At 50.3% G+C, this 57,671-nt stretch carries 40 protein-coding genes (2 of these 40 only partly in view); 25 read left to right on the forward strand and 15 right to left on the reverse strand.

The annotated features are described in order from the left end of the window. A protein-coding gene (locus O3S85_RS00745; protein ID WP_332107525.1) for a sulfatase family protein crosses the window boundary here: on the reverse strand, positions 1 to 1,118 show its 5' portion. 439 nt of this gene lie to the left of the window's left edge; 1,118 of the gene's 1,557 nt are visible here — the first part of the coding sequence; it begins with the start codon at positions 1,116 to 1,118; its stop codon lies off the left edge, out of view. Positions 1,119 to 1,210: 92 nt separating this feature from the next. After that, entirely contained in the window at positions 1,211 to 2,308 is a 1,098-nt protein-coding gene (locus O3S85_RS00750) for a GntR family transcriptional regulator (protein WP_269537097.1), read from the reverse strand. Positions 2,309 to 2,581: 273 nt separating this feature from the next. Here O3S85_RS00750 and O3S85_RS00755 point away from each other — a divergent pair, with 273 nt between their 5' ends. The 5 genes from O3S85_RS00755 (at position 2,582) to O3S85_RS00775 (ending at position 10,622) form a co-directional block, all read left to right on the forward strand. Further along, the gene (locus O3S85_RS00755; RefSeq protein WP_269537098.1) at positions 2,582 to 3,265 is read left to right on the forward strand and encodes a type II secretion system protein; all 684 of its coding nucleotides are present in this window, start codon (positions 2,582 to 2,584) and stop codon (positions 3,263 to 3,265) included. A 118-nt stretch (positions 3,266 to 3,383) separates the two neighbouring features. After that, positions 3,384 to 6,038: a cellulase family glycosylhydrolase gene (locus O3S85_RS00760; RefSeq protein WP_269537099.1), complete on the forward strand. Its 2,655-nt coding sequence runs from the start codon at positions 3,384 to 3,386 to the stop codon at positions 6,036 to 6,038. 51 nt (positions 6,039 to 6,089) lie between these two features. Beyond that, complete coding sequence (locus O3S85_RS00765; protein WP_269537100.1) at positions 6,090 to 6,929, forward strand: hypothetical protein; 840 nt, start codon at positions 6,090 to 6,092, stop codon at positions 6,927 to 6,929. A gap of 381 nt (positions 6,930 to 7,310) precedes the next feature. Beyond that, positions 7,311 to 9,605 carry a sodium:solute symporter family transporter gene (locus tag O3S85_RS00770; RefSeq protein ID WP_269537101.1) on the forward strand — a complete coding sequence of 765 codons (2,295 nt, stop codon included), beginning with the start codon at positions 7,311 to 7,313 and terminating at the stop codon, positions 9,603 to 9,605. A 267-nt stretch (positions 9,606 to 9,872) separates the two neighbouring features. Beyond that, positions 9,873 to 10,622 carry a DUF4261 domain-containing protein gene (locus O3S85_RS00775; protein WP_269537102.1) on the forward strand — a complete coding sequence of 250 codons (750 nt, stop codon included), beginning with the start codon at positions 9,873 to 9,875 and terminating at the stop codon, positions 10,620 to 10,622. Positions 10,623 to 10,674: 52 nt separating this feature from the next. Here the strand turns inward: O3S85_RS00775 and O3S85_RS00780 are convergent, their stop codons facing one another. Further along, a complete protein-coding gene (locus tag O3S85_RS00780; protein ID WP_269537103.1) occupies positions 10,675 to 11,655 on the reverse strand; it encodes a zinc-binding dehydrogenase in 981 nt (326 codons plus the stop codon). An 800-nt stretch (positions 11,656 to 12,455) separates the two neighbouring features. Here O3S85_RS00780 and O3S85_RS00785 point away from each other — a divergent pair. The 4 genes from O3S85_RS00785 (at position 12,456) to O3S85_RS00800 (ending at position 21,188) form a co-directional block, all read left to right on the forward strand. Continuing rightward, on the forward strand, positions 12,456 to 13,238 hold the full coding sequence (locus tag O3S85_RS00785) for a spherulation-specific family 4 protein (protein WP_269537104.1): 783 nt from the start codon (positions 12,456 to 12,458) through the stop codon (positions 13,236 to 13,238). Positions 13,239 to 13,454: 216 nt separating this feature from the next. Next, on the forward strand, positions 13,455 to 15,680 hold the full coding sequence (locus O3S85_RS00790; protein ID WP_269537105.1) for a fibronectin type III domain-containing protein: 2,226 nt from the start codon (positions 13,455 to 13,457) through the stop codon (positions 15,678 to 15,680). Between the two features lie 308 nt (positions 15,681 to 15,988). Then, the gene (locus O3S85_RS00795) at positions 15,989 to 20,032 is read left to right on the forward strand and encodes a discoidin domain-containing protein (RefSeq protein WP_269537106.1); all 4,044 of its coding nucleotides are present in this window, start codon (positions 15,989 to 15,991) and stop codon (positions 20,030 to 20,032) included. A 118-nt stretch (positions 20,033 to 20,150) separates the two neighbouring features. Then, entirely contained in the window at positions 20,151 to 21,188 is a 1,038-nt protein-coding gene (locus O3S85_RS00800; RefSeq protein ID WP_269537107.1) for a LacI family DNA-binding transcriptional regulator, read from the forward strand. On the opposite strand, the gene O3S85_RS00805 is transcribed toward O3S85_RS00800, so the two are convergent. The 3 genes from O3S85_RS00805 to O3S85_RS00815 are packed head-to-tail and all read right to left on the reverse strand — an operon-like array spanning position 21,169 to position 24,197. Beyond that, positions 21,169 to 22,149, reverse strand: coding sequence for an NAD-dependent epimerase/dehydratase family protein (locus O3S85_RS00805; protein WP_269537108.1), 981 nt, complete (start codon positions 22,147 to 22,149; stop codon positions 21,169 to 21,171). The genes O3S85_RS00800 and O3S85_RS00805 overlap by 20 nt on opposite strands. Beyond that, positions 22,142 to 23,035, reverse strand: coding sequence for a sugar phosphate nucleotidyltransferase (locus tag O3S85_RS00810; protein WP_269537109.1), 894 nt, complete (start codon positions 23,033 to 23,035; stop codon positions 22,142 to 22,144). Before O3S85_RS00810 ends, O3S85_RS00805 begins: the two co-directional genes overlap by 8 nt. A gap of 25 nt (positions 23,036 to 23,060) precedes the next feature. Further along, complete coding sequence (locus O3S85_RS00815; RefSeq protein WP_269537110.1) at positions 23,061 to 24,197, reverse strand: phosphotransferase enzyme family protein; 1,137 nt, start codon at positions 24,195 to 24,197, stop codon at positions 23,061 to 23,063. A 70-nt stretch (positions 24,198 to 24,267) separates the two neighbouring features. On the opposite strand from O3S85_RS00815, the gene O3S85_RS00820 reads away from it, so the two are divergent. From O3S85_RS00820 to O3S85_RS00870, 11 genes are all read left to right on the forward strand, one after another. Further along, positions 24,268 to 25,446 carry a Gfo/Idh/MocA family protein gene (locus O3S85_RS00820; protein ID WP_269537111.1) on the forward strand — a complete coding sequence of 393 codons (1,179 nt, stop codon included), beginning with the start codon at positions 24,268 to 24,270 and terminating at the stop codon, positions 25,444 to 25,446. Between the two features lie 33 nt (positions 25,447 to 25,479). Further along, on the forward strand, positions 25,480 to 26,496 hold the full coding sequence (locus tag O3S85_RS00825) for a LacI family DNA-binding transcriptional regulator (RefSeq protein ID WP_269537112.1): 1,017 nt from the start codon (positions 25,480 to 25,482) through the stop codon (positions 26,494 to 26,496). 62 nt (positions 26,497 to 26,558) lie between these two features. Beyond that, positions 26,559 to 27,236: a PEP-CTERM sorting domain-containing protein gene (locus tag O3S85_RS00830; RefSeq protein ID WP_269537113.1), complete on the forward strand. Its 678-nt coding sequence runs from the start codon at positions 26,559 to 26,561 to the stop codon at positions 27,234 to 27,236. Between the two features lie 21 nt (positions 27,237 to 27,257). Further along, complete coding sequence (locus O3S85_RS00835; protein WP_269537114.1) at positions 27,258 to 27,899, forward strand: type II secretion system protein; 642 nt, start codon at positions 27,258 to 27,260, stop codon at positions 27,897 to 27,899. Positions 27,900 to 27,914: 15 nt separating this feature from the next. Next, positions 27,915 to 29,300 (forward strand): endo alpha-1,4 polygalactosaminidase, encoded by a 1,386-nt coding sequence (locus O3S85_RS00840; protein WP_269537115.1) that lies wholly within the window; start codon positions 27,915 to 27,917, stop codon positions 29,298 to 29,300. 12 nt (positions 29,301 to 29,312) lie between these two features. Next, entirely contained in the window at positions 29,313 to 31,322 is a 2,010-nt protein-coding gene (locus tag O3S85_RS00845; RefSeq protein WP_269537117.1) for a sodium:solute symporter family protein, read from the forward strand. A gap of 814 nt (positions 31,323 to 32,136) precedes the next feature. Further along, positions 32,137 to 35,088 (forward strand): glycoside hydrolase family 5 protein, encoded by a 2,952-nt coding sequence (locus O3S85_RS00850; RefSeq protein ID WP_269537119.1) that lies wholly within the window; start codon positions 32,137 to 32,139, stop codon positions 35,086 to 35,088. A gap of 296 nt (positions 35,089 to 35,384) precedes the next feature. Next, positions 35,385 to 36,164 carry a hypothetical protein gene (locus tag O3S85_RS00855; RefSeq protein ID WP_269537120.1) on the forward strand — a complete coding sequence of 260 codons (780 nt, stop codon included), beginning with the start codon at positions 35,385 to 35,387 and terminating at the stop codon, positions 36,162 to 36,164. Positions 36,165 to 36,267: 103 nt separating this feature from the next. Continuing rightward, on the forward strand, positions 36,268 to 38,166 hold the full coding sequence (locus tag O3S85_RS00860) for a glycosyl hydrolase 115 family protein (protein ID WP_269537122.1): 1,899 nt from the start codon (positions 36,268 to 36,270) through the stop codon (positions 38,164 to 38,166). Between the two features lie 204 nt (positions 38,167 to 38,370). Beyond that, on the forward strand, positions 38,371 to 38,676 hold the full coding sequence (locus O3S85_RS00865; RefSeq protein ID WP_269537124.1) for a hypothetical protein: 306 nt from the start codon (positions 38,371 to 38,373) through the stop codon (positions 38,674 to 38,676). Between the two features lie 294 nt (positions 38,677 to 38,970). Then, complete coding sequence (locus O3S85_RS00870; RefSeq protein WP_269537125.1) at positions 38,971 to 41,190, forward strand: glycoside hydrolase family 5 protein; 2,220 nt, start codon at positions 38,971 to 38,973, stop codon at positions 41,188 to 41,190. 31 nt (positions 41,191 to 41,221) lie between these two features. On the opposite strand, the gene O3S85_RS00875 is transcribed toward O3S85_RS00870, so the two are convergent. Further along, on the reverse strand, positions 41,222 to 42,049 hold the full coding sequence (locus O3S85_RS00875; protein WP_269537127.1) for an alpha/beta hydrolase: 828 nt from the start codon (positions 42,047 to 42,049) through the stop codon (positions 41,222 to 41,224). A 25-nt stretch (positions 42,050 to 42,074) separates the two neighbouring features. Then, positions 42,075 to 43,646 carry a glycoside hydrolase family 5 protein gene (locus tag O3S85_RS00880; RefSeq protein ID WP_269537128.1) on the reverse strand — a complete coding sequence of 524 codons (1,572 nt, stop codon included), beginning with the start codon at positions 43,644 to 43,646 and terminating at the stop codon, positions 42,075 to 42,077. A gap of 710 nt (positions 43,647 to 44,356) precedes the next feature. Between O3S85_RS00880 and O3S85_RS00885 the strand changes: the two genes are divergently transcribed. Next, positions 44,357 to 46,180, forward strand: coding sequence for a sialate O-acetylesterase (locus O3S85_RS00885; RefSeq protein ID WP_269537129.1), 1,824 nt, complete (start codon positions 44,357 to 44,359; stop codon positions 46,178 to 46,180). Here O3S85_RS00885 and O3S85_RS00890 read toward each other — a convergent pair whose 3' ends face one another. From O3S85_RS00890 to O3S85_RS00915, 6 genes are all read right to left on the reverse strand, one after another. Beyond that, a complete protein-coding gene (locus O3S85_RS00890) occupies positions 46,181 to 47,047 on the reverse strand; it encodes a helix-turn-helix transcriptional regulator (protein ID WP_269537130.1) in 867 nt (288 codons plus the stop codon). A gap of 206 nt (positions 47,048 to 47,253) precedes the next feature. Beyond that, positions 47,254 to 48,042: a helix-turn-helix domain-containing protein gene (locus O3S85_RS00895; RefSeq protein ID WP_269537132.1), complete on the reverse strand. Its 789-nt coding sequence runs from the start codon at positions 48,040 to 48,042 to the stop codon at positions 47,254 to 47,256. Between the two features lie 183 nt (positions 48,043 to 48,225). Beyond that, a complete protein-coding gene (locus O3S85_RS00900) occupies positions 48,226 to 49,077 on the reverse strand; it encodes an SDR family oxidoreductase (protein WP_269537133.1) in 852 nt (283 codons plus the stop codon). After that, entirely contained in the window at positions 49,074 to 50,456 is a 1,383-nt protein-coding gene (gene uxaC / locus O3S85_RS00905) for a glucuronate isomerase (RefSeq protein WP_269537134.1), read from the reverse strand. Before uxaC ends, O3S85_RS00900 begins: the two co-directional genes overlap by 4 nt. Positions 50,457 to 50,474: 18 nt before the next feature. Next, complete coding sequence (locus tag O3S85_RS00910; RefSeq protein ID WP_269537136.1) at positions 50,475 to 51,455, reverse strand: mannonate dehydratase; 981 nt, start codon at positions 51,453 to 51,455, stop codon at positions 50,475 to 50,477. Continuing rightward, the gene (locus tag O3S85_RS00915) at positions 51,455 to 52,174 is read right to left on the reverse strand and encodes an RraA family protein (protein WP_269537137.1); all 720 of its coding nucleotides are present in this window, start codon (positions 52,172 to 52,174) and stop codon (positions 51,455 to 51,457) included. The genes O3S85_RS00910 and O3S85_RS00915 overlap by 1 nt, the downstream gene beginning before the upstream one ends. Positions 52,175 to 52,307: 133 nt before the next feature. On the opposite strand from O3S85_RS00915, the gene O3S85_RS00920 reads away from it, so the two are divergent. Continuing rightward, a complete protein-coding gene (locus O3S85_RS00920) occupies positions 52,308 to 53,096 on the forward strand; it encodes an IclR family transcriptional regulator (RefSeq protein WP_269537139.1) in 789 nt (262 codons plus the stop codon). Here O3S85_RS00920 and O3S85_RS21215 read toward each other — a convergent pair. After that, a complete protein-coding gene (locus O3S85_RS21215; RefSeq protein ID WP_425499839.1) occupies positions 53,075 to 53,263 on the reverse strand; it encodes an integrase core domain-containing protein in 189 nt (62 codons plus the stop codon). The two genes, O3S85_RS00920 and O3S85_RS21215, sit on opposite strands and share 22 nt — an antisense overlap. Before the next feature lie 667 nt (positions 53,264 to 53,930). Here O3S85_RS21215 and O3S85_RS00925 point away from each other — a divergent pair. The 3 genes in view from O3S85_RS00925 to O3S85_RS00935 are tightly spaced (at most 7 nt apart) and all read left to right on the forward strand, a layout consistent with a single transcriptional unit that may run on beyond the window. Continuing rightward, positions 53,931 to 55,967 (forward strand): sodium:solute symporter family protein, encoded by a 2,037-nt coding sequence (locus O3S85_RS00925; protein WP_269537141.1) that lies wholly within the window; start codon positions 53,931 to 53,933, stop codon positions 55,965 to 55,967. Continuing rightward, the gene (locus O3S85_RS00930) at positions 55,964 to 56,620 is read left to right on the forward strand and encodes a hypothetical protein (RefSeq protein ID WP_269537142.1); all 657 of its coding nucleotides are present in this window, start codon (positions 55,964 to 55,966) and stop codon (positions 56,618 to 56,620) included. The genes O3S85_RS00925 and O3S85_RS00930 overlap by 4 nt, the downstream gene beginning before the upstream one ends. 7 nt (positions 56,621 to 56,627) lie before the next feature. After that, on the forward strand, positions 56,628 to 57,671 hold the start of the coding sequence (locus tag O3S85_RS00935) for a right-handed parallel beta-helix repeat-containing protein (protein ID WP_269537143.1). It continues 1,062 nt past the right edge of the window; the window shows 1,044 of its 2,106 coding nt (coding positions 1-1,044); it begins with the start codon at positions 56,628 to 56,630; its stop codon lies beyond the right edge, outside the window.

The following is a 57,671-nucleotide window of genomic DNA, read 5'->3' on the forward strand; positions in this document are numbered from 1 at the left end:
GGAAGAAGTGTACGGCCAAAATGTGTGTACTTAGGTTTAATGCCTACCATGTCGTAGACCGTCGCCGGGAAATCGACTAACTCGACAAGTGCATTGCATATGCCGGATTGACTCTTTGCTTTTGCCGGTGGCTTAATAATTAAAGGCACTCGAACAAGACAATCCTCCATTAAGTTTTGTGCTTTTTCGACAAGACCGTAGTCACCGGTAAAGTCTCCATGGTCAGAGAAGAGGAAGAACGCGGTCTCGTCGTAATGTCCCGATTGCTGTAATGCTGTTAGCAGTATGCCCGCCTGATCATCCACGCGCGCACACATTTCGTAGTAGGTTGCTCTTAATTCAGACCACCATTTTTCGGGTTTATCTGTAAGTCCTAAGCCATCGAGTAGCTGCTGGTGCATGCGAGGTTTTCCATGGGTCGATTCTGCGGTAATCCTGCTAGGGATTTGATTCCGCTGGACCGAACCGTAGTAGGGTTGCTCGACACCGTATGGTGGATGAGGATACTGAATTGAAAGGAAAACGCAGAAGGGTCTGCTATCGTTGTAACTTTCAATAAAGTTTTGGGCCGCTAATACATGGGACCAGTCGCTATCTAAATATACATCTTCACCTTCGTTTTTCTTCAGTTCGCCCGCATAAAATGAAAAGTCAGGTTTTTGTGGCGTTCCTTTTCTCCATGACTGGTCAATGTGAAGATTTTTGTGGGTTTCTTCTGGCAGATGCCGTTCGTCGCATAGCTCTGAAAAGGCATCTTCATCTGACATTAGATCGTTCTTTCCTCCCCACCAAATATAGTAGCCTGCGTTCTTCAGTTCGCGCAAAAGGCAGGGTTCATCGCGTGTCAGAGGATGATTCATGCTACGATGTCCTCGGGTGTGGGGGTACCATCCAGTCATGAATGAGCATCTGCTTGGGGTGCATACTGGATTCTGGCAGTAGGCTTGGGAGAAAGAAACTGCATCCTCGGATACCAAGCGGTCGATGTTTGGTGTGACGGCTGCCGGGTTTCCCAAATGTCCCATGACATCACCTCTCCATTGGTCGGGGATGAAAATTACTAAATTGGGGCTATTACTCATGCGGCATGAACTGTTTATGAAAACACTGTGCTGCATAAATAAATAAAATAATCAATACAGGGCAAGGCTATTATGCCGTCAAATCTCACTCGATGCAAAATTTTGGGCCTACCTCCTAATCGCTTAGGTTATTCACTTAACTCGTCCAGGAACTGTGGTTCCAGCCGGTACCTGGTTCCTGGGGATGCTTTTTCCTCGCCCTCTAGTAGCTCCAAGGCGCGAGTAAGTGTGTTTTCCACTCGGTAGCCTAGCCAGTGCACATCTGGGTCTAGCTTTTTTGCTGGGGCTGGCCAGTTCATGTGAGCCACAACGCAAATATCTTTCCCCGGTCGCAGGCCGCGATCGCGAATCGCCTTTAGCACTCCTGGGGCAAGGTTTTCATCGGCTACCATGAGCGCATTGGGGCGCTTTGATCGCGGTGCCTCGAGTAGTAGGCGAGTTATTTTTTCTGAGAGGTTGAGCGGGGCTCGGGGTAACTGGTAAAGCCAATAGTCGTGTATTTCAAAGCCCTTAGTGCGAAAATAATCGATGTCATACCGGACTGGCGGGATCGTTAGCCAAGCGAGGCGTGTTGCCTTGTTTGCCTTAAAGCGGTCTAAAGCCTTCTCCACGAATAGATCGTAAGAAGAATTAATCATGGTGACGCTCGGGTTTATGTCAAAAAGAGCGTCGGGCACAAAGATTGATGTTAGTGGTATGCTGGTTTCTTGAAATTGGGTATCAGCATAAATTTCTACGGCTTCCAGTGATGCAATGACTCCTGCTAGACGACAATGACGGATGTCCTCTTTCAATTGCTGCCATGTGTCGCTTCTCTTTTGTCGATTTACATTATAGTACCGCTTAAAGCTATAGCTTTCAAAATTATTAAACACGGAAGGAACTGATCTGTCTAGTAGGCGATTGAAGCGAGGCCAGTCTTCATCCTTTGGGGATTGCTGGTAGACGAGTCCAATGCGATGCAGGTGCGGTGGCTTTCCCCCCACGAAAAGTCCCCCGCGCTCCACGCTGCGCAAAAAGCCTTCTTCCTTAAGCTGGTTGATCGCATTCTGGATTGTGAATCGGCTGACTTGAAAGCGCTCCGATAATTCATTGTAGGTCGGGAGTTTTTCATCTTTTCGCAGCAAGCCGGACGTTATTTCATTCCGCAGCGTGTCGGTAACTCGTCCGGTGCGGGTTTCTTGCCATTTCCACTTGGGTGTGTGGTTGGTGTCTTTTTTGGCCATTGGTAGAATCCTCGTATGCCCTGAATGATAATCAATACTGAAATGTGTCGAACGCGCGAAGTGCGCGGTCCAGGGAGTGTTTGTTGCTTAGGGGGATTGACCTGTTGTGGGTTGCTTCCAGTTGGTTTGGCCGCTGGATTGGGATTGGGAGGGGCAGGTTTCGTGCAGAAAGAATGGGCAACGATTTCTAGTGCAGAAAATAAAAGAATAATAATCTTTACAGATGGCGGGTCGTGGACTAAAAATCTATCCATCAATAACCCCAGATAGCATATGTTTACCCCGAAAAATGATTATCCCTTAAGGCTTAGGAGGGCATTTACTCTGACAGAGATGCTTGTAGCCATGGCGATTGTGGCGATTCTTGCCACAATTCTTATTCCCGCAATTTCAAGTGCTTTGCAGAGGTCACGGAGTGTAACATCAATTTCGAATATGAAGCAAATCGGTGTTGCTGCTACGTTGTTTAGCCAGGATCGGAACGGTTCTATTCCATCAGCCTGGGATGCGGCGAACTCGAGGTCTTGGATGCAGCAATTGCAAGCATATGAGCTAGCGTATAAAGAGTCTCAAGATTACATGTTTTGCCCGCTTATGGTTAGTAAGAACGCTTCTGATAATACCACTAAGGTTACGTCTTACGCCATGAATAATCAGATTGGAGATCGCACTGGTAAGAAGGCATGGGAGGGAATTAATACAATTTTCCAGTGCGTTAACCCCAGCGATACGGCCTTGCTCTTCAATTCGTTTTATCATTCCGGCGGGACTAGTTGGAAATTTTCAGCCACTTCAAATCAAAGCTCAAATCTTGTGATCCCTGCCGACGGGGAAAGCGTTTACGTGCTGTTCTTGGATGGATCTGTTCAAGCAATACCTGCCACTGATGGACGCTTGCCTGGGGGTACGGACGAAGTCGATGCGGATAAGCGCAAGCTTTTCTGGAATGGTCGCTAACCCGGGCTTTTCCTCCCTACGCAATTATATTTTCCACATGAAGAATCCTATTACCAGTTTGTACAAAGCTTCATTTATATCGATATGCCTAATAGCTTGTTCGGTGCATGCTTCCTCCATGCTGCTGGAAGACAGCTTTAATGAGCCCAAAAAGCTGAATGAAGAGCTTTGGGCTGCGGATCGCACCAGCGGAGCCTATTCGCCAGTTTCTATATGGAAGCATAAGTTAAGGCTGTTTGTTACTGGTGACCGATCGAACCAGAGAGTCGGAGTCACATCTCGACAAGCTGACATCGATCCATCACAGACTCTGATCAAAGTTCATTTGCAGGGCTTAGATGTTGGCGGTGAAGCTTCGGCAGGTCCAGGCTCTTCAACATTCTACGCAATGGTGGGGGCAACTGAGGGACTCGACTCTTTATACCCTGCGGAAGATGCGCAATCCGGTCGCTTTAACCGGGATCATGGAGCTCTGGCACTACTCATACATCGTAAGCAATCAGAGACTACTCTCGAAGTCGTTGACTATGGTGACGGCATTGAACGGGTTACATTCGAGCTGCCGGGAGTGCCAACCGATATTAGCTGGACCATTGATGGAACTGGAATAAGCAAGCTCTGGTCTGTCGATGCTTTAGGGCTCACCGGAGATGGAAAGAATCGTTTCCGAATTCGTGAGGATGGTTTGTTCAACCAATATGGCGGGAATGCGGATTCTCGCATCTCATTGGGTAGTATGAACTTTGGCGGAGACTGCCCTCCGCAGGGAAGTCGTTATACTTTGGAATCGATTACCGTAGAAGCTATTGACAAGAAATCTACTGCCGAGGTTGAGGCAACAACTCAAGACCTGAGAGAGGCAATTGACTATATGAAAAACATGAAGTGGTCGCAGACGCGCCAACCAACACTGGCTTCATTGGTTGATGTGCCTGCTGGCAAGCATGGCTTTGTGCAGGTCAACCCAGAAACCAAGCGACTCATGTTTGAGGACGGTACGCCAGCTAGCTTTTACGGCATTGCCCACCGCCGATTCGCCAATAGCAGAGATGCAACGCCAGAGGAAATGGTGACCATGCTCGACGACGTGCAAGCGCTTGGGGTCAATCAAATCCGATTACAATTATTCCCGAATGTCATTCAGCGAGATGGGGCAGGTACGTTGGATGAAGCTGTGCTCGATAACATGGATCGCTTTATTGCACTGGCCAAAGAAAGAGGCATATACATTCACTTGAACCTGACTATGTCGGCAGTGAAGCGAGGTATTTATCCCAAGGAGATCAGCCTCGAGGATGAAATGCTTAACGAAGGCGTGTTGGACTTGCGCAAGCAATACATGTCAAAGCTCCTGACTCATGTGAATCCATACACTGGCATCGCCTACAAAGACGAACCGGCAATCATGGCTCTGCAACTTGGTAATGAAATGCCGGTATACAGCCGCGCATGGGCCGGTAAGCGAATGGAGGGGCAGCGCGGCTGGGCGAAAATGAGCGCGGAGACTCGTGAACAGATTGAACCAATCTGGAATCAATATTTGCGCGATCAATATTCGAGTCGTGAGGAATTGAAGGACGCCTGGGGTGAGGAGTTGCTTTCGGACGAGGATCCCTACAAGGGAACCGTTGCACTGACGAACCCGTTCTATCCTGTGCCTCAGCATAAAAATGAGAAAGCGACCATTCGGGAGGTCGATGCAACTGCTTTTGCCGATTACCTGCTAGCCCGGCATTATCGCCAGATGAAAGAGTTCATCCGTAATGAAGTCGGTGATCGTAAGCACCTGATATCAGACAACGCATGGATTCGCGGCTCTGTAGGAATGCGTGAGGCAGCCCATAGTGAACTCGAATTGATGGACCTGCAGCACTACTGGCCTCATTTATCCTATCATCGGGTGCCTGCCGAGAATCATAACCTGTCACCACTCAAAGATTTTGGGCAACTCATGATCAAGAGCCTGCTCACGGGGCGGGTTTCACCGGATGGGACAGTGAATGCCTTTGATATCACTGAATTCAGTGCCCACCTCGATTCGGGTAATCCTGGTGAAATTTTTCCTGTGCATAGCGTATTCGCTCGTGTGCTGGGAGCCGATGGGCAAATGGCTTGGATCTATTATGATGATGAAAGCTATTGGGAGCACTGGTTTGGGTTTAATAAGAAATATTCATCTTTACCTGACAGATTGATCCCGTTTGCTGCGAGCGCCTTGATCTGGCGACAAAACATCCCTGAGGCGGATGTCCGTACTCTCGCGAAACTCTACAGCACAGTTCAAGGTGACGGCATGCCTGCCCCGGTGATGGCTAACATTGACCGTGATGGCTCGCTTTTCGAAGGGGTTCGTATGAAGGACCCGAATTTCTCGCCCGATCCTGATCTTATTCAATTGGACTGGGAACAAGGCTCAATGATTGTCGATGAGCCGGCTTGGTGCCTCTATGTTGGGAAAGGAGATTTTGAATGTGCAAATCTGAAATTTACTCCTGATGATCCGAACCAGCGCTACGTCATCGCTGCTTTCGCCCTAGATCAGTCAGACTTCGAATCGACTCCCCGTGTGCGTCTCTTTGTGAATACTCCAGGCCGGCTCAAGCTCGGCGATTGGGTTGAAAATCGAAGGATTTTGGCCTGCGGCAGGGAGTGGCAAGCTTTCCGAGAATTTAACCCTGTGAACGGCGAAATCTTAGTCGATGAAGTGGAGGATATATTTTTCTACGACTTCATCGATCCGCGTTTGGAATCCGTATTTGCAGAAATCAAGTAATGCACTGATTTAAAATTTTAAATCCCTCAATAACCCGTAGCAATAAATATCATGAAGACAAAGACACTCGTATTCATAGCCGGCACCCTAGTCGCGGCTGCTTCAACTCAACTCAATGCTCAAACCACTTTAATTGATGACAGTTTCACGTCATTTAACACTACCACGTGGACAGGAACTAGCAGCGGTGGAGCTTCTAACCCAGCTAGAGTTTGGAATGGTTCGCGTTTCGTCGTTCGCACCCAGGTGACCAGCCCCAATCCATCGCAGTACAGTTACATGACTTCGAATCAAACGGACATTAACCCATTTGATTCTGCATTAGAGCTCAGTGTGTCCTTCGATATGATTAGTAATCCGCCACTAAATGGTGCGGAGAGTCAGTTTTTTGCGATTGTCGGTGAAGCGGATACAGACAGCTTTGGTAATTATTATCCAAGCACATCGAATTTCAATAATGGATCGGGGGCTCTTGTTTTGAGCATTTCTCAGCGTACAAGTGACTTTTTATTGGAACTTGTTGATTATGGAGGTGGCAACGGTTCAACCGTCGGTCAATACGAAATCAGTGCGATGCCTACCAACTTGATTTGGGGCCTGGATGCTACGGGCGGAAGCAAGAATTGGACAATTTCTCTCTCAGGAGCGACATTCTCGGATACTGGATTGAGTGATAAAGGTGGGGCGTTTAATAACTATTCGGAAGGTAGTGTGTCCCGTCTTAGCTTGGGGGCGATGAATGGTGCTGGTAGTCCCGGAGAGTGGACCAGTGGTACAAATATCTACTTCGAAGACCTAAATGTGACTGCCATTCCTGAGCCAAATGCAGCTTTGGGTTTAGGGCTGTTCGTAGTTCTCTGCGCTGTTATGCGCCGCCGCTATAAACAATAAGCTATGAGCTAACTGACGTAGCTTAACTGGTTTCTGCCCCCTGCCATCGTCTAACTATTTAGTTGGTGGTGGGGTGCTTTGTTTATGGCAAAATACATAAGCATTTCAGTCAGGATGGTTAGTTTAATTACCTTTTAATGCACAGGTTGAAGTCTTCTCTCAAAGCTTTCTTCGGCTATTGGAGTGAGTTTGTAATCTATGGAACTAGCAATCATGCTAATAGGCTCGCTGTAATGATTGTAATACCGATGAGGTCGCGCATCTCATCAGCCTGAGAGCGTTCCGCTCGTAAGCGATGCTATCTTGTCATTTTGAGAAGTTGGAGCCAGTCGGTTTTATCGGACTGATTTGATTTGGGTAGCTAGAATTGAATTATTATTTATGCATTGGATTGATTGGGTCATCACGGTAGTTCCTGTTGCTATCATATTGTATCTGGCCGTGTATAGCCGAAAGTTTGTCCGTGGTGTTGTGGACTTTTTGGCGGCTGGGCGCGTGGCTGGACGCTATGTTTTATCAGCGGGGGATCTTACTTCAGGGCTTAGCGTGATCACCTTGGTCGCTCTTGTGGAGTCGAAGTATCAGGTCGGATATGCATTAACCTTTTGGGAGTATTTAACCGTTCCGGTTGGCATTATCATGGGACTGACAGGATATTGCCTGTATCGCTTCCGAGAGACGCGCTCACTATCGATAGGGCAGTTCCTGGAGATGCGTTATAGTAAGTCTTTACGGATTACTGCCGCATCAATCCGCACCATTGCGGAGATGGTGACAAATGCCATTGGCCCGGCGGTCGCAGCGAACTTTTTTATCTATTTCTTGGGACTGCCGCACAAGGTTATGGTTTTTGGGACGAATCTACCGACCTTTGGCATTGTCGTCGCCTTATCTCTATGCCTGTGCATGGTGGTGATATGGCCCGGTGGCCGGATATCGCTGCTGATTTCGGATGCCTTTCAAGGACTGATGTGCTATCCCATTTTTGTCATCCTTGCTGGTTATATTTTTCTTAAGTTCGGATGGCATGATACCATCGGCCCTGTGATGATAGATCGCGTTGAAGGCGAGAGTTTCATCAACCCCTTCGACATCGAAAAACTGCGGGATTTCAATATCTTTGCTTTGTTCGTCACGATCATGGGCAGTGTTTTGAATCGAGCCAGTTGGATTGGTAATGACACAAGCAGTAGCGGTCGCACGCCACATGAGCAAAAGATGGCCGGGATCCTCGGGACTTGGCGTAACCTCTATGCTGCTCTGATGATGCTGATGGTGGCAGTCATGATTATTGCCCTGATGACTCATAAAAAGTTTGCTGCTGAGTCGACCGACATTCGCTATGAGCTAATGGATATGGTGGCTTTGGAGGCAGTGCCGGATCCGGAACTGCGTGAGAAACTTAATGCTAATCTCGCTGCAGTGCCTGTGCCGCACCATGAGATAGGTACAGACACGCCGCTCTCGCAGGATCGCAACATTGATACACCTTATATCGAGACTGCGCTGGAAACACTAGGGGGCACGCCGGAAGGAAACCTGCAGTATCAAAAATTCAAAACACTCTACCACCAGATGATGCTGCCTGTTGCATTAAAGAATACTTTGCCAGTTGGCTTAATGGGGTTGTTCTGCCTGCTGATGATCATGCTGTTGATCTCGACGGATGATTCGCGTGTCTTCAACGCATCTTCCACAATTGTGCAGGACATTATTTTACCATTTTTCAAGAAGCCGCTTTCTTCTACGCGACATCTACTACTGCTACGATTGACCTCCGCTGTGGTATGTCTGTTTTTCTTTTTCGTTTCGATCTTCTTTGTTCAGATCGACTACATAATTATGTTCACAACGATCATGACGGCGCTGTGGTTGGGAGGGGCTGGCCCAATAATGATTTTTGGTCTCTATAGTCGATTTGGAAATACGGTTGGTGCCTTCGGTGCCTTGATTTTCGGTTCGGGTTTTGCTGCGGTTGGACTTTTTATGCAACGAAATTGGGCGGAGACGGTATATCCTTGGTTGGAATCGAATGGTTGGGCGCTTTCCATCGGCACATTACTAGAGACACTTTCCCGTCCCTTGAATCCCTATATCATTTGGGAAATGAATGAGGTGAAATTTCCGATCAATTCTTACGAACTATATTTTATGGCGATGCTTAGTGGCATAGCTGCTTACGTGATCGGTTCGGCTTTGACTCAGCGTAAACCCTATAATTTGGACCGGTTACTACACCGTGGAGAGTATGATCTGGCACACGAATATAAGGAACCCTTCAAGTGGAGCCTGCATAGTTTTTATAAGAAGCTGATTGGTATTACTCCGGAATATACGCTCGGTGACCGAATTATCGCTTGGTCGGTCTTCGGGTATGCGATCGTCTATAAGTTTGGTTTTTGCTTCCTCGGGGTGCTCATCTGGAATGCGTTCGACCCCTGGCCGGTTGAGTGGTGGAGTAATTATTTCTTTATCACAAGCCTTTGTGTTACTGCAGTTCTGGGTATTATCTCCACCTTCTGGTTTCTGATTGGAGGTATCATTGACATTCGAAAGCTTTTCCGTGATCTGGCTGGCCGTGTCGACGATCCACTCGACAATGGCATGGTCGATGGGCATGTTTCACTGGTCGATAAAGAAGCTTTTGATGCTGTTCGAAGAAGTCGCGAAAAGTAATTGCGTTGCTACGCTCGAAGGGGACTTAGCCAGTGAAGCGGGCTGGATGCAACACCGGCCGCCCTTAGCAGCTCTTGGCTTCGTAAAGGCTTGGGCACCTAGCCTCCGCCCCGGCAATCGGTGTCAGATCACATTCCTAGTTGCCTGGCGGGATGAGAGGATTAAATGTAATTAATAGATTTATCGGGATTTATGATCTCTCGTTGGCGAGCGTTGGGTGATATGGAATTCCTTGTTTTCGCATCATAATGAGAAACTGCTCGCTCAATGGCACATTACGTTGATTATTCCGTGATGGAGCGAATCTCAGTCTTTTGCATTCCTGGCCCTTGGAGTAGTCGTTCAGAGCTCCTGGCGCAAGTAATACGTGACTCGAATGGCGAGTATATGTTTGCTGGGCGTTTATTAGTGAACACCCGACTTCAGGAGCATGTAGAACTCGAATATTGTGACCATGATCCGAGGATGCTTGAGGCATTTTCTGCGGCTGGCCAAGGAAAGCTTTCTGAGGATGTTCTTAAGAGAATTGAGGAACACAAAAGTGTCGTCTATTTGATTACTGATTTGAAGATTCCTGCGCAACGAGAGAAACTTTTGCGCGCTACAAGTGCACTTGAGAATGTTGGTGGCATTGCTATCAAAGTTGAAGCGGCGGGCGTTGCCCACGAATGGCATCGTTGGAATGAATACCTGGGAATAGAGTCAGGATTTGGCCTCTACAACGCATTGATCTGTTTGATCAGTGATACGGATGTCTTCTATTCCTGTGGTATGCATCACTTCGGCTTGCCGGAAGTATCAGTTCCTGCTTCAATTGGACTGGAAAAGGGGGCGCAGGTGATCAATGCGTTCAATCGATATCAAATTCATGAGAAGCCTAATTTGCAGGAAGGGCACACTTTCAGTCTTTCGGAAGATGGATATCGGTTCAAACTTTCCTATGATGTGGATACCCGCCACGATACTGAGGACCTCTTTAACAATCCAAACGGAGTTTGGCAGTTGGATCTGCTCTAGGTCATTGGATTTCGCGATTCGACTGTTTTTTGTAAATGGTGTAATATTGCGCTTAATCTATCTGGAGTACTATCTTGCCGATCACGCTACGGGCTTGAAGTTTTTCCAATGCCTTGGGCGTGTCTGACCAGCTCATGATATCGCTTATTACTGGCCTCAGTCTTCCTTCGGCAATCAATCCTGAAAGCAGTTCCAGGGTGCGCGTGCCAGAGTAGTCGCTGAGCAGATCAGGATATAATAGAAACGGCTCATAACGAACTGCGGGCATAGTGGCATAAAGACCGGCAGGAAAAGTGATTGGGGCCAATGACGCCTCACCGTACTGGACAATGACGCCTCTCCCATCAATTCTCGCAAAGGCAGCTCCAAGGGAATCGCCACCAACCGATTCCATGATCAGGTCGTATTGGCGGGGACCGTCGGGGGATAGCGTCTCGATCACTGCGTCGGCGCCGAGCTCCAAGAGCGCCTGACGACGTTCCTCGCTTCGGGCAACCCCGGTGACATTAGCTCCGGCCAGCTTTGCTAGTTGGATGGCATAGGTGCCGACCCCTCCAGCCGCACCGGTGATCAGGACTCTTTGCCCAAGCAGCAGGCCACCTCGACGCAAGGCGCGGTAAGCCGTTTGACCAGCTACTGGAAGCGTCGCGGCTTCTTCAAAAGAGACACTCGGGTCAATTTCACCCAATAGACAGGTCCTCACTGCAGCGAATTCCGCCCAAGTGCCCCGCGCTGGGAAACCTGCAACTCTCGCACCCACTTTGGGGCCGGTGCCATCCGCCGCAGGTCTGACTACGATTCCAGACAACTCGTAGCCCGGCACGCTGCCCATCGGCATCGACATAGTGCTGCCGTCCATGCGCACATCCCAAAAATTGGGCAAAGAAACCAGCTCACCACGGTTGATTGAAACCGCCTTGACCTCAATAAGCGCCTCGTCCGGTCGCTGGGATGGTTCTTCGATTTCGGCGAATTTTATATAGGGTTTGTCTGGGTGCGTAATCCAAGCTCTCATGCCGGAATGATTGACCATACAAGCAAAAGGAGTCGAGTCTGTTTCCTTAGCGGACAGCGGGAATGTATGTCATAACCGTCTCGTACAAAACTGTGGCCCGGCAGGTTCGCGTGTAGTGATCTACCTCATAAAATCAACATCGAGTCGTTATGTCTCAAATTGCTGCTTTTCACCGTTTCAATAGGAGATTTAGGCTCGCATCCTATAGGTCTGATCTTAGGAGAGAAGCTTTATGAAAGCGAAAATCTGAAACTGCACTGTAGATATTTATGTGCATAAGGCATCAAGTAACAGCGAGGGTAGGGTGGTAAGCGTTCACAGTTGGGGAGACTCTTGAGCTACTACCATCGCGAGGTGTGTAGGTTTTCTTTGCTTGGATTCAGTTTGAGTCGTAATAAGGTTGGTTCAGCTTGGTCCTTATTGCCTTACAGGTCCGGTGAAAATACTTAATGGCCTGACATGTGTAAGAGATGGCTGGCAGAAATGATGTTTCTGATGAAAGTTTGCCGATTTTTGAAATGTAAGGAGAGTTTCAAGCACCTACAGCTGTGGGGATTTGAGGTATTTTTTTGGATGACTTTCTAGATGGTGAGAGTGCGGGGTGAAGGTTTTTTCACAATCTGAGAATATAGAGTTGTAACCGTTTACGCAATTTTGTATATCTGCTATCAGCATTCTTTCGCCATGATTATGATTGTGGAATTAACGAAGAGGATGCAGCCAGTGGGAAACTTGCGTTAACCACTGTTCGAACCCCACTCTGAATCGCTTGTGCCTGTTGATGCATGGTGACCTGTAACTCATAACTAACGTTTATTATGATAAAAAATACAAAAATGTTTCTTGTTATACTTGGCTTGTCCATAATTTCCAACCTGCAGGCAGGGCCGTTGTCGGTCATTGTGCCCGCATATTTTTATCCGAGTGCCTCGGGAAGTGACTGGGATTTGATTGGCGTAGGACTTGATGCCGGCGCTGATATCGTGACGATCATGAATCCGGCGAGTGGTCCGGGAACATCCTATGATGTTAACTATGAGAACGCGGTCGACAACTTGCGACTTAAGGGTGGCTTGGTTATCGGCTATGTCCCTACCACTTACAGTGCACGCCCAGTCGCTCAAGTAAAAGCAGATATCGATCAATATGTCGCTTGGTATGATATTGATGGCATTTTCCTAGATGAAACCTTGGGCGACGGCTCCTTAGCGACGCTTCAGTATTACAGTGAGATCTACCACTACATTAAAAGCAACTACCCAGGATTCTTAGTTGTTGGGAATGCAGGGAACGACGCAACGGACCTCTATCTCTGGTGGCCGGTAGTTGATGTTCTGGTGACGTTTGAGGGCTACTCTTGGGATTATTATCCGGACTCAGTGCCTAGCTGGCGTTGGACATTTTCTGAAGACTGTTTTGCCATGATCGTGCATTCCATGGTCGCAACGCCGTCGGAGTATTATGTGAATGAGATCTCTGACATGGCCCGAAACCGGAACACACGATATGTCTATATTACAGACGAGACCTATGCGAGTAATCCGTTTGATCAATTGCCGAGTTTCTGGTGGGAGTTGATGTACGACGTCATTTATCGCTAGTTCTTTTTGATCGTTTTCTCAGCGGGACGAGGTGTAGCGCCTCGTCCCGCTCTTTTTATGTGCTTGTTGTTCAAGGCTCTGAATGTCGGGCGTAATATTTTCCTTGCGCAAGTAAGCGTAAACGCTTACGCAACTATTTGTTTCTTCGACCTCTCTATGTTGAGGAAGCGCTCGATGAGCGGTTTATCGTATATCCATCCCATCAACAATAGCACCATGAATAAAGTATCTGCAGGCTTGATCGCCCTATTTTCGGCTGCGATCACTGTCACTACTACTGCCGAAGCCCGTGGCCCGATGACCGGTGTCACGTCTGACTCGAAGTTTATCATCTACTACGGTGATGATTACTATTCGTCCAACACCGGTGACCCGAGCACTTGGGTGCTGGACAGCACGATTATGAGTGGACTGGCGTCGTTTGATGTCGTCGTGATTAACCCCGGTCAGCCTCATTGTACGCCAGAAGTCGTCAAATATTTGAAAGACAACGGCGTTGATTACGTTATCGGCTACATCAGCATTGGAGAAGACTTCATTAATGACGCGATTGAGGACCCATTGGGTGGCGGCACAGGGATGGTCAAGTATGACTCTGCTACCGGTGATCTAATTCCAACTCCCGGCAATACGCTGCAAAGCTTTTATGTCGACGTGGATTCCCAAACGGTCACTTATGATGGCACAGGCCGCGCAATCTCCGTGACAACCACTGCGCGCCTCACGCCGGACGGAAACCCGGACTACAATCCGATTTTCCTCGGCTACATGGTGAACCCCGACACGAATTGGCGTTGGGTGTTGAATAATATGCGCATTGGTGGCAGCGGCGTTACGGGCCGTGGGTTGACCGCAGGCCTGGCGCAGATTGCTGGTGCCTGGGACACTGCGAACTTGCGTGACCGGTCGACAAACTTCGGCTGCGATGGGTTTTTCCTGGATACGTTGGACACCGCCGGCCCATATGACGCTCCTGGCTGGTATCCCTGGACGGTTGATGAAATGCGGGACACCGTAAAATACATCAGTGATAACTATACCGACAAAGTTGTCTTCGCAAATCGCGGTGCATTCTACTTTAGTGCTGGTTTGCAGAGCCCGCTTACCGGCGAATACCCGATCGATTATTCGATCCGCCCGTACATTAACGCATTCCTTTATGAAAGCTTCCGCTACGATAGCGACCCGGTAACTGATGGTCCTGGCGGCATCTCCGAATACTACAATGAAAACCGCTACAATGTGGCACCCAAAGTTTTTGCTGAAGCCAATCGTGATGACGGTTTCACGATGTTCAGTCTGGAATATGAATCCGGTCGCACCGGCATTGTCACCGATGCGTTTAACACCGACATCCGCAAGTTCGGCTACATTGGCTACTTATGCGAGGACGGTTTGCTGATCACAGTCGACACCGACTTTGCGAATCTTCTGCCGGACTCCTCCAACGACACTAACGCGCCGACTTGGGACACCACCGGAAACGTGCTTTATAATACTGCCTCGACATCGTTCCGTGTAGGCGTGCAGGAGGTGGAAGAGGGCAGCGTCATCACTGAAGCTATCGTGCGCTGGGATGTGGCCATCGATCAGTCTTACCCGATTACCTACGATATCATCGTTACGGATATTGCCGCGAGCATCTCGACGACTTACACCGATGTCGCATTCGATGTGAATCCGGATTGGGGGCACGATCCAGCGAACAATTCAGCAAACGAATTCACCGTTACGGGCCTGACGGCGAATAAGAATTACAATATCAAGGTGGTGGCTAAGGATGCTCTGGGTAATCAAAATACCGAAGATACCGGCTTGAACTACTACGCCTCTGCTGCGTTAAGTAACCCTATTCTGAGCAGTGCGATCACGCTCGATGGTTTGCTGACTGAGTGGGGCTCATTGACGAGCTATATCGGGGATCCGGATGACGTGACCGGTGTCAGTGATGCGAGCCACATCTCTGGCGCAGGCAATCAGGCAAACTGGCGTCAAATTCAAGTAGCGCATGCCACCGACACAGGCACGCTCTATTTTGCCTACACGAACGATACCAACATTTACATCAGTTGGGGCTTCCAGATATTCATTGATACTGATGACAATCCCGCGACTGGATTCCAGGGGTCGTTCGCTGGCATCACAAACTTCCCGATCGGTGCGGACTACTTGATCGAGGGCGTGAATGTCTACCAATACAATGGCACTGGGCTTGATTGGAACTGGATTGCTGCTCCGGCGGCTGGCGGATTTCAAGTGGGCCGAATCTGGAGTGGAACCACGGGTGAAGTATATTTGCCGCTTACTTGGATTGGTAGTCCATCGGGAACTATGAGCTTCGTATGCTTCGGCAATAACGAGTTCTATACCGGCGTATCGGGGGAATACGATTGGTATCCCGATGGCGCTACTAGCGGTGCCTCCTTCCGCTACTCGTTCTAGTTTATTTCAGAAATATGGGCTCCTTCCCATAAACTACGTCCCGATAGTGGGCGGCGCAGGTAATCTGCGCCGCCCTTATTTATCAGCCTAATGTGTTTTTTTTGATGATTTCATTGCGTGTTCCTCACGCTAATTTTTCTGAAAAGAACCCTAATTATCTTGACTCTACTCCGATTTGCGTAAATGTTTACGCAAGATATTCGAAACTGACTTTAGCCTCCGTAATTATCATGTCCTCAGAAGTTTTTCCAAACGGTTTACACCGCCCATTGACACGTTCCGCACAAGGAATTTTCGGCTTATTGCTAATGGCAACATCTACCTTTGCGATCGACTCAGTAACAGTGGGTCGTAATGAAAGTGGCGCTATTCAAGTAGGGGTTGCAGAGTCTGCCGCCGAGGCGACTCAAACCCGTGTCATGTTCGACATCGATAATGACTCCGGCACTGGCTTTGGCGAATATGGTGCTGACTACATGATCGAAGGCGCGACGCTTTACTCCTATCCATCTACAGCTACCGGCTGGGATTGGGTGCAGGTAGGGACAGTGCCAAACGCCGTCGCTGACGGGGTGCTCACCTACAGCATCAGCGCGTTGCCGAAGTTTAAGGTTATGCGGCTCTATGTTGAGAATTTTGATGCCGATTGGAATGTCGTCGACCGCTACCCGGAGACTGATGCAATTTCCGTCGATGCGGCTCAATTGGAAACGCTCAGCCCTATGTCGAATTCCAGTCTGCGAGGCAGCCTCTATCGTAGCGGATCGAAGGGCTTAGCTGTTAAAGTGCTCGGTGAGGGAGTCGAGCCTGCGCGCTTGCGAGTGCTGCTCAATAGTGATGGCGAAGCTGCGACGGGTTTGTCGCCATTCGGAGCCGATTACATGATCGAGGGCCTGACACTTTATCAACACGCCGGGACGGACAATGGTTGGAACTGGACGCCGCTTTATCAGTTGTCTCCAGATGTTCATCCCGATGGCGTAGTCTATCCCATCGATGATATCGACATCGGTGATGCCTTGGACTTCAGTATCGAGAGGACGAACAGTAACTGGGAGGTCCTGGATCGATATCCGGCGCAGGGGGCCAAGCGGGTCAATAAAGAGACCATGGGGGAATACTCCTTTAACGGGCCTGACCAACAAGTCGGGCCTAAAAAATATCAAATCGAAGAGCTTATCGCTTTTGTGCCAGATGCGCTGAGCATTTCCTTCAGCACCCGGTTTGATTCCTTACCGTGGAGTGATGCCGCCTTGTCGGAACCGATCTGGAAAGCGCCTGGCTTCGAGGAGGCGTTTCGTTTGCGCTTTGCGCTTTGTGATGCAAAGTCTGGTGAAGAATTCGAGCTGCAGCCAGAGCGGGTGCAGATTGCGGGAGGCATGACTCAGTGGCAGGGCAGCACCGCTGGTGTCGATTGGCGTGTGATTGCTCAGCCCTCCAGTCAAGGTGACCTCGAGCTCTATGCTCAGCTAAACGGGGCAGGCGAGCGTTTGCTTCGCTTTAGAATTGGCGTTGAAGCGCCGCTTGATGGCTGGACTTGGCATGATGACGTGCAGTTCGCGCAAGAGATCGACGCGCAGAACACCGAATACGCGCACACTGGCAGCAGCCCTTATGGCATAGATAGCAGTGTTTCCAAATATCCCTTTGGCGTGGTCGACAATGGCGCGCAGGCGCTCGTGCTGGAAACGGATTTGACCGAACCATGCGTGTTTAAAATTTCGGCCAACACGGAACGTGATCAACTCGCTATCGATTACCACGTAGCGCTTACGCCGTTGACAAAAAAGTTTCCAGGCCAGGCTGCCTTCCATGTTTCACTGCGTAGCCGAGCAACGGAGAAAGGGCAGGCATTTCGGCAGGCGCTGGCCGAATATTACCAACGCAACGCATCCCTCTTTGAGCGTAGGCCTGAGGCGGTTGGTCTGTGGATGCCTTTCACGGACATTTCCAAAATTCCGAACCCGCAGGACTTTGGATTCGCATACTATGAGAAGGGTGGCCCGATAGGTTCGGATGTCGATTTCTGTCATGACAATGGCATTCTGACACTCGTTTACACCGAGCCTTGGCTTTACTGGTTGCCCATGCCGGGTGGTATGGAGCGTACGCCAGAAAATGCTATTGCGATGATGGAGCGACTCGCGGTGAGTGGCTTTGGCAAGGCGAATGAATTTGCCTCTGGTGGTTTGCTCGGTGCCGCGCGTTTGCCTGATGGCGAGATTAATATGACGTTCTCGGATGTGCCTTGGAATTCCGGCGCGCGCATGGAAGTCAGCACAGATCCGGAACTGCCTACGGAGGCTAGCGCGCCGGTGAATCGTGCGATGGCGGAATTCAGTTTTATGCAGGAGCAGATCGCGTATGATAAAGTTGACGGCATATATTTGGATTCGCTCTCGGCCATGTTTATCATGGATTACAATCCTGCGGTGATGGCGGTGGCGAACTATCCTGCGACATTTACTACCGATGCGATGAAGCCGGGCTTGGCTACGCCGATTGCCGCTTATGAATTTATTGCCGGTTTGGGCGGTTACATGAGCGAGCATGACAAATACCTCATGGGTAATTTTCCGTGCTGGAATTTTCCCTTCTTCATGCCCTTTATCGATATTCCAGGCGAGGAAACGCATTGGTTCCACGAGGGGCATTATGAGCGCATGTCTGATCGTGAATTGAACTACCGTCGCGCAATGTCGGGCCAGAAAGCTTGGGGCTTCTTGATGAACGGAAAATATGACCACCTCGAGGCGGAGTTCGCACAGCGCTACTTTGAGGACAGCCTTTACTGGGCGTTTCAACCAAGTCTGTTTAGCCACGACGCGGCGAATGACCCTTACTGGGAAAACTCAGCGTGGTATGAGCGCGATCGCCATTGGTTCCAGCGTTACATGCCGTGGATTCAACGGATAGCCAATGTCGGCTGGCAGCCGGTTGGGCCGGCTGAGTCTTCAAATGATGCAATCGAGTTTGAGCAGTTCTATGGAAAGCGCGATGCCGCAAAATTCATCACTGTGCGCAATACATCGCAGGCGCCGGTCTCTGGTCAGATTACAGTTGAGCTTGATGATTTCGGCCAAGATTGGGTCGTGTTGAACCCGTTGTCCGGCGATGCGGGTTGGTTGTCTATGGACGCCAATGGGCGTGCAGCGATTCCGGTGTTTCTCCAAGCAGAGCAAGTACGCTTCTTCATGATTTTTCCCAGCAAGGAAATTGAGAGTGAAATCGAATTCCTACGAGCATGGAAGGACGGGGTGGGGCAAGCGGAGCAGTTGCTTGGTCAGTTGAAGGCGATGCAAGAACAGCAAGCACTAGGCCTGAAGCTCGTCGTGCTTTTACCGCAGCCGGCGGTGCGCGGCTTGGAGCAATCAATACGCATCAATGTGGAGAATAAGAGCAAGAGCACAGTGCAGATCGACGAGGTCGCCTTGCTGTCTGCTGGTGAGCCCATGGTGTCGCAGCAGAAGGTAACGCTGGGCACCGGCGAATCGGGTAATCTTATGCTGAGCGTGCCAGCCGATTTTAATGATGGTGCCTTCCGCGTAAGCATTGCGATGCGCAAAGGTAGCGAGCAACATCGCTTGCTGATCCCGCTCATGTGGCAACGTGTGAATCCGGTGAATGTAGAGCTGACGCAAGAGAAGGTTATTTCGATACAAGAGGTCGCGCAGATTCCGCTGCGACTGACGAATTTGCTGCAGCAACCCAGCTTGGTAGACGTACGTTGGCGCGGTGATTACGGCGAAGGGCGTAAGACCTTTCAACTCGATGCTGTTGAGGAAACGCGTGTCTACTTGCCGATTCGAGCAGGCGGTAAGGAGTCGGGCACTGTAGCGTTGAAAGCTTCGGCCATGGGCTTTGAGATCTTCGATGGCAGCGTTGAGTTGCAGTTTTTGGGGCAGCAGGCCAGTGTGGTGCGCGACACCGCAGTTTTGGTGGAAACGAGCAGCGACTTCCCTGGCTACGGGCCATCGCCCTTGCGTGATGGCGTGACGGAGCCGACCGCCAGTATGGCCTTCAATGAAGCCGCCTGGGCTTCCGAGGAATCTGCTTCGCCGCATTGGGTGCGCTTCGAATTCCCGGAGCCAGTGGAAGTCAGCGAAGTAAAGCTGTATTGGAATCACGAAGGCGGCGTCACTTACACCTCGCAGGAGGGGGTTATCCGAGGGCGTACGGTCGATGGTCAGCGTCGCTTATTAACGCGTTTCCAGAACGCCGAAACCACTAATGTCACGACGGTCTCATTTACGCCGACGACAGTTGCGAGCCTAGAAATTCTCCAGCCCGCACGTCGCGGGCCACAGCTACGCCCAAATATTCTCTGGCTTACGGAAATCGAGGTGCGTTAGGATTCGCGCAACCGTCTCACTCTATGTTGGCTAATTAGGACCATCTGCGTAAGCGTTTGTCCTTTACGATGGGGTGGGGTTTGCCCACGATTCTGCATGCTCGCGTCTTGGTCTATTGATGATCGTCGGAGCAATGCAGCAGATGGACATTCGTGAATTCTCAGAGATTGTAGGCGTTTCGACCGCGACGGTTTCGCGCGCGTTTTCCGGGCGCGGGCGGATCAGTAAAAAGACCCAGGAGCGCATTCTGGAAGAAGCGCGTAAACATGGCTTTGCGCCGAACATCAATGCGCGACGCCTTTCCTCGAAATTCAGTGGCGTGATTGGCCTCTACTACACTTTTGGCGAAGAGATCATTTTCGATTACTACAACATGGAGCTCGCACAGGAGATTGCCAAGGCGTGTGCGGAGCGGGGCATTTCTTTGCACTTGGTGTTGCGGAGCCCCTCACAGCCGGACGCGCAATTGAATAATCTCATTGCAGGCAAAGGCTTGGACGGCGTCATCATCGTCGCCGATAGCGAGCGAAGTTTGGATGGGCTGGAAAAAGTCATTGCCGACTGCCCAACAATCGTCATTTCGAATCAGGTTTGGGCAAAGAATCCATCCACCGGCTTTATTCATTTAGACTTTGAAAGCGGCATTGAGCAGGCAGTGAAACAATTGGTCAAGCTCGGGCATCGTCGCATTGGCTTCATCCGCGGCTTGGCGGACGAGACCAAGTTCAAGGCTTTTAAGGCGGCTCTGGAGCATTATGGCCTAAAGCCGAATGAAGCGCTCATCGCCAATGGTCCTAAAACAATTGAGGATGGGCAGCGGGCGGTCGGCGAGTTGCTCAAGAAGAAAGTCGACGCAGTGGTCTGCTGCACGGACTTGCTGGCTATTGGCGCTCTGCAAGGGGCAGCGAAGCTCGGCTTGTCGACGCCTGATCAATTATCCATTGTCGGGATGGATGACCTTGCGCTCGCATCGCAAACCTCGCCGTCCCTCGCGAGCATCGGGGTGCCGCGATCGAAAATCGCCGCCAGCGCCCTGCAGATGCTCGAAAACGTTATGAACGCTTCCGAAGGTAAGGGCGCGCCCGCGCCTCAGTTCATGCACACGGTGAATACATTCTTTGTCGAGCGAGACTCGATCACGGCAGCTGTGAAGTAACGCTTGTGGTGGTTTGCAGGTAGTGCGCGAGGCCCTCGTTCAAAGACACCTGAGCGCGGAAACCAAGTTTCCCACGCGCGCTTTCCGGACTACCCAGTGAGTGGATGATGTCACCGGCACGAGCCTCTTTAAAGGTTGTCTCCGGGACGTTGGGGAAGTGCTCGCGTAGGACATCGATGATGTCGAGCAAGCTTGTGGCCTTTCCGGTGCAAACGTTGAAGGCATGGAAACCCGGCAGCGTTGAGCTGGCGGCAAGCACATTCATCCGGGCGACGTCTTGCACATTGATGAAGTCACGTGTCTGAGCGCCGTCGCCAAATACAGTTGGTGCGATGCCTTGCGTGAACCGGTCCAGGAAGATCGACATGACGCCAGAGTATGGGGACTTCGGATCTTGACGCGGGCCGTATACGTTGAAGTAGCGATTGGCGGTGACGGTGAAATGATAGGTATTGGCTGCTGCGAGCAACAAGGCTTCACTGGCCAACTTGGCACCACCATAGGGCGAGAGCGGTCGCTTTTCGGCAGACTCCTTGAGCGGCAGATCCGGATTGTCTCCGTAGATTGCGGCGGAGGACGCAAAGACCACGTTCTCCACTTGGCAGCGTTGGGCGGCATCGATTACGGACTGCGTTGCCAGGACGTTTCGCTCGAAATTGAGCGCAGGATTTTGAATACTCTCCTGCACGCTGACGAGCGCTGCGAGGTGGATGATCGCATGCGGTCGAAAGGCTTCTGTGGTTCGGCAAAAAGCGTCGCTACGGGCGACATCTAGTTGCTCAAAGCGAAAGCTGGAGAAGGCGCTCGCGGAATCGAGGTTTTCAATCTTTCCGGTCGCGAGGCTATCGACGACGAGCACTTCGTCGCCTTGCGCCAAGAGCTGATCAACAGTGTGTGATCCGATGAAGCCTGCGCCTCCGGTCACTAGAACGCGTCGCGGGGATGGTGTTTCTTCAGGCATATTGTCCGCTTTCGCAAAGTTCTTTGAGGCTGGCGACGACGCGTTCCTTGTCTTCTGGATAGGTGACGCCAAACCATGGGCTATAGGTGAGCATGACTTGGCATTCTGCTTGGCCGCTGTGTACCAATTCGTCAACGACGGTTGGGATGTAGCATTCGGATTTCATTTCGCTGCCTCTTTCTTTGAGGAATGCGATGAAGTGCGCTTCAATGGCGGCAAATATCTGCGGAGTGAATCCCCAGCAGTTCATTGAGACTACAGTGTGGGAACTGAGGACCTCCTGGACGCCTTTGAGGTTTTTGCCAATGACGACGCCTGCGGCGTTGGCGGCGATGTTGGTATATTCCTCGACAGTCTTCAGTTTGTTTTTGTGAAGCTGGCACACGCCGCGGTTTACCGATCCGTGGGGGGAAAGGGTTTTGGCTAGCTGGTAACCAACCATGCTGATCGAGAGCGTCGTGGGATCTTCTTCTGAGAGTTGCTTGGCTAGAATTTCGTAGGATTCCTTGCCGTAAAAATCATCGGCATTGATGACGGCGAAAGGCTCAGCAATTATGTTGCGAGCGGCGTAGATCGCTTGCGCGGTGCCCCAAGGTTTGGTGCGCGCTGGCGGGGGAGTGAAGCCCGCGGGAAGGTCTTCGAGTGACTGATAGGCGAACTGCAAGTTAATGCGATCATCGTAGCGGCTGCTGATGTGTTTGTGAAACTCGGCTTCGAAATCGCGTCGAATGACAAAGACGATTTTGGCGAAGCCGGCGCTGATCGCGTCTTGCACGGCGTAGTCGAGCATGGTCTCACCCATCGGGCCCATTGCATCGAGTTGTTTGAGCCCGCCGTAGCGGCTACCCATGCCGGCAGCCAGGATTAAGAGGGTAGGGCGTGTCATGATTGATTCTGTTGAGGGTCTTTGGTTACGAGTAGTTGAATTCAGATTCGATGAAGGTGCGCTGAATGAGTCGATCGATCTCCGACTGCTGCTGTTCGATCGACTTCACCAAGGCGAATTGCGTGCGCGCGCGGTCCAGGTTGTGCGCCGGGCGCTTGATTTTAAAATAGGTGTCACCCTGCAGGTAATCTGTTAGAAAGCGCATGCCACACTCCAGAGACATGAGTTTGGCGCTTTGGCCCAGGCCTTCCTTTTCATAATCATTGAGAAAGCCAGCGGCCGCACTTAAGTAGCCTTGGAGTAGGGCCTCAAACATGGGCATCTGCATCGAGGCTTTACTGACATCGGTTTCGTCTTCGAGGGCGGAGTTGGTCGCGGTGCGGACCATGTCGCTGAAGTCGTAGAGCACGCTCCCGGGCATTACTGTGTCGAGATCGATCACGCAAACGCCTTCACCAGAGAAGTCGTCGATCATGACATTGTTGAGCTTGGTGTCGTTGTGCGTGACGCGCTCGGGGATATTTCCGGCGGTCATTTGATCGACTACCATGCCGAAGTCATCCTGTCGCGCATGGAGGAAGTCTATTTCGGGTTTAATGTCTTTAGCGCGGTTGTGTTCGTCGCGTTCAAGCGCGGCGCAAAATGCTTCGTAGCGCTTGGGCGTGTGGTGAAAGTCGGGAATGGTTTCGCTGAGGCGCTCACCTTGCAGCGATGCCGCGAGCTTTTGAAATTTCCCAAATGCCGCGGCTGCCGCCTGGGCTTGTTGTGGAGACTCGATCTTGTCGTACGTCCGAGCACGCTCAATGAACAAGTAGGTGCGCCAGTAGTCGCCTTGGTCGTCGATTGCGTAGGGCTTGCCTGTGTGCGCGGGCACGAGCGTCAACCCGCGGCGAAGGCGCTCGGGATTTGCCTCGCGCATCAGGGCCGCCTGATTGTGGTCGGTGACGCGCTGGATGTTCTCCATGAGCGCTTCTGGGTTTTTAAAGATGTTCTTATTGATGCGCTGGTGGATGTAGCGCAGTCGGTGACCGGCCTGATCATACTCGGCGCAGTATGTGTCGTTGATATGGCCGCTGCCATATGGGTGCGACAATACATAGTCGGCGCGCATATTGAACAACTTGGCGATGGCTGAAAGGTCCGTTGATGTTTGGTTACTCATACAATTTTCTTGGTTCCTAGTCTTAGGTATGGGGCAATCCGTATAAGGCTCAAAGGCGATTGGCAAGAAAATGCGTAAGTATTTACACAAAAATCTTGACGATGCTCATTTCGGTTGTTTTTCTATGGACATGAAGATTGGAGTAATTGGCCTGGGCAAACGCCTAAACCACATGGTGAATACTTGCATGCGTGAAGCAGAGCCTGAGCTTTCTGTGGTTGCTGCGATTGACCCCGATGAAGCTGCAGTGCGTGAGGCGCTGCCAGAGAAAGAAGCTAAGGCGGTCAAGTTTGTGCGCTCGGTGGAAGAGCTGGCGGCGGCCGGAGTCGACGCCATCGCGGTAGGAACGCGTTGTAACTTACACGCCAAGTATGCGATGGATGTTGCTGTAACCGGATTGCCCTTGTTCCTGGAGAAGCCCATTGCCACCACTCTTGAAGATGCAATGGCGATGGAGTCTGCATTTCAAGATACGCAAACGAAAGTGGTGGTTAGTTTTCCTCTCCGGGCTTCGCCGCTTTGCGTCCGCGTTAAGCATCTGTTGGATGAGGGTGCCTTGGGTATCCCACAGCATGTGATGGCAGTTAACTACGTGCCATACGGTGATGTTTACTTTAATTCCTGGTATCGTGATTATGGCGTGACAGGAGGATTATTCCTACAGAAAGCGACGCACGACTTCGATTACTTGGCCTATTGTTTGCGAAGCCCGATCGTTCGCGTAGGGGCAATGAAGTCCTGCGGTCGTGTCTACCGTGAAGCGAAATTTGCCGAGGTTGATCCAGATCCAAATTGCGGCTTCTATGAGCAAATTGGAACACCGGAAACCGGGATGAACGAGGACTCCTCCAGTGCTTTGATCGAATTCGAAAATGGTGCTCAGGGGGTGTATACCCAAGTGTTCTATTCCAAGCGCGGAGCTGCGCGCCGCGGGGCAACCTTCTCCGGGCATCAAGGGACCTTGAGCTTTGATTGGTATGCGAACCAGGCCACGCTGATACACCACTTTCAACCGTTTGAAGACAAGATCCAGGTCGACAGCGATTTACACCACCATGGTGGTGATGGTGTCTTGGCTGACAACTTCGTCAAAGTGGTCCGCGGCGAGGCCAGTTCGATCTCCAATGTATGGGCTGGGCTGCAAAGCGTTTATGCTTGTCTGGCGGCGAAGGAAAGCGCGGACAAGGGGGAATTCTGTGAAGTCCGCCAACTTAAGAAAGTAGGCATGGGAGAAGCTAGTTACCACTAGTTTTCTTAAGTCATGCGTAAATACTAACACACAATGGCACTCGATATCGTAGCATTTTCAAAACAAATCGGCGTCTCCACGGCGACGGTTTCCCGCGCATTTTCCGGCCGTGGTCGTATCAGTGAGAAGACGCGTGAGCGCGTATTGGAAGAAGCCCGCGCCCGTGGATTCTCGCCTAATGTGCATGCCAGTCGATTGAATTCGAAGCGCACCAATCAGATCGGGCTTTACTACAGTTTTTCGGAAGATCCAATTTTCGACTATTACAACATGGAGCTCGCGCAGGAGATCGCGAAGGCGGCAGAAAAGCGGGGCCAGGCCGTTCACCTTGAGCTGAGCCGTTCCGGCAAAGGTGAAAATGACCGGTTGCGTCAGTTGACCCGTGGGGGTGGGCTCGACGGGATTATTCTGGTCGTGGATGGTCGGACCAGCGGGTCGCGCTTACTGGAGTCAGTGCAGGGGTGTCCGGTGGTAGTCGTGACGAATCGCGCTTGGGCACCGATTAAAAAAGAGATCGTGGTCGAACTGGATATTTTCAGTGGGATGGCGGAGGCCGTTCGGGACCTTGCCAGCTTGGGGCACCAGCGCATCGGTTTTATTGGCGGCACTGGAATCACCGCAAAGGTAAATGGATTTCGTCGTATTCTGGAGGATTGCAAACTGACAGTTGATCCCAAGCTAATCGTGGAGGGCTCGGTGAGCTTTGCCGATGGGCAAAAGGCGTTTCACCAAGTTGCTTCGCAGCGGCCATCGGCAGTGCTTTGTGCAACGGACGTCTTGGCGATGGGCGCGCTCAATGAGGCAAGCGCGATGGGACTCAATGTGCCAAATGATATTTCAATTGTCGGCATGGATGACTTGGCCTTTACCGCCTACACCACGCCGTCACTCAGCACGGTGGGCATTCCACGCAGCCAAATCGCCAAGACGGCGGTGGATAGCATCCTCTCCCAACTCGATGACGAGGAGAGCGAATCGCCCCGTGCTTCGGCCAAGCACGTCATTGGCAGCTACTATGTGCCACGCGCCTCCGTCGGCGCACCGGCATAGTCGTTTATCCAACTTTTCACGAATACTCAAAACACTCACCAATTCACATCACTATGAAATCTATGAACACAACAAAACTGCTCTGCGGCTTCTTGGGCTCTCTCGCACTGAGCGTATCAGCCCTTGCCGGCACCTACTCCAACATCACCATCGACGGTGATTTCTCTGACTGGGTCGGTGTGCCGATCCTGACTACCGACACGACTGGGGACGGTGACCCGGTTGATTTCATGACGCTGTATGCGGCCAATGATGAAAACAATCTCTACCTGCGCGTTGTCTACAACAATCCGGTGGGAGTCAATGGTAGCAACGCCCAAGTATTTATTGCTTTGGATAACGACAACAATCCCTCAACCGGCTTCGATGTATATGGCCTAGGTTTGGTTGGCTCGGAAGTGGGTTGGCAAAATGACTTCCCGTTTGAGCAGACCACTGGTAATTTCAACACCGGCAATGGCATTACGGATGGGGGTGCGGCAATCGCGCTTTACAACACCACTGTTAGCGAGCAGGAAATTTCGATTAGCCGTTCGGCCACGTTTACCGTTGGCGGTGGGACGATCTTCCCGAATGACACCTTCGCGATCGCCATGTACAGCAATGGCACCACGGTGGATGACTTTATTGGCGCTGGCGTCTACACCTTTGCATCGGTTCCCGAGCCTGGCCACTATGCGATGATCTTTGTCGGCCTGGCAGGTGTGATTACCTTGCTTCGCCGCCGCTTTCGCGCATAGAATCTGCTAAAGTGCTACGATATGGATCGGCGTAAACAATCTGGGTTTACCTTGGTGGAGCTACTCGTTTGTGTGGCGGTAATCGGCATACTATCGAGTATACTCATCGCGGTAATAGGCGCTGTGCGGGGAAAAAGCCAGCTCACGGGCAGCATTTCCAATGTGCGCAACATTGGCGGCGCCACCCAGATGTATGCCCAGGAGCACGCCAACAATATACCGGTGTGGCACAATTATAACACCGGCCAATATTGGTGGCAGCTCCTGCGTCCTTATCTTGACGGAGAAACTAAAGTGTTTCATAGCCCAGCACATGTTCACTTTAACGATACGGATGACACCACTCTGGCTCAGACGATTTCCTACGGTTGGAATTACGTGGTGATGGGGCGGCACATGGGCGATACCTCGCGCGAAGGCGACCATGTGCTGTCACAGTTCATTTTTTCAGATCCTGCCAAGACGTTGGTGCTCACCGACGGGCCTGCGATGGACTGCTGGGGCTACATTGCGCCAGACCATCCGGCAGACCCAAATCGCTATGGCGATAATCAAGTGGTCTCGCTGTTTCTCGACGGGCATGTGGACACCTTGGACTATGCTGAAGTCACCACGGAAGAGCCTTACTTTGTGCCGGTTCGAGCAATGCCGGCATCCAATTAATTTACCCCGATAGCCATGCGCCAATTGATTACTTTCGCAGCCTTTGGGGTTGCGTGCCTGAGTCATGCCTCTGATGTGCGAGACCGCTTTGAACGGATCAATTCCTATGCCTGCTATTATGGCCCGGGTATGGTTGAGGAGCTCGTGTCGCGGGACGCCGTAATTATCGAAACGAAGAAACAAAGCCCGCTCGCCATAGCGCAGATGCAAGATGGCGGCGCGATTGTCATTGGCTATATCAGTATTGGCGAGGACGACGTATTACGGGTGGGCGATGGGCAAGGCCCAGGAGGGATGGACTCCGGATACTTTGACCGTGACGCCAATGGCGAGCCGGACAAAAATAAAATTTGGAACTCCTACTACGCGGATGCGCGTCAACCAGCTTGGCGGAAGTATTTCCTGGAACGCACTGCCGCCATGCGCGATGAGTATGGGGTCGACGGATTCTTCCTCGATACGGTCGACACCAGCGAGCTCTACCCTGAATCCAAAGACGCGATGATCTCGCTCATTCAGGAGCTGCGCGCTCAGCAGCCGGATAGCGTCATTGTGATCAACCGCGGCTTTCACACGATTCCTGCGCTTTCAGAGACGATCGATGGCGTCATGTTCGAAAGCGGCACGGCAAGCTATGATTTCGCCGCCAAGGAGTACATGCTCCTGAAGCCATCGGCCTGGGACTACGGTTTGGCGCTGTGGCGCGATGTGCTCAAGCCCGCCATGGATGAGCATGGGTTGGTGGTGCTAGCGTTGGACTACGCGGCATCCGCCAAGCATGAAAACACCCGTATTGCCATGGACCGCGCGACGACTTTTGGCTACGTGCCTGAGGTGTCGACTATCTACCTCGATGCGATTTATGATATCGACTACACACCCTCGCCAGATGAGCGGTTTCTCGAACTACAGAATACGCCAGAGCGCATGACCTATCAACTGCCGGAGCCGGTGAATGGTTTTCCGGAGGGAACCAGGGTCGCGCCTAGTTCGATCTATCCAGACTATGATGTAACGCCCGTTGTGGACGGTATTGCCGACCGGCAACAACTGGACTGGCGTCGCCGCGCTTGGGCCTCTTGGGAGAAGGATGGCGAGCATTTTCTGGAGTTTCAATTTCCACAGCCTGTCGCCGCCGAAGGGCTTACCGTGAATTGGGCTTTCGATAACGGCGTCCACCATCAGGCGCGTGAGTTTCGTGTCGAAGTTATACCCGCAGATCAGGCCGATGGCTGGGTGCCGGTTGCATCGGTTGGGGACAATCAACAGCCGAGCAACGACCTCAAATTCGATCCGGTGGACATCGTGGCTATACGCCTAGTGCAAGAAGATGGCATGGGTTCGCTGGCCCGTCCGGATCTCATGTGGGTGGAGCAGGTTACCCTGAAGTCGCGCAAATAAGGATTATATTTTATGAGCATTATCGACTGGGGAATCGTCACGGTATTCCTCCTGGCTCTCATGGGTTTGGTGCTTTACTCGCGTCGCTACATGCGCGGGGTGGCGGACTACCTCGTGGCGAATCGCTGCGCCGGTCGTTACCTGCTGACGCTTTCAGAAGGGATTGCCGGGCTCGGCGCGATCACGATTGTCGGTGCCTTTGAAATCACCTACCAGGCGGGCTTCGTGCCGATTTGGTGGAGCTATTTTCTCTCGCCGCTTGGCTTGATCATTGCGCTTTCGGGTTTCGTCATTTACCGCTTTCGTCAGACGCGATCCATGACAATGCCGCAGTTTATCGAGATGCGCTACAGCCGCCGCTTTCGTGTCTTTTGCGGCTTGCTGGCCTTTCTGTCCGGCCTGATTAACTATGGCGTTTTCCCGGCGATTACCGCGCGGTTTTTTATCCACTTCTGCCAGTTGCCGGATGTGGTCATGCTGTTCGGGACACCGGTTGCGGTTTTCCCCGTGGTCATGGCAATTGAGTTGCTGATCGCGTTGCTCTTTGTTTTTCTTGGCGGGCAGATTACGGTGCTGTTGACGGATTTTGCGCAGTCAATGTTCAGCCTAATCGCGTTCATGGTAATCCTCTTTTGTCTGCTATGGATGTTTGACTGGGGCGACATCATTACCGGTCTTCAGATGCGGCCAGCCGGCCAGTCCATGATCAATCCTTTCGAAGCTGACGGCATGGCGGATTTCAATATCGGCTACTACCTGATTGGCGTGTTCATGGTTGTTTACACCACGCGCGCATGGCAGGGCAGCAGCGCCTACAATGCCTCCGCGCGCTCACCCCATGAGGCGCGGATGGCGGGCATCTTGGGAAACTGGCGGGCCATGGCGCAAGGGATGGCCATGCTGCTGATGCCCCTGTGTGTGTTTGCCGTGTTGCACAATCCGATCTTCAGCGAACAGGCTGCGGAAATTACCCGGGATCTTAGCCAATTCAGCGAACCGGCTATTCGCCATCAAATGACGGTGCCGGTTGGTTTGCAGCACATTTTGCCGATTGGCGTAACGGGTTTACTGGCGGCGGTGATTGTGGCAGCGGCCGTGAGCACGGATAATACTTACCTTCACTCTTGGAGTAGTATCTTTATTCAGGATGTAATTTTACCCTTTCGGAAAAAGCCACTCAGCATGAAACAGCATATCCTGCTGCTGCGGTGTGGGTTGCTGGGCGTGGCGTTTTTTGCGTGGTGCTTTAGTATGATCTTTCCTCTGCGAGATTATATCTACATGTTTTTCGATATCACGGGGGCAATCTTTCTGGGCGGCGCGGGCTCGGTCATTATTGGCGGACTATACTGGAAGCGTGGCACGACTGCGGGTGCTTGGGCGGCCATGATCATTGGCGCATCGTTCTCTGCTGGCGGGCTGATGCTTCAGTCTTACTGGTCGGAGATTGCGCCGGTTTTGCTTAAGTGGTTTCCTGATAACTTTGTATTGCAAAGTATTGCTGATGATTTCCCTTTCAATGGGCGCCAGATGATGTTCTTCGCGATGTTGTGCGCGATCGTAGGCTATGTGGCATTCTCACTCCTTCAAAACCACGCCCATAACATGGATAAGCTTTTGCACCGCGGCGAATACCGGCGCGCAGATGATCCGTCGGTGGAGAAGCCACTGAAGTCCTGGCGCAGCCTGGGCATGGGGCCGGAATTTACCAAGTGGGACATGGTCATTTACATTGGCACCATTCTGTGGGTGATAGGCTGGTGGTGCGTCTTCCTGATCGGCAGCGCCATTAATCTCGCGGTCGGGGTCAGTGAGGAAACCTGGATTGCGTTCTGGAAAGTGAACCTCTGGATATCCGTCATCCTGGGCATCTTTACCACGGCGTGGTTTATCTACGGAGGAGTTGGTGACGTGCGCCGTATGTTTGTTGACTTAAATCAAGCGACGCTGGATGCGGCTGATGATGGTGTAGTCATAGACGGCATGAATGCCGACGATTTGCATCAGCGCGATGATGTATGAGAGGCTGATTGCCAGAGAGATCCTGGTTTGGCATCCAATGTCTTAAAATAGAGATAACATAAAATTGCTTGCAATGGATGATCGTTCATCCGATCTCATGGATGCAATGATTACGCCTTCCTTACGTCCGATTCAAACTGATTCGAATGGAAGCAAACGTATTGTTGGCGCAGCTGCTGGCGTTGTTCTCGGATCTGTGGCTGCGATATCTTTACTGTAGAGGCTTGGTCAGAATTTTATGTGGCAACCTGCTATGTGATATTATTTATTCATATGGGAATTCGTTGGGTGGTCTTCTGTGGTATGACATAGCATACAACTGACGAGTGGTTTGAACAACAAGTTCGAGAGATTTCAGGCTTTTGATAGACCGATTCAAGGTTTGGGCGCAGAGGTACCTCATACAAGATCGTGGCAGCAATTTTACCAGAGCATTCTTTTGGCGAAGTTGCAGAGCTTCGCTGGTAGTGGCTACACAGGCTGTTAGCGAAGCTTTTGTATGTCTGGTGGAATACTCCTTATTGTGGTGATGTATCGCCAGTTGGTTAATTTTCTAGGGCTCATCAGCACAGCGGATATCTAGGGGGCGCATTTAATATAAGTTTTAACCTATGAGGCTAAAGTCTTTGAGGATGCATTTATAAGAGTAGAAGCGTAATGTATTAATCGTCTTTATATCCGTCCAAGTAAATTCAACTTACGCCTGTTTTACCGTCACTTTGTAATCATCGGTTTTTCAGCATTAACAAAGCATTTTCTACTTTTAGGTTCCACTTAGGAGCCTCTACCTCAACCCCAACCCTAGGATTATATCATGTTTAAGCGTCTATCCGCGCTCGGCGCGCTTGTTTTGCTGCCTCTGTCTGGCACGGCTGAGCAAACGCAGATGTTCGGCGTTAATCTCTCCGGAGCGGAAGATACCAGCGCCTTCCCTGGCTCCGAAGGTACGAATTACATTTACCCCAAGGAGTCTGAATTGGATTATTTTCACAGTAAGGGGCTTCGGCTTATCCGTTTACCGTTCCGCTGGGAACGCGTCCAGCCCAGCCTTTTCGGCTCACTCAACTCAACCGAGCTCGGTTATATCGATGCATTTCTCGACGCTGCTGCGGCGCGAGACATGATGGTTATTCTCGATATGCACAACTATGCTGGGCGCTGGGTGCCTGGTGAGGACAGCAACCCCAATAAGTCGGGCGAACAGGGTTTCAAGCTTGGTACGACCGAGCTGCCGGTTAGCGCTTTTGGCGACGTCTGGGAAAAGTTGGCAGCCTACTATAAAGACCGTGATAACATTTGGGCCTATGGATTGATGAACGAGCCCAACGGCGTCTCCACTACTGTATGGCTGAACGCGTGCCAGGACGCGGTGGACGGCATTCGTAATGAGGACATGAATAATTACGTCCTGCTGCCGGGCACGTATTACAGCAACGCTCACCGTTGGGATAACCACGGCGAATATTTGATCAATGTCGTTGACCCGGCGGACAAGCGCATCTTCGAGGCGCACTCCTATTGGGATAACAATAGCTCTGGACAATACACACAAAGCTACGCGGGCGGGGGCCACTCAGCCAGCGACGGTGTGAACGACCTCACGGACTTTGTTGACTGGTGCAACGCTAACAACGTTCAAGGTTTTATTGGTGAGTTTGGTGTCCCGTGGAACGATTCAAACTGGGCTCCGATGCTGGAAAATGCGCTCGACTATATGGCGGCTAACGGCATTAGCGCAACTTACTGGGCAGGCGGTCCGTGGTGGTCTAATGATTACCCGCTCGACCTTGAACTGGATGAGCGAAACAACGCGCCCCGCTACCCATTGGCGATTCTTCAGCAATACGCTAGCGGCCCGATTGTCAATTATGCGCCCGACTTTACGCTCTACCATGACTCTATTACTGGCGGCATGACGGGTGTTTCCTACGCTTACAAGTATGCCGGTTCCGGCGCTACAGTGAATGTCAACGAACAGTCTTCTGACACTGATTACACCGGAAGCCGCTCGTTTAAAATAAACTATAGCATCCCATCTGGCTCTACGGGCAATGCGGGCATGCATATCGACGACGGCATCTATCTAGAGGACAACTTTGCCGCGCCCGACCAAGTGCTCTCTTTTTACGTCAAGGGCGATAGCGGCGCAACGCTGAGCCTGAAGGTCCGCAATGCCGATGGATACCACGGTGCGACGGTCAACATTAGTAACTACGGACCGGCGCTAAGCAGTGACTGGGCGCGTTATGAAATTCCGCTTCAGGACTTGATCGGTGGCAATATGACCGGGGAGGGCTTTATGGACCGCATACAATTCGAGCCTGGCCCGCACGACGGATCGTCGCGCAACATTTACATAGATCTGGTTCGCGTCCAAGGGCCGACTTACATCCCCGGGGCGATGGAAACCACATTGCTTGCCGATGATTTCAATGATGGCGACGCCGATGGTTGGTCATTCGTTGGTGGCAGTTGGAGTGTCGTTTCAAACGAACTCAAGCAAAACGGTAACAACCCGGACACCATGGCTTGGTTCAATACACCCGAAGCGCTCGGCTGGCACAATTACACGATCAATGCCGACCTTCGATCAACTGACAACGATGAGATCGGTTTTGCTTTCTGTGTGCAGGACTCGATGAACTACTACCTGCTGACCATCAGTAAGCAGTTCGGTCTGTATTATCTGGACGCTGTGGTGGATGGTTCAGTGAACTCGCTCACAACCGCTTCGGGCTCCTACACGACTGGCAGTAGTTTTAATCTAGAAGTGCGTGTTGAAGATGGCGTGATTACCGTCGATCGCGATGGCTCGACTGTATTTACGTACTCCGACACGACCTTTACGCAGGGGGGCGTTGGCATGTATGCCCATAATTGTGACGACGCGTTTTTCGACAATGTGGTGGTTAACGGTTACAGCGGCGAGGCCTTTGACATGCGCGGGCTTGGCGATGTAAATTACGGCATTGCTTGCCAAGACGGCGCCACTGGTACGGGTTATATCATGTGGAGCGAAGAAAACGTCTACGACCGCTTTGATCCAGATCCCTACAGCGACAACAGCTCGAATCTGATTGCGGTTATCTGGGATGGCTCGCAGTGGAGGTATGATAGTAACAGCGCTTATGTCGTCTTCACGCCTGAGGATTCCGATGTGCTGCTGGCCGAGGTCGATTTCTCTAATGATACGATCACTTCGCTGGAGGGCACGGACGACAAATTCCAAGGAATGACGCGTGGTTTCGAGTCGGGCAATCTAACCTTTCGGGCCGATCGTTGGCACGGTACATCAAACGACGGCGAATTTACCGTTAGCGGCAGCTTCTTTCGAATCAATGGTGCGTCTACTGCAGGGGAAACGGTTTCACTTGGCGACGTCAATTACGGCGTTGCCGTGCAAGACTCTGCCACCGGCACAGGCTTCATTATGTGGAGCCAGCAAAACGTATACAGCCGCTTTAATCCCGACCCTTACGAAAACAATAGCTCCAACCTGATCGCCGTCGTTTGGAACGGTTCGCAGTGGCAATACGACGACAACTTTGGCCTCAATGTCTTCACGCCGCAATCGACCGATGTGCTCATCGCTGAGGTTGATTTCACTAACGACACCATTACTTCACTGGAAGGAATCAATGATGTTTATCAGGGCATCGACAGAGGCTTTGCCTCTGGTGACTTGACGTTCTCGGCAGACGTATGGAAAGGCGGCTCCAATGATGGCGAATTTACGATTGGTGGAACTAGTTTCACCAAGAACTAACCAAATCGCGGTTATAAGCCAATAGATCAAATTTCATTGAGCATAGGGGTAAATGATAGACCGGACCGGAAGTTTGCAAGGGGTATAGAAGATTTCCGGTCCGGTTTCCTCTGGGGGCGCGTTTGATTAAAGTTTTCGCCCAAGAGGAATAAGTGTTTTAGCGTGAGAATACTCTTAATTCGCCTAGGCTGTAGAATAGTAGCAGCAGTTCATCCCTTATTCGCCCTTGAGCAATAGATCATTTACAGATATAATACCCTTCAAAATGAAAATTTCACCTCAAACCACAATTCGTTATGGACGACAATAAAACTAGTATATCCACTCCTATCTTAGCCGCCACATCTTTACTTTTTCTGGTGAGCCAGACTGCTTCCGCGCAGACGCTTATTTCCCAGGATTTTGATGGTGGCAGCACCACGCTAAACGGCACCACCCCCACATTTGTTGACGGCAGCCTTAGTGGCACGACTTGGGAAGCGCCATCTTCGGGCTACAGTTTGGATGGCGTTATTTCTACCAGCAACACGAAGGCGGTGCTTAATATCGGAAGCTTTATTAATGACCAGAAGGGCAATCCCGACGCTATTTTCCAGGTTTCGGCTACCGTTGACCCTACGGCGGGTGGTGGTAACTGGATCGCAGTGGGCATTTACGGCAGCACCTACAAAATTAATGAAAGCGGAGTCGCTTCGTCTGCTGGTGTTACGCTTTATCGGGATAACGGCGAAGCAGATGGCTACACAGCTACGCAAAGCGGTGGAACTATTGTTCGTGATAATATTGCGACTGGTCTCAGTGGCGCTCAAACTTACGGCGTTACTCTCGACCTTACTGAGTGGGATGGAGCCACAAACTTTGGCACGATCACTTTCAATATTGCTGGCAACAGCAGCACACCCTATGCTTTTTCTGGTGATGTTTCTTTCGCCGCCATCGGCTTAGGGACGCCTAGCACTGGCACTGGCAACATTACTAGTTTCGAATTTTCGCAAATTCCCGAACCGCATACCTATTCGTTGATGGTTGGGCTGATGGCTCTCGGCGCATTAGTCATCTATCGTCGTAAGCGATAATTCCAAATTATTTCATACGCACATGCGAGATTGCATGAGAGAGTTTTACTTTCGGTGATCCCGCTAAACGCCCGGCGTATGTCCCGGGCGTTTTTCATGAATTATGTTCGTTTTAACAGCTGCTTCTTGTTCCATTCAACTTGATCAGAGTAGCGTGGCGGTAGGCCACGCAGTTCAAGATTTGGCGCGTGATCTTAAAAAGGTATTCGGCGTCACGCCTCGATTTGTTGATTCTGGTGAGGGATGTATCCATATTAGTCGAGACGAGACACTCTCGGCCGAAACTTGGCGTATTGGCTGTGGTGAACGCATCCACATTGCTGGTGGAAACGAGTTGGGTATTATTTACGGCATTTACGCATTCACCCATCGCTATCTGGGTGTAGACCCCCTTTGGTTCTGGAAGGACGCCGAGCCTGAACCGCAATCGGAGATTGAAATACCTTTCGGTGAAATAGGCTCGGACCCGCCCGTATTTGGCTGGAGAGGGTGGTTCATCAATGACGAAGATTTGCTAGGTCGATGGCAAGATAGTGGTAAAACACGCTTTACGAAATGGCCAAAAAGAGAAGAAACGCTGACCGCTGATGACGATGAGTTTTACGAAAAACGTCTGCTCAAATATTACTCGCCGATAATTGCGCCAGAGGTCATGGAAGCGGTATTCGAGGCGTTGCTTCGTCTGGGGGGCAACTTAATTATTCCGGCTTCGTTCATTGATATTATGAATCCGGATGAGGCTGCTATCATTGAGGCAGCAGTCTCGCGTGGGCTCTATGTGTCGCAGCATCATGTCGAGCCACTAGGTGTGTCGCATTTCGCTTACGAGACCTGGTGGTCCGGTCAGAACAAGGTACCTGAGTTCAGCTATCGGGAAGATCCTGAAGCCATGCGTGCTTGCTGGCGCGCCTACGCTCAAGAGTGGTCACGAGTAGGCGGTGATCACGTGCTTTGGCAGGTCGGATTACGGGGAAGGGGAGATCGCCCTCTTTGGGCGCATGACCCTGAGGCGAAAGCCAGTGCCGGTAAGTTCATTTCTGGCGCACTCCGTGACCAAATGGAAATTGTAAAAGAGATTGATGCGCGTCCAAATCCGCCTGCGACCATGACGCTATGGCTGGAAGGCGCAGAGCTAATCGAATCTGGCGTTTTGTTCGTGCCGGAAAACGTCATCGTCGTCTTCGCTGATCACGATTTGACGCAAGAGATGCGCAATGATTTTCATACGTTGCCGCGCGAACCTGAGCGTGGATACGGCGTTTATTATCACATTGCAGTGTGGTGCTTTGGTCCGCATTTAGTGCAGGGGGTGCCCCCGGAAAAGATCGCCACTACAGCCGAACAGGTTGCCGATAAAGGAGACACGGCTTATGCAATTCTCAATGTCGCTAACTTGCGGGAACATAGTCTTGGCGCTCAAGTCTGGAGCGAACAAGTTTGGCGTCCGGGAGACTTTGAAGCGGAGGCCTTTCTGAGACGCTGGGCACCGCAAGGTACTGCACATCTCTATTTAGATTTCTTTGAGGCTATGCCTGAACTGCGCTCTGGTTGGCGTCTTTACGACGGCTGTGTCCGTACCTTCATCAATAAAATAGTACGCTCAGCAGTCAGTGGCGAACCGCTTCCAGAGGTTGTCAGCGAATACACCGTCAAGCAGCCAACTGATCTTAAAGCTAAGCTAAACGAAGCGATCCACCAATTCGATATGCTTTTGCCTTTGGTGCAAGCCGCGGCGCTTCATAATCCAAATAGAGCATCTTTCTTGCGAGCGAACTTGGTTACGCAAGCATCAATCATGCGAGGCTTATATCGCGCTTTACTTGCGTTGCTTGATGATGAGCCGGATTTTTCCGCGGCCGCCAGTTCGCTCCGTGAAGCCATGAGTGTGCTGGCTAGTTCTGAGCAAGGGCGTTGGAGAAACTGGTATCTCGGTGACACGAAAGTTGGACTGCATGCGCTAGCAGAATCGCTGGAAAGTGCATATATTCTCACTGCGCGCTGAGTGCGCAGGGGGTGTTCGTGATTCAGAAAGTTTCATTTTGCGTCGGTTTTCTGGATGAAATGACATCAGCCAGAGGACTCAAGGCACCATTACCAATCAGGAATTGGCCAGGCAACTAATTGCGCAGGCTAGCTTTTGCCATTAAACGTAGCAAGGGGCACTATTTAATCAGTCTCAAATCTTCACGCCTTAGCAGTATTCATTATGATAAATTTTGTAGATTCTACGCACGGTGTTGCGGCCCGATCCGCTGAGTTTGAGGAACGCGATATTCGACTGATGGATGACGCAGGCATTGTCTGGATCTGGTATGGAGACTTCAATTTTGACCCGGTGGCTTTTGCTAAAGGTCGCTTCCTGCCTGAAGCCGTTCATACGACCTTTAAGCGATTGCATGAACTGCATGCCTGGGTCTTGAATTTTATTGCCACTAAGCCAGGCCCCCGGGAAATGGCTCAGACGGATCTAGTGCCGGGGAGTGACGGAAATTTCCAGGCAAGACGAACATAGGGAATAGATGCAGGCAGATTATATTCTAGAATCTATTACCGTTATCTTGAGCAAGCCATATGTTCAGGATGCTATTTATTGCAATTGGCGAGATGCTAAGAATTGCTGGCAATGCAAAGATGAAGATTGTCCGATTGAGATCGCCTTGGGGCTTCTGAATAACAATAGCGATCCTAAGAAGGCACTCTGGAGGTGACTGGGGCTATGGTTTATCGAACAGCTAATATCTTGTAGTAATTCCTAGATAATTATAATCTTTTAAAACTTATTAATTCAAAACTTTTCTTTAACTTTATGTCTGACATTAATCTACATCGCTTGACTCTCTTTTGCAGCATGATCTGTTGCCTGATTGGCTTCAACCAGCTTTCGGCAGAACAGCAGCCTACTACTTCTAATATTCAAAAAGTCTTGTTTGAGGAAGATTTTCAAGGCGGTGGTGCGAGTGGGGATTGGCCTAGTAAAGACGAAATTTCGCTGGTTTATGAAGACGGCAATCGCTTTCTTCGCTTAAAGAGCATTGTGCCGGGGAAAATGGTGATGGCTTATAAGGAGATTGCGATTGAACCTGGCGTGGAAGCTATTCGATTTACTTGGAATGAGCGAGTGGATGGCCTTGTTAAAGGTGAGAAATCTTGGTTTGATGCGCGTATCATGATGGAATTCATGGACGCTGATCGCGGTAAACTTTCGATCAAGCCACCCAATCCAAGAAATTCTAAGGATACCGGAGGATGGGTTGAGAATTCGCTAGAATTCAATGTTCCAGCTGGTGCTCATGTTATAAAGTTCATGCCAGCTCTTTTTAACGTGAAGGCCGGCACATACGATATAGACAACATTTCCTTTCAGCAGATTCCCAAAATCCCCAAAGAAGAAGATCCTGCTTATCAAAAGAGGCAAAAAGCGTTGGAGGAAGTTCGCCAACGCCGCGAAAAAGCTGGAAAGACCTTGGAAGAACACGGTTCGCTTATCGTTAATGGAGATTTTCAAACCGACAGCAATAGCGACGGGAAGCCTGATCATTGGGGAAAAGCTAAGGGAGGAATTAGCTACCCAACGGAAGGCGAAAACACTTTCATGCGGATCGAATCCGATAAGCCAGGCGAAATGGTGATGTATTACACCAAAATAGATATACCAGAGGGGGTTGAGGCGCTTGAGCTTAGCTGGGATTGGCGAACGAGCAATCTCAAGCCTGGATTACAGGCCTGGCATGATGCGCGGATTATGATGAAGCTGTTGGATAGCTCCGGCAAGAAAACTGATACACAGCCCTCGGCACCTTACACTCGAAAAAATCGTGAGGAGTGGCGCTCTTATTCACGACAGTTTCTAGTGACAGAAGATGCGCTGACTCTTGAGTTCATGCCCACTCTGTTTGAGGTCGAGCGCGGAACTATGGATTTAGACAACATACAATTGAAACCAATCGAGGCAGGTGTATTAAAGGAAAAAATTGCTGAAAAGAAAGCTCAGAAGGAGCGAATGCATGTTGATGCAGAGTTGGCGAATAAAGACAACTGGCCTTCTGAATTGCACGTATCTGGCAACCGGTTGGTTGACAGTGAAGGTAACGATGTATGGCTTCAAGGCGTTAATGTCGCCAGTTTGGAATGGAATCAATATGGTGAAAACGTATTAAAATCAACCCAGGTCGCCATCGAAGAATGGGGCGCTAACGTAATACGTCTGCCGGTCAAGGAAAGTTACTGGTTTGGTCCCCAGGGAGAGCAATACAAAGAGCTCATTAACGACGTAATTACTTTTGCAGCCAATCGGGGCGCTTACGTAGTTCTCGATCTACATCGATACCGTGCGCCCAAGCCAGAATACGTGCTGTTTTGGCAAGATGCTGCGACGATATATAAGAACCATCCCGCCGTTATCTTTGACTTGCTGAATGAGCCTCACAGCACTTCTTGGGAAGTCTGGCGAAATGGTGGCGATATTGGTAAGAAAACAAAACAAGCTGACGAAGACGCTTTCCTGACCGAGCAAGAAAAAGAGAAAAATGCCAAAGCTTTTGAATCAGTTGGCATGCAGGGCTTGGTGGATGCAGTGCGCGGCGTCGGTGCAAACAATGTCGTCGTAGTAGGAGGTTTGGATTGGGCTTATGACCTTTCCGGAGTGCTAAACGGATTTGCGATTGATGATACTCCTGAAGGCAATGGTATTATGTACTCTACGCATGTTTATCCGTGGAAGAAAGGCTGGCAAAGAAAGTTCCTCGAAGTGGCTGAGAAGTATCCGATATTAGTTGGCGAGGTGGGTGCCGATGTGAACAAAATGAATTGGATGCCCCACGATGCGCAGGAGGATGCTGAAACATGGGTGCCGGACATGATCGGGCTCATTCAGAAATACAAACTGAACTGGACGGCGTGGTGCTTCCACCCAAAAGCGAGCCCACGCATGCTGCTTGATTGGGACTACACCCCAACGCCATTCTGGGGTGAGCCCGTTAAGGAAGCATTCGAAGGCAAGCAGTTCAGTGTCGATAAGCTGCGTTAGATAGTGAGAGCTATCTAACTATTGCTGCATATCAAAGGTATTGTCCCAAAAATGTCAGAACTGTTGCCTCGAGATCCATTTGCTCGGGGTGCAGGTCATAAGAGTGCTGACCTTTGGCAATTTCAACATAGGTGTAATTCAACCCCAACTGATTGAGATGTTGAACTAAAAAACGTGAACGCTCTACGGGAATGGTTTTGTCCAGAGTTCCATGCGTGATAAACATTGGTGCTGTGTTGGAGTCAATCCAAGTCACGGGTGAAGCATCCCGCTCGTTGTTAGCAGTAATCTTGCCCATGGCACCAGCGAAAGGAGATACGCGCCGCCCGCGTATGTCGAAGTCCCCATAAAAGTTAAGAATACAAGAAACGGCGTTAGACTGATTAGTATAAAGACCTTGCTGGTTAAAGGCTGAATGATAAATAGTGCTGCCGACCATCATGGCTAAGTGGCCTCCAGCTGAGCCCCCCATCACGGCTATACGGTCTGGATTCAAATTATAGTCCTTGGCATTCAGTCGCAGAAAGCGGACCGAGCTTTTACAATCGTAAAAATTTTGAGGCCATGCCAACCGCGATAACTTCAGGTTTCCGTCCGCGTCTTTCTCCCCGATATTCAGAAGATAGTTAATTGAGAAAACTGCGTACCCATTGCTGGCTAAATCATTGCCAATACGGACTTCGCGCTCAGCAGCTTTGTCGGACAGGCGCCACCCGCCGCCGTGGATCAATACTATAGCTGGGTGCGGTCCTGAATATTTCGACGAGGGCAGGTAGGCATCCATTTTTTCTTCCCGGTCAGATCCGAGGTAGTCGATGTCGCGTATGACGGTAATATCAGGGCAATATTTGTTCTGCATAAAAGTAGGAATTGGCGTGCTGGATTCAGCGCAGGCGAGTCAGCTCAAAGGATTCACCAGAAAGGGCGCGTTTAGCGTATGCTCCCCAGTAGGGTGTTGGTGTGTAATCCCAATCGGAAATCATCACTGGGGTTGCCCAAGCATGAAAAGACCAACCTGTCCAATTGAGTTTGTGTGCTTGTATGACGCCCAGCATATCAGGAACCCATGTATAGGGATCTTCTTGAATATTCGCGGGTAGCCACTCCATCTTATTTACATCTGCGCCTACTTCTCCGACCAGAATAGGGTAGTGTTTGGCAGCGTCGAGAAAGGCTTCCTGCCAGCCTTTTTTCCAGTTATAGACGTGGGTTGCATACATGATGCCATTGCCAGTGTCGTCATCGAGTGCGTAGCCATTAAGGATGCCAGATAAATCGTAAGCCCAGCTTAAGCCGCCGGCTACGATTATATTGCGAGCCCCAGTTTCGCGAACAGTATCAACCAGCTGCTGCATTCCAGGAGATTCAAATCCCTGGTTGGATTTTTTTTCTTCTTCAGATAAAAACCCTGCTTCGTCGGCTCCATTCTTTTCAGTCGAAACGAAACCGCCATTTCGCCAGACTTCCCACGATATGCTGTGCGGCTCGTTGATAATATCAAAGAGAACGGCTGGGTGGTTTTTATATCGTTCCGCTAATTCTGCCCAGAAAGGCAGATGCTCCTGTTTAACGGCACGATAACGATGGTGATCTAAAACAACATATGCTCCACGATTGGCAGCAGAGTTGATGACGTTGTCTACCGTCAGTCGGTAGGCTTCTCCGCCATCTGTTTGACCCGCGCTCTTGGTTGTTGGTTTGCCGTGCCCATACCAGTATTCATCCTTAATCGGTAATCTGATGACGTTTGCGTTCCAATCCTCGATCGCAATGATGGTTGAATGCACGGCCCCATGACCTTCAGGCATAATCTCCAGACCTGGAATCGCTACTCCTTGTAACCAAACCTCTTGCCCTTCAGCGTTAACGAGGCGATTACCCTCAACATGTATTTCCGAGGGCCAGTTCTCTTTATTGACAGCCTCCATCGGTGGATCTGGCGGGTAGTTGCGCGGCTTCGCGTCAACGGTGTGGGCTAGCCCAAGCAAGATAAGCAAAGATAAATATACAAATCGAAAGCATATGAATTTCTGACGAAAATACATTAATGTCGAGAAATGTTTAAGTTTATATTTTTCCGCACACCAGTCCAATGGCGGTTTCATCGCATTCCGGTAATCATCAATTGTCGCATCGACGTCTTCTCTGCTGGTCTCTGGCGTCATCTCAATATCATCTGGGATAGGAGTATCTGCGGAGGCAGTTACGTGCTGGTATGGGCTAGTAAGGCGTTGCAGTTCCCGATGTGCTAAATTGAGTGCTAGTAGAGGTTTTGCTGTGCTTGGGTTTTGGTGCGCTTTTACGCTTGCTGAATGCGTCTTAGTTTCAGCAAAAGCTTTAATTTTTACTACCATCCGCACTAAGAACGCCATAATGAGCAGGGTGATAATAGCAGCGAAGCCTTGGTTGTTACAATTTATTGTTCGGCAACTGTTAGCTTGTGTATATTGGGGCATGGTTGCGTCCTACTTGAGAAGTTAGATTAGACTGTTTTTAGCTCAGTGGGGGTTTTTGTACTGTCGAAATAATTATTGCTTCATTCTTTCTTCAAGGATACGCGATTGCAATTAGTTGCGCTATCCTAGGCTGATACGGAGGTTTTATTTTCAATGTCGACAGTTTGATCGACTTTCTGAGTCCAAAATACACCTCATAAAAAAAATCTGGCCGAAATGAATCGTTACGTAACAATGCATGGCGTGGCGAATAAGGCTGGGGTTGCCCGCTTAATCGTTTGTGCGAGCTTGGGGCTAAACCCTGAATATTTTGAAAAAGCAGCAAGCGGGTCCGGGCTATCGCAGAATCAATGGGTTACCGCACAAATATCTGCTGCACACCAGCCGAGGTAGATGTGGTAACCAATAATTGGATCGACGATAAGCCAGGGTGGGCTGGCATTGATCAGCGCTCGGACCAAGTCGGTTCTGCGGCAATTGATATGCTTATCGGCTTATTGCAGAGAGGAGTGTGGCATTCCTGAAGTTCGCTACACGCACATGGTGGCTGGGAGATGGGTGACGGGGGAAAGTCTCAGCGCCAAAGGCGCTTAAGAAATCCCTGAGGTGATCAATTCTGGCATAGCCGCATATCAAACTATGTAAAGCAGGAGCCTAGGATGTATGAGAATATTAACGCTACTTGAAACACTAGCCCTTTGTTAAATAGCGTGAAGAATCTATATCTTGTTTTCCTTGGTGCGTTACTCCTCACCTCGGTTCGTGCGGGTGTCATCGCCCATTACTCATTCGACGCCGATTACTCGGATCAATCCGGTTTTTCTCGGCATGGGACGCTCGTTGATAATGGCGAACTAGGAAACTCAGTTATCGATACAGCGCCCAATAGCAGCGTCTTCGGAGGGGGTTCGCTGTTTCTGAGCAATGATCGTGACTATATTTCCTTCCCTGAAATAACTCTGGGCACTACCGAAGGATATACGATTGCCTTTTGGGCGCGGAGGAGCGCGACTTCCAAAGCTCTTTGCATCGTTGCTGGAAACACGACTAATACCAAAGACTTTATTGGAATTTTCACGGATGGCCGTGGTTTTCGATGGCGCAATTCATCTGGCCAGACCACGGATATCGGTTGGGCACCGAACGACACAGCTTGGCATCACTATACTATCGTTGTAACGGCTGATGATCTAACACTCTACGTCGATGGGATAGGAGGCCAGCCGGTGAGCATCAGCAACATGCAGCTGTCCATCAATGCGATTGGCGAAGGATACGCTAGCTCTGGTTATGACTTTGACGGCAACCTTGATGAATTTTGGATACTGGATGAGCCACTGAGCGCATCATCGGTGCAGGCTCTCTATGAGGACAATACAATTGAAGTAGTCTCTGAGCCCGTGGAAGAGATTACGCGCCTGCTGGTCATTCTGCAGGGTGGTCAGTCTAATGCCGATGGTCGGGCTGGTAAAGGAAGTCTTCCGACAGAGCCAGTTAATCTGCAGATGCCTCAGACCGACGTAGATGTTTTTCATAAGCGGGAAGGTGAAAGCTACTTAGGCAGCTTGACAGTCCTCCAGCCTGGGCTAAATCGCAAGAGTGATGACTTCGGGCCGGAGATTACGATGGGGCGAAGCTATGCGGATTTATACAAGAATGATTCCAGTGTCCGTGTCGCTATAATCAAGTATGCGCGTGGAGGAACGCATCTCGCTGGCGATTGGGTTGCAGGCGGAGATGCTTCAATGTTTGGAGATGGTCCCGAATACCAGGTATTTCAAACAACGGTGGCGGATGGGTTGGCTGCATTGGCCGAGGCGTATCCTTCCGCTAGTATCGAAGTGCAGGCAATGGTTTGGATGCAGGGAGAGTCGGACGCCAATCGCACTTCTTGGGCTGAGCGTTATGAGGATAATTTACGCACGTTCATTGAGGATGTGCGCCTAACCTTTGGCCAAAATCTACCATTCATTATCGGTCGTCTTTCTGTCGGGCAGACGGCGCTCAATCACGAAGAGTTAGTCAGAGCGGCGCAGGACGTCGTGGCGGAAGAAAATCCATGGACAGGAATTATCGACACGGACGATTTAACGCTGCAATCTGATAATATTCACTTTGATGCCGACGGGCAAATGGGCCTTGGGCGTCGCTTTGCGGAAGCGGTAGCTTACTATGCCTGGATGGTTGACGCCTTTAGCGAACAGGAAATTGTTGACTGTCGGGCGGAGCCGGAGGGTGATTTTGATGCGGATGGGCAAAGCAACCGCTTTGAGTTTACCGCAGGAAGTGATCCACGGTCGAGCACATCGCGATTTCAGTTCAACATACATCTCGAGAAGACGCCAATCGCGGAGATTCGTTTGGAGTTATACGCTATGGCCAATCGAGTATATTCCTTCGAGCAATTTAATGAGTCAGAGAAACGGTGGGAATTGATCTCAGACATGTTATCCGGAAGCGATGCTTTATTAACATTTATCGCTGACGATTTTGCAGGTAGAGGTTTGTATCGAGCAAAAATCAATTTACCTTAATTAGTCACTGTGTTTGTGCCTCTGGCGGAAATGCCGGGGTGACTCGCCGGTGTTGTTTTTGAACCACAGGGAAAAATGGCTTAGATGATTAAATCCAAGTTTATAGCTGATTTCTTTAATTGGAGTTTTTTGTAGGTGCAGCAACGTTTGTGCGTGCTCCAACTTAATTTTTTCCATGAAATTCGTGGGTGTCATGCCCAGCTCTTTTTTCCAAAGGCGATCAAGGCGACTAGGACTGAGGCCGTAGCTTGACGCGAATTCAGACCGCGAAAAAGGCTCAATAAATCGGGGATTGTTGACTAATTCGTAGTAGCCTTGGCGCACGCGCTCATCATGAATGACGGGGGGCTCAAAAGTGGTTCCTGAGGCGGCCAGTCGTTCTAATAGCAAACGGAAAAAGACAATAACGAGTTCTTGGAACAGTAAATAAGTTTTTAGATCGCTGGTTGCATGGGTGGGATCAAATTCCTTTTTGATATTCATTTCTTGTATCAATTTTGACCTGCGAATTCGGTCAACGGCATGCATGATTTCTTCGTTTTTGTGAAATTGCACTAGTTTAGGTCCTTGCCACTGCGCCGCATTATGTAAGCTGTGGATGCAAATGTGAATTGAGAGAATTTCCGCATCCGGAGAAAACTTGTGATAGCGCTCACCGGGCATTCTAATGAGCCAATCTCCCTCTTTAGCCTGCGATTCAAGCCCCCCAGCACTAACTTCTACGCTGCCTTTCAACATATACCAAGCCGTCAAGAGCGTACCAAAAAAGTTTCCGTTTTTGCCGATTGGGGCACATTCGTAGAAGCGAACGATCTCGATGAAGAAGTTATTCCAGGAGTGCCTAAATGAAGGGGTTGTGCTACTCATTGCGCCCATATTAAATAAGTTTCTATTTCACTTTTCAAAGTTTTATTCGTCCACGTTTACGAAGGGGAATCGGATAAAAACTCCAGGTGAGTTTTGCTGTGAATATGCCTGCTACACAAATCGAGTGAGAATCTGTTGTAGTTTTAACAGGCTTCGCCAGTTGCTTCACCAAATACATGTTGTCGGAGTATGCCTGAACAATTCACTTAAGAGAATAACGTGGATTTACGATACTCGCTAGGCGCCATGCCTTTTGCGGCACGGAAGGCGCGTGAAAAATTCGATGCTGAGGAGAAACCAGTCATCAGTGCGATATCAATTAGTGAAATATTTGGCCTGCTGCTTAAGAGGTTCTGAGCCACGGAAATTCGTTCTGACAGGACGAAACGGTGAAAAGAGAGGCCCGTCTGCCGGGTAAAGCTACGCGTCAAATGTTCCGCCGATACCTCGAACTGCTCGGCTGTCTCGCGTAAGGTCAGGGGTGTGTCCAAGTGAGTTTGAATGTGGGCGATGGCTTCACGAACGAGAGTTGTCGAACGATTTTCGAGTATTGGCTTGGCGGTAATTGCTGGAATGCGCATGAGGCGTAGAGCAATGCTCCAGGCGAGTGCTGATGACATTGCCTCCCAGCCCATCGGTCGTCCAATTAACTCGATATTTAATCGACGCAATTGCTGAATGGCTTCGATGTATTCGGAGGAGTCCAGCCTTATGATGTGTATTTCGCCTTCAATTATTTTTTGAACTAATTCGGTCTTCTGGAATGTTGGGGCATGGGCAGGGTCCAGGCACATAACGGTGCGCATATAGTCTTCGCCTGGATTAGCTTTCAGTTCGTGAATATAACTACCACTGAAAATGACCACTAACCTCGGAGAAAGCTGAATTTCCCTTTCTCCTATGGTTAATTTTCCGCGGCATTCATTGGTAATGTTTATTTCGATGCCCCGCTGATGATGCCTGGGGGTTGAATGACGACGGTCACAGAAATCCAAGTGGACTGGGAAACGTTCGAGGTGCTTGGCAATGAGGACGTTATCCCGGGGAGTGTCATTGTGTTGGTGAGCAGAACGAGATTGCCTCATCGCGTCTTAGACAAGCGTTATTATCCAATTATGGCGAACACAAAGCACGCAGGATTTCTGCGTGCTTTGTGGGGCGTTGATAAATATGCTTTATTAAATGCCTGACGATGCAATGAAGCCGCCGTCTACCGGGATCGTGATGCCGGTTACAAAGTTGGACTCCTCGTCATTTAGGAGCCAGCACATTGCTCCAAATAAATCCTTTGCTTCCCCAAAGCGATTGAGCGGGGTGTGGTGCATGACGTTTTGCCCTCTAGCTGTGAGATCACCCTCTGGGGTTTTCAGAATCTTTACGTTGCGGTTGTTGAGGAAAAAGCCGGGTGCAATGGCGTTTACGCGAACCCCCGTCGGAGCCAGGTAAACGCTCAGCCACATTGTGAAGTTGACGATCGCTGCTTTGGCCATGGCGTAGGCGGGCACACGAGTTAGGGGGCGATAGCTGTTCATTGAGGCGTAGTTAAGGATTGAGCCTCGCCCTTTGGTTGCCATGTCTTCGCCAAATACTTGGCAGGGGATAACGCTTCCTAACGTATTGGTGGAGAGGATTTCCTGGAAGCGTTCGAGATCGAGATTGAAGAAACCCCGTAGGTCCTCAGGTTTATTCTCGGAAAGCTCTTCTGGTGTGAATTCGACGCAAGTCGTGACGGCTTCCGGGTGATTCCCGCCAGCACCATTTAGCAGGTAGTCGCAAGGGCCAAGTTCCTGGTTAATAATTGCTCGCGCATTCCTTACGGCTGCAGCGTCGTTGACGTCGGTAACGACAGTCAGCGCAATGCCGCCTTCTTCGCGTATATTTTCCGCGACCTGATCGAGTGAGGATTGCGTGCGCCCGAGCAACGCGACGCGTGCTCCGTGCTTGGCAAGGTGTATGGCGGCTGCGGAGCAAAGAGCGCCGCCAGCTCCTGAGATCACTGCTGTCTTGTTTTTTAGGAATGGGTATTTCATGAGGCTACCTTGTTTTCGAGGTTTAAATACTGAGCAGCGTTTCCGTAGGCTGCTTTGCGGATAATGTTCTCCAGAAGCTGAGCATCGTTGGGAAAGCTCCCGGCTTTTACTTGTTCAGCTATCCATGAACACAGCAAACGGCGGAAATATTCATGGCGGGTCATTGAAAGAAGACTACGTGAGTCTGTAGTCATGCCGATGAAGGCTGAGAGCAGACCGTAGCTGGAAAGCGTGTCGAGATGGCTTGTGATGCCGGCATGGTGATCGTTGAACCACCAAGCCGGACCTAGCTGAATTTTTCCCGGGACGCCGTCTTCGGTGAAAGATCCGGTGAGTGTGGCTAGGGGGGCGTTATCAACGGGATTCAGATTATAGATGATGACTCGTGGAAGAGATTCCTTCTTTTCCAAGTCGTCCAAGTATGCGGTTAATGATGATATGTCGATACTGTTGCCAATGGCGGCGTACCCACCTGCGCCATTGGTAAGTTGTCTTAGGCGGGTGCTTGTGGCGCGCTGTGCGCCAAGGTGGAGTTGGAGAACCCAGCCTCGCTGTGCATATTCCTGGCCCAGCCAATGAAGGATACCGGAGCGTAATTGCCTGGATTCCGTCTCGCTTAACGCATGCCCGGCGGTGTGCTTTTCATAGAGCTTTGATAATGTATCATGGCCTACCGCCTGATATTCGAATCGATCGAGTCCGTGGTCTGCGAGCTTGCAGCCGAGCGAATCGAAATCATTGAGCTTCTGGCTTACAGCTGCCGTGAATGCGTCAAAGTGCCGATAATCGGCAGTCAATTGTTGAAGCCATTCAGTGGAAAGACTTAGCAGGTCATCTCCGCGTAATGAAGAGAGGACTTTTACGGAATAATCGGAATTTGCTAATGCTTTATGATGGGATAAATCATCAAGTAGCCGATCTGAAGTGCACACGCACTGGACGTTTGTCAGCTGTAGTAGCTTGCGGGAAGAAAAGTCTTCGGTCTGCAAAAGTTTTTCAGCTTTTGTATAAATAATGTCTGCGTTTTGAGGCGAAAGCATCTCGTTGACGCCAAAATACCTTTTCAGTTCCATCGCGCTCCAGGCGAAGAGCGGCGTGCCCAGGCTTGAGGGCACTGTCTGAGCCCATCTAGTGAACTTTTGCTCGTCTGAGGCTGTGCCGGTAATGTCGTTTTCAGGGATGCCGAGCATTCGCATCAAGCGGTGCTTATAGGGGTCGGTTTTCAGCCACAGTTGCGTAAGGTTTTCGAAGCTGCGGTTTTCCGCCAAGTCTTGGGGAGAAAGGTGGCAGTGATAGTCAATGATGGGAAGGTGCGCCGCTATCTCGTGATAGAGTTGACGCGCCAGGGGGGTGCCCAGCATGTAGTCTTTGTTAATCATGATTCTTCGAGAATGTGGCTAGGCGTATGGTATTTTCTGTGCTTTCAGCAGCCCTTTCAAGTAGCCGACCGTGTAGAGGTGTCCAAGCATGCCGTAGCCTGGCATATCCGGTTGTTCTCCAAGCATGGAAGGAACATGGTCATCGCGGATGAGGTCGCTAAATCCCAACTCGTGATAAAGCTTGAGCATGGCGCTCAAATCAGTGGGTCCTTCATCATGCCAGACTTCGGTAAACTTTTCGGAAACACCTTCAACATCTCGGATATGCACAAAGAAGAGTTTCCCGATTTCTGCAAAAAATCGTGCCCAGTATTCAATATCTACTCCCATGAGTAAAAAGTTGGCCTGGCAAAACGTAACTCCACTGCTTGCGCTGGGGGCTAGGTCGAACGCGCGCATCCAAGCCTCGGGGTGATTGAAGATACGGGGCACGCTGCCAAGACTTGGCAGTGGGGGGTCGTCGGGATGTAACGCCATTTTTACGCCGACTTCTTCGGCTGTTGGGATGACGGCCTGGATAAAATAGCGGTAGTTCTCCCAAAGATCTTCTTGTGAAAACTCCAAATCCGAAGACGGCGGCAGTTCTTTTAAATCAAAAGCCGTGCTGAGTGATCCACCGCGCAAAGGGACACGGCAATCGGTGCGGTGCCAATCGTGTTCTGCGTTTTTTGCTCGCGGCATGAAGTTGTAGCATAATAAGGGGATGCCAACCTCTCCCATGTTGCGTAGCATTTTTTGGTAACGCTCTATGTCTTCATCTCTTCCGGGCTCGCCTCGTTTAATGCGGGACATGTCAAACTGGTCGCCTTCCAGGCCAGCCAGCTTTATCCCGTGCTGGGCAAAGGAGTCGCTGATCGCCCGTAGGCTACTCAAATCATCAGGCGCGGGCAGGCCGGTTAATTGTGGGGCTGCCTTGGTGACGGCGTGTGTCACGCCAATTTGGCGGGCTAATGTCCAGCTGTCGTTTGGCAGGGCTGAGAGCAAAAGTGAGAATTTCATTAAAAATACCCACCTCGATCATGAATTTCTTCTGCTGATAGACCGGCATCAACCCATTCCTTAATTTCTCCCTCGTTGCGTTCTATCTGCTCAGCGCGTTGAAGCACCTCAACGGCGATTTTACGAGGAATAACCAGTGCGCCGTCGATATCCGCCAGCAGGATGTCGCCTGGCTTAATGATGACCTCGCCAACATAAATGGGGACTTGGTAGCCTACAATCTTTGTATGGGAAAGCGCGCCGTGATTTGTCCGGTAGCGATACCAAATGGGAAATTCTTGGTCCAGAATGTCTTTCGTATCCCGAATGCCGCCATCGATGATGGCGCCACGGCATCCTCGGTGTAGCGCGGCCCGAGTCATGACGCCTCCCCAATGTGAGGCGTGGTCCTCGCCATTTGCGTTCCAAATGACGACGTGCCCAGCCTTAAGTTCATCAAGCATTTTGACGCGGAGCTCTAGCTCGCCGCCCATCGTTGGATCCTTGACTGCTTTTACGGTGAAGGCTTCACCGCAGACCACCATTTCGTCTCGTAGCGGGACAATGGAGGAGGGAAGGCCTTGGTTCGGGAGACACATTTCTCTCAGTACGTCATTTACTGCGCCTGTGTAAAGCTTCTCAAAGCGCTTGGCTAGGTCTTCTATCGGGATTGTAAGATCGAAGCTCTCGATGCTGTCTCGCATTTCTTGGAGCCTGTCTACCTGCATTTGTTTGCTCATAGTCGTTTACTAGGGGTTGAATGTTATTGATGTCAGAAATACTGACTGTTTTGAAATGCTGGCCTTATTTCCTTATAAAATCAACAAAATAAAGGCTTGTGTGAATATATATAAATGTCAGAATGACTGACATATGAAGGTTTTACCGCTCCAGTCTCTAACTAGAGGTTTAAAGGTTCTTGAGCTAATTGCCCGTCATGAGAATGGAATGACTGTGAAAGAGATCGCTGCTGAGATGGGGCTGACTCGTCCGACAGCGCATAACATTGCGACAACATTGTTTGCCGAACGCTACCTGACTAAGTTGAATAAGCCGACGCGCTATCTTTTGGGGCCGGCAGTAAGCGAGCTATTGGAAGTTTCTTCGCAGGGCTCCAGGCGCTCACTGGCGCGCAAATTCTTAGAAGAGTTGATCTCTTGTCATCCCGGGGTAGGCTTTGTCTACGCCGAGGCGGGCTCAGACGAGATGCGATTAGTTTGGCGCGCCGATTTTAAACGGCCTGAAATCATTGAGCGGGTTGATCGAGAAGTTTCTCATCCTTATGAAACAGCGACTGCTTTGGTTTTCCACGCATTTGCAGATGAGCCGCGGGCTGTCGCTTTGCGAAAGCGCTTTACGTATGAAACGTTCGGTCAACCGATTTGGGGGCCTCGTCGAAGCTTTGATACATTTCTGGCAGATGCTCAGCGTAAAGGATATTGCATGCCTTCAGAGTCCGTATCGCCTAGGGAAATGTCCGTCATGGCAGTACCCATATTCGGAGCTGGAGAAACCTTGGTCGGCTCTTTGGGTGCCTTTTGGTCCCAGGGCAATGCGCAGGTTGACGTTAAGGAGTGCCTAGCAAATTTACTTGCGTATACAAAGAGGCTTAATCGCCATGAAGGGCTAGTAGAATGGAATCACATATCTAATCCCTGGTGATTGCACTCATGGTGAAAATGTTTCATATACTCAGAAATCGCTTTTTGGAGCGAGTTCTCTCCGAAGAATATGAATTGATCGAGACACTCACGCTTGATGCATTTGACAAAGCTCTCTGCGTAGCCGTTTTGCTCTAGGCAGCCTCTCCTGATCGGGACGACTTTCACTCCGGTCTTTTCAATGATATCAACAAGGGCAGGAGTGTAGAGCGGATCGATGTCGACAATCAGCTATTTCATGCCGCGAAGTAAGCCGTCAAAATCGTTGGTGAGCTCTCGTTCCAAGTTGCACATGACTTTGCTGTTGACCTGGCAACCTGTGTGGAAGATTTGCACTTCGCGCTTGGCAATATTGATGACGAAAAAGCTCAAGTAACGAACTAGTCCATGTCCGCTATCTCAGAGATGATCAATATGCATTCGCCTACGTATATGGTGTCGAGTTTGGCATGCTGCATGATATTAAGTCTGTTTCATAACAGCAGAACATTCTTTTCAACGACCCTGAATACCACGATATTAAGGAGCGATTTCAACGACAGTTGGCGGACATATCCGTTCGTTCAGATCCCTCGCGTCCGGAAACAGTAATCCACGCTTGATGTGATTTTATTCGCGCGTGACTATGCACTACGGCGAGCGCTGACCTAGTTACATTACCGGTGTCGGGTTCTGTTGTCCGCTGAAATGAGCGTTGGCGTGGGCTGGTGTCGATTTCAGCGATTCTTTTGGAATCGCTATAAGAAAGGAGAAGAAATTTGCCTAAAATATATTGCTAAATTAGCAATTTAATGATTTGGTCACTTTTTAATCGAGTAACTTCCCCGCATCGAAAATGAAACTATCCCTCTTGGACTGGAGCATCGTAGGCGGTTTCCTCGCCTTCCTTGTTACCATGGCTTACATGGCGCAGCGCTATACGCGCAGCGTATCAGATTTCCTTGCCGCCAATCGTGCGGCAGGGCGCTACCTCTTAACGCTTGCAGATGGCATGGCTGGTTTGGGGGCCATTGCCGTGATTGCGAATTTCGAGAAGTTTTACCAAGCTGGTTTTGCGGCTAGTTGGTGGGGGTTGATGATGGCACCACTTGCGATGGTTGCGGCGCTTTCGGGATGGGTTTCCTACCGCTACCGTGAAACCCGGGCGATGACGATGGCTCAGTTTTTTGAGATGAGGTATAGTCGGCGTTTTCGAATATATGCCGGCATTTTGGCGTGGATTAGCGGCATCCTGAATTACGGCGTTTTCCCTGGTATCACTGCGCTCTTTCTAATTCATTTTTGCGGGCTGCCTGAATCTTTTCAACTGCTTGGCCTTACCTTTAGCACCATGCCCTTTATTATGGCGGTGATGCTTTCAATCGCAGCCTGCTTCACGTTGTTTGGTGGTATGATTGCTGTCATGATTACTGACTTCTTCCAGGGGCAGTTTGTGAACATCGTTTTCTTGCTGATCATGGGGGTGCTGCTTTGGAAAATTAGTTGGAGCGATATCATCACCACCTTGGAAACTGCGCCCAGTGGCAAGAGCATGCTCAACCCATTTGATCAGGGAGAGATCAAGGATTTCAACTTCTGGTTCTTCGCTATCTTTGGCTTTAAGATCTTCTACAACCGTCTTGGTTGGCAGGGAAACCAGGGTTATAATTGCGCGGCAAAGTCACCGCACGAGCAGAAGATGGCTGGAGTTTTGGCCGAGTGGCGAAGTGGTTTAACTTATCTCATGTTTTTGATCATGCCCATCTGCGCTTATGTGGTTTTACACAATGTAGATTACTCACAGACCGCCAGCGAGGCTCAGGCGTCGATAAGCCAGATTGTAGATCCGCAAACCCAGAAGCAGATGCTGACGCCAATGGTGATGAGCCAGCTTTTCCCGGTGGGACTCGTAGGGCTATTTGCCGCCGCGATGATTGCTGCGGCTATCTCAACTGACGACACGCAGTTGCATTCGTGGGGGAGCATTTTCATTCAGGATGTCGTTTTGCCATTCCGCAACAAACCATTCACGCCACAGCAACAACTGGTGCTACTGAGGCTGTCCGTTATTGGCGTTGCCCTCTTTGCTTTTTTCTGGAGCTGGTTTTTTCCGCTAAAAGATTATCTCTTCATGTATATGTTGTTGACGGGGACCATCTATCTCGGTGGTTCGGGTGCCGTGATTATTGGCGGTCTCTATTGGCGGCGTGCTACGACGCAAGGGGCTTGGACATCCATGACGGTTGGTCTACTGATTGGTGCTGGGGGGATTACATTGCAAGCGGTGTGGCCATCGATTCCCGCTTTGGTTAGCTTGGCTCCCAAGTTTCCGCTCAACGGCGCATGGCTGGCCATGATTGCCTACATTTGCTCGATCCTCAGCTTTGTTGTCGTTTCGCTCGCAACTTGCCGACAACCTTACAACTTGGAGAAAATGCTGCATCGTGGCGAGTATGCGCTGGAGGATTCAAGGGTCGAGGGAGATCATCAGCCAACTGGGCTAGTGGGGCGCTTGATGGGATTCACTGACGAGTTTACCCGCGGCGACCGCTTCATCTACCGGTTAAAGGTTACCTGGACGCTGTTTTGGTTTATCTGTTTTATCGTTGGCACTGTGCTTGGCCTAACGGTTGGGATTTCTAACCAAGTCTGGGGGCAGTGGTGGTTTTTTATGGTTATTCTCAGCGGTGTAATGGGCGTGATTACTGTCGTATGGTTTTTAATTGGCGGTACACGAGATCTGTTTGATCTGTTCCGAACCTTAAAGCAGACCAAGCGCGAATTTGATGACGACGGTTCGGTGCATGAGTTTGATGAGCATCGGAATGACCATGATGTCGCGGTGGATGATTCTTCTGATAAAAAAACAATAGAACCCCAAATAATATCATGAAAATATCCCGATATTTAATCGGACTATCTCTCTTCCTGGCAGTGACGCTATCCGGCGAAATGGAAATTGTCGCGCATGCTGATCGCTCGGTTTCCAGATATACGCCTGAGGAGGTGGTTCAGCCCAGCAAAACGTTGCGTGTTTCAGCACGAGGCGGGCATGCGCATAAGATCTATCTCGTATTTGATTTAGCAGACCTTAGTGAAGATGCTCTGGACGATCTGGAGAACGCGTCAGTTTCGCTGAACACGCGAGTGGAAGACTACCTCCTGGGCGAACCGGCAGGATTGACACCTATATCGGTGTATGGACTTACGAGTGATATCGATGACCCGACTTTGTCAGCGATCACTTGGGAGAACGCGCCCGCGAATGACGCCAATAACCCTAGTTTGCTGGAGCGAGGAAAGGCTACATTGCTGGCGACTACGCAGGTTGATACCTCTACCTTGAAAGGTGACGAGGCTGTGGTTTGGAGTGACGAGCGACTTGTGAAAATGATTCAGAAAGTTGGCAGTGATCGGACGGGCTCGAGGTATCTTACGCTCATTATCGTTTCCGAGGGGATGGTGGATGACGCCGGAGTTATCTTCTTTTCAGAGAAAGGAACCTCTCTGATGAAGCGCGAGCCGAAGTTGGTTTTGGAGTTTTAGTCTTAACATGTTGCGCTTATTTTACCACATCCAGTTGCTGTTTCGACTATGGGTAGGGGCGGTGTTTACTCTGATCTATGGCTTGGAAAGCTTCGCCGTAGAGGAAAGCACACAATTGTCTCGTCCTGTGGCAGAGCTTCAACTGCTGACTCCTGCCAACAATTCCACGACTTTTTCCAGAACGCCTGACTTTTTCTGGGCTTCAGAGCCTGACACTGATCGCTATGAGATCGAGATCGCGGTAGATCCGGAGTTTAAGAAAATCATTGATCGCGACGTGATGGAGATTGCGCGGTATGTGGTGGATAAGCCCTTGCCGGTGGGGGAGCTTTATTGGCGGGTGCGACCTATTGGAGAAGATGGCGGTGTGAGCCCGGCCTCGGTATCTCAATTTACAATCCGGGATATTCAGAACATCTATGACATTCCGGATGGTGCTGATGCGGCTGGAATTGAACAGGTCATAAAAGAAGCTGCCGCGAACACGCCATGTATCGTTCGTTTCGCGAAGAAGGGGCATTATCGCATTGCGCCCACTGATACGGATTTGATCAGGCTGAACAAAGTGTCGGATATGATCATTGAAGGGCAGGGGGCTGAGTTGATCATTACTGAAGTGGATCGTGGTCTCGCTCATTTAATTGAGTGCAATGGCATCCTGATTCGCGACTTAACTATCCGTTATGATCCCCTTCCTTTTGCAATTGGCGTTGTGCAAAGCGTGGATGACTCGACGGGTGAGTTTAGCGTGGTCATGGAGCACCCTGAGTTACCTGCTTTTGATAGTCCGACCATACTCAAGCATTGGACTTGGGGGGTGCTTCTTGATCCGAGAATTCCGGGCAAGCTCCTGGACGATTCGCCGCTAGTTTTATCGACGATTGAGCGTAAGGTCCGTAAGCAGGTTAATGGAGAACGCGAAGCCACATACACGCTTGAACTTAAGTCGCCGCATCAGGCGAAGTTCTTCACGCCCGGAAGTAAATACATAGTTTTTGCACGCCATAAAGGGCGCGGGCTGACTCGGGTGGAAGGCGGAAAGAATGTCACG

The sequence above is a fragment of the Cerasicoccus sp. TK19100 genome (assembly GCF_027257155.1).
Taxonomy (GTDB): Bacteria; Verrucomicrobiota; Verrucomicrobiia; order Opitutales; family Cerasicoccaceae; genus Cerasicoccus; species Cerasicoccus fimbriatus.

What these genes read in the sequence shown, in the direction of transcription:
- O3S85_RS00810 (WP_269537109.1), bottom strand. Translation starts at nt 23,035, where the DNA reads ATGACACGCCCTACCCTCTTAATCCTGGCTGCCGGCATGGGTAGCCGC.
- O3S85_RS00865 (WP_269537124.1), top strand. Translation starts at nt 38,371, where the DNA reads ATGATAAATTTTGTAGATTCTACGCACGGTGTTGCGGCCCGATCCGCT.
- O3S85_RS00875 (WP_269537127.1), bottom strand. Translation starts at nt 42,049, where the DNA reads ATGCAGAACAAATATTGCCCTGATATTACCGTCATACGCGACATCGAC.
- O3S85_RS00760 (WP_269537099.1), top strand. Translation starts at nt 3,384, where the DNA reads ATGCTGCTGGAAGACAGCTTTAATGAGCCCAAAAAGCTGAATGAAGAG.
- O3S85_RS00920 (WP_269537139.1), top strand. Translation starts at nt 52,308, where the DNA reads ATGAAGGTTTTACCGCTCCAGTCTCTAACTAGAGGTTTAAAGGTTCTT.
- O3S85_RS00835 (WP_269537114.1), top strand. Translation starts at nt 27,258, where the DNA reads ATGGATCGGCGTAAACAATCTGGGTTTACCTTGGTGGAGCTACTCGTT.
- O3S85_RS00845 (WP_269537117.1), top strand. Translation starts at nt 29,313, where the DNA reads ATGAGCATTATCGACTGGGGAATCGTCACGGTATTCCTCCTGGCTCTC.
- O3S85_RS00790 (WP_269537105.1), top strand. Translation starts at nt 13,455, where the DNA reads ATGAATAAAGTATCTGCAGGCTTGATCGCCCTATTTTCGGCTGCGATC.
- O3S85_RS00880 (WP_269537128.1), bottom strand. Translation starts at nt 43,646, where the DNA reads ATGCCCCAATATACACAAGCTAACAGTTGCCGAACAATAAATTGTAAC.
- O3S85_RS00800 (WP_269537107.1), top strand. Translation starts at nt 20,151, where the DNA reads ATGATCGTCGGAGCAATGCAGCAGATGGACATTCGTGAATTCTCAGAG.
- O3S85_RS00815 (WP_269537110.1), bottom strand. Translation starts at nt 24,197, where the DNA reads ATGAGTAACCAAACATCAACGGACCTTTCAGCCATCGCCAAGTTGTTC.
- O3S85_RS00820 (WP_269537111.1), top strand. Translation starts at nt 24,268, where the DNA reads ATGCGTAAGTATTTACACAAAAATCTTGACGATGCTCATTTCGGTTGT.
- uxaC (WP_269537134.1), bottom strand. Translation starts at nt 50,456, where the DNA reads ATGATTAACAAAGACTACATGCTGGGCACCCCCCTGGCGCGTCAACTC.
- O3S85_RS00775 (WP_269537102.1), top strand. Translation starts at nt 9,873, where the DNA reads ATGGCACATTACGTTGATTATTCCGTGATGGAGCGAATCTCAGTCTTT.
- O3S85_RS00750 (WP_269537097.1), bottom strand. Translation starts at nt 2,308, where the DNA reads ATGGCCAAAAAAGACACCAACCACACACCCAAGTGGAAATGGCAAGAA.
- O3S85_RS00915 (WP_269537137.1), bottom strand. Translation starts at nt 52,174, where the DNA reads ATGAGCAAACAAATGCAGGTAGACAGGCTCCAAGAAATGCGAGACAGC.
- O3S85_RS00765 (WP_269537100.1), top strand. Translation starts at nt 6,090, where the DNA reads ATGAAGACAAAGACACTCGTATTCATAGCCGGCACCCTAGTCGCGGCT.
- O3S85_RS00910 (WP_269537136.1), bottom strand. Translation starts at nt 51,455, where the DNA reads ATGAAATTCTCACTTTTGCTCTCAGCCCTGCCAAACGACAGCTGGACA.
- O3S85_RS00770 (WP_269537101.1), top strand. Translation starts at nt 7,311, where the DNA reads ATGCATTGGATTGATTGGGTCATCACGGTAGTTCCTGTTGCTATCATA.
- O3S85_RS00870 (WP_269537125.1), top strand. Translation starts at nt 38,971, where the DNA reads ATGTCTGACATTAATCTACATCGCTTGACTCTCTTTTGCAGCATGATC.
- O3S85_RS00850 (WP_269537119.1), top strand. Translation starts at nt 32,137, where the DNA reads ATGTTTAAGCGTCTATCCGCGCTCGGCGCGCTTGTTTTGCTGCCTCTG.
- O3S85_RS00780 (WP_269537103.1), bottom strand. Translation starts at nt 11,655, where the DNA reads ATGGTCAATCATTCCGGCATGAGAGCTTGGATTACGCACCCAGACAAA.
- O3S85_RS00925 (WP_269537141.1), top strand. Translation starts at nt 53,931, where the DNA reads ATGAAACTATCCCTCTTGGACTGGAGCATCGTAGGCGGTTTCCTCGCC.
- O3S85_RS00795 (WP_269537106.1), top strand. Translation starts at nt 15,989, where the DNA reads ATGGCAACATCTACCTTTGCGATCGACTCAGTAACAGTGGGTCGTAAT.
- O3S85_RS00755 (WP_269537098.1), top strand. Translation starts at nt 2,582, where the DNA reads ATGTTTACCCCGAAAAATGATTATCCCTTAAGGCTTAGGAGGGCATTT.
- O3S85_RS00830 (WP_269537113.1), top strand. Translation starts at nt 26,559, where the DNA reads ATGAACACAACAAAACTGCTCTGCGGCTTCTTGGGCTCTCTCGCACTG.
- O3S85_RS00860 (WP_269537122.1), top strand. Translation starts at nt 36,268, where the DNA reads ATGTTCGTTTTAACAGCTGCTTCTTGTTCCATTCAACTTGATCAGAGT.
- O3S85_RS00855 (WP_269537120.1), top strand. Translation starts at nt 35,385, where the DNA reads ATGGACGACAATAAAACTAGTATATCCACTCCTATCTTAGCCGCCACA.
- O3S85_RS00930 (WP_269537142.1), top strand. Translation starts at nt 55,964, where the DNA reads ATGAAAATATCCCGATATTTAATCGGACTATCTCTCTTCCTGGCAGTG.
- O3S85_RS00805 (WP_269537108.1), bottom strand. Translation starts at nt 22,149, where the DNA reads ATGCCTGAAGAAACACCATCCCCGCGACGCGTTCTAGTGACCGGAGGC.
- O3S85_RS00900 (WP_269537133.1), bottom strand. Translation starts at nt 49,077, where the DNA reads ATGAAATACCCATTCCTAAAAAACAAGACAGCAGTGATCTCAGGAGCT.
- O3S85_RS00840 (WP_269537115.1), top strand. Translation starts at nt 27,915, where the DNA reads ATGCGCCAATTGATTACTTTCGCAGCCTTTGGGGTTGCGTGCCTGAGT.
- O3S85_RS00890 (WP_269537130.1), bottom strand. Translation starts at nt 47,047, where the DNA reads ATGAGTAGCACAACCCCTTCATTTAGGCACTCCTGGAATAACTTCTTC.
- O3S85_RS00785 (WP_269537104.1), top strand. Translation starts at nt 12,456, where the DNA reads ATGATAAAAAATACAAAAATGTTTCTTGTTATACTTGGCTTGTCCATA.
- O3S85_RS00825 (WP_269537112.1), top strand. Translation starts at nt 25,480, where the DNA reads ATGGCACTCGATATCGTAGCATTTTCAAAACAAATCGGCGTCTCCACG.